The sequence below is a fragment of the Azospirillum agricola genome, from assembly GCF_017876095.1.
In the GTDB taxonomy this organism is placed as follows: Bacteria; Pseudomonadota; Alphaproteobacteria; order Azospirillales; family Azospirillaceae; genus Azospirillum; species Azospirillum agricola.
In genome coordinates, this window is record NZ_JAGINM010000010.1 from 56,655 (window position 1) to 114,325 (window position 57,671).

The 57,671-nt window shown below is 71.2% G+C and carries 44 protein-coding genes and 1 pseudogene (1 of these 45 only partly in view); 17 read left to right on the forward strand and 28 right to left on the reverse strand.

Features of this window, described 5'->3' with window-relative positions; translation table 11 throughout:
- A protein-coding gene (locus tag J2847_RS16415; protein ID WP_209779989.1) for an SDR family oxidoreductase crosses the window boundary here: on the reverse strand, positions 1-192 show its 5' end (the start). 606 nt of this gene lie to the left of the window's left edge; the window shows 192 of its 798 coding nt (coding positions 1-192); the start codon lies at positions 190-192; its stop codon lies off the left edge, out of view.
- Between the two features lie 88 nt (positions 193-280).
- A complete protein-coding gene (aptA, locus tag J2847_RS16420; RefSeq protein ID WP_209779990.1) occupies positions 281-1,642 on the reverse strand; it encodes an omega-aminotransferase AptA in 1,362 nt (453 codons plus the stop codon).
- A gap of 142 nt (positions 1,643-1,784) precedes the next feature.
- Between aptA and J2847_RS16425 the strand changes: the two genes are divergently transcribed.
- Positions 1,785-2,741, forward strand: a complete 957-nt coding sequence (locus J2847_RS16425; RefSeq protein ID WP_209779991.1) for a LysR family transcriptional regulator — start codon at positions 1,785-1,787, stop codon at positions 2,739-2,741.
- Here the strand turns inward: J2847_RS16425 and J2847_RS16430 are convergent.
- Positions 2,716-3,012, reverse strand: a complete 297-nt coding sequence (locus J2847_RS16430; protein WP_209779992.1) for a hypothetical protein — start codon at positions 3,010-3,012, stop codon at positions 2,716-2,718. The genes J2847_RS16425 and J2847_RS16430 overlap by 26 nt on opposite strands.
- 263 nt (positions 3,013-3,275) lie before the next feature.
- Here J2847_RS16430 and J2847_RS16435 point away from each other — a divergent pair, with 263 nt between their 5' ends.
- Complete coding sequence (locus J2847_RS16435; protein ID WP_209779993.1) at positions 3,276-4,283, forward strand: ABC transporter substrate-binding protein; 1,008 nt, start codon at positions 3,276-3,278, stop codon at positions 4,281-4,283.
- A 27-nt stretch (positions 4,284-4,310) separates the two neighbouring features.
- Here the strand turns inward: J2847_RS16435 and J2847_RS16440 are convergent, their stop codons facing one another.
- From J2847_RS16440 to J2847_RS16460, 5 genes are read right to left on the reverse strand one after another with little or no spacing between them, the layout of a single operon-like run.
- The gene (locus J2847_RS16440; RefSeq protein ID WP_209779994.1) at positions 4,311-6,251 is read right to left on the reverse strand and encodes an ATP-binding cassette domain-containing protein; all 1,941 of its coding nucleotides are present in this window, start codon (positions 6,249-6,251) and stop codon (positions 4,311-4,313) included.
- Positions 6,248-8,497, reverse strand: coding sequence for a cysteine peptidase family C39 domain-containing protein (locus J2847_RS34640; RefSeq protein ID WP_209779995.1), 2,250 nt, complete (start codon positions 8,495-8,497; stop codon positions 6,248-6,250). The genes J2847_RS16440 and J2847_RS34640 overlap by 4 nt, the downstream gene beginning before the upstream one ends.
- Before the next feature lie 25 nt (positions 8,498-8,522).
- Entirely contained in the window at positions 8,523-8,840 is a 318-nt protein-coding gene (locus J2847_RS16450) for a hypothetical protein (protein ID WP_209779996.1), read from the reverse strand.
- Complete coding sequence (locus tag J2847_RS16455; RefSeq protein WP_209779997.1) at positions 8,837-9,814, reverse strand: GNAT family N-acetyltransferase; 978 nt, start codon at positions 9,812-9,814, stop codon at positions 8,837-8,839. The genes J2847_RS16450 and J2847_RS16455 overlap by 4 nt, the downstream gene beginning before the upstream one ends.
- Positions 9,811-10,128: a hypothetical protein gene (locus J2847_RS16460; protein ID WP_209779998.1), complete on the reverse strand. Its 318-nt coding sequence runs from the start codon at positions 10,126-10,128 to the stop codon at positions 9,811-9,813. The genes J2847_RS16455 and J2847_RS16460 overlap by 4 nt, the downstream gene beginning before the upstream one ends.
- A 254-nt stretch (positions 10,129-10,382) precedes the next feature.
- Between J2847_RS16460 and J2847_RS16465 the strand changes: the two genes are divergently transcribed.
- On the forward strand, positions 10,383-10,577 hold the full coding sequence (locus J2847_RS16465; RefSeq protein WP_209779999.1) for a hypothetical protein: 195 nt from the start codon (positions 10,383-10,385) through the stop codon (positions 10,575-10,577).
- 85 nt (positions 10,578-10,662) lie between these two features.
- On the opposite strand, the gene J2847_RS16470 is transcribed toward J2847_RS16465, so the two are convergent.
- From J2847_RS16470 to J2847_RS16490, 5 genes are all read right to left on the reverse strand, one after another.
- Positions 10,663-11,379 carry an ABC transporter ATP-binding protein gene (locus tag J2847_RS16470; RefSeq protein ID WP_209780000.1) on the reverse strand — a complete coding sequence of 239 codons (717 nt, stop codon included), beginning with the start codon at positions 11,377-11,379 and terminating at the stop codon, positions 10,663-10,665.
- Positions 11,376-12,170, reverse strand: a complete 795-nt coding sequence (locus J2847_RS16475) for an ABC transporter ATP-binding protein (protein ID WP_209780001.1) — start codon at positions 12,168-12,170, stop codon at positions 11,376-11,378. Before J2847_RS16475 ends, J2847_RS16470 begins: the two co-directional genes overlap by 4 nt.
- Positions 12,167-13,009: a branched-chain amino acid ABC transporter permease gene (locus J2847_RS16480; RefSeq protein ID WP_209780002.1), complete on the reverse strand. Its 843-nt coding sequence runs from the start codon at positions 13,007-13,009 to the stop codon at positions 12,167-12,169. The genes J2847_RS16475 and J2847_RS16480 overlap by 4 nt, the downstream gene beginning before the upstream one ends.
- A 5-nt stretch (positions 13,010-13,014) precedes the next feature.
- Positions 13,015-13,896: a branched-chain amino acid ABC transporter permease gene (locus J2847_RS16485; RefSeq protein WP_209780003.1), complete on the reverse strand. Its 882-nt coding sequence runs from the start codon at positions 13,894-13,896 to the stop codon at positions 13,015-13,017.
- 93 nt (positions 13,897-13,989) lie between these two features.
- Positions 13,990-15,117: an ABC transporter substrate-binding protein gene (locus J2847_RS16490; RefSeq protein ID WP_209780004.1), complete on the reverse strand. Its 1,128-nt coding sequence runs from the start codon at positions 15,115-15,117 to the stop codon at positions 13,990-13,992.
- A gap of 403 nt (positions 15,118-15,520) precedes the next feature.
- Between J2847_RS16490 and J2847_RS16495 the strand changes: the two genes are divergently transcribed.
- From J2847_RS16495 to J2847_RS16515, 5 genes are read left to right on the forward strand one after another with little or no spacing between them, the layout of a single operon-like run.
- Positions 15,521-17,104 carry a serine/threonine-protein kinase gene (locus tag J2847_RS16495; RefSeq protein WP_209780005.1) on the forward strand — a complete coding sequence of 528 codons (1,584 nt, stop codon included), beginning with the start codon at positions 15,521-15,523 and terminating at the stop codon, positions 17,102-17,104.
- Positions 17,101-17,967 (forward strand): PP2C family protein-serine/threonine phosphatase, encoded by an 867-nt coding sequence (locus J2847_RS16500; protein WP_209780006.1) that lies wholly within the window; start codon positions 17,101-17,103, stop codon positions 17,965-17,967. The genes J2847_RS16495 and J2847_RS16500 overlap by 4 nt, the downstream gene beginning before the upstream one ends.
- A 33-nt stretch (positions 17,968-18,000) precedes the next feature.
- Complete coding sequence (locus J2847_RS16505; protein WP_209780007.1) at positions 18,001-19,998, forward strand: hypothetical protein; 1,998 nt, start codon at positions 18,001-18,003, stop codon at positions 19,996-19,998.
- Positions 19,999-20,014: 16 nt separating this feature from the next.
- Positions 20,015-22,669, forward strand: coding sequence for a penicillin-binding transpeptidase domain-containing protein (locus tag J2847_RS16510; protein ID WP_209780008.1), 2,655 nt, complete (start codon positions 20,015-20,017; stop codon positions 22,667-22,669).
- Entirely contained in the window at positions 22,659-25,190 is a 2,532-nt protein-coding gene (locus J2847_RS16515) for an FtsW/RodA/SpoVE family cell cycle protein (protein ID WP_209780009.1), read from the forward strand. The genes J2847_RS16510 and J2847_RS16515 overlap by 11 nt, the downstream gene beginning before the upstream one ends.
- Before the next feature lie 89 nt (positions 25,191-25,279).
- Here J2847_RS16515 and J2847_RS34840 read toward each other — a convergent pair whose 3' ends face one another.
- From J2847_RS34840 to J2847_RS16545, 6 genes are read right to left on the reverse strand one after another with little or no spacing between them, the layout of a single operon-like run.
- Positions 25,280-26,197 carry a M15 family metallopeptidase gene (locus J2847_RS34840; RefSeq protein ID WP_209780010.1) on the reverse strand — a complete coding sequence of 306 codons (918 nt, stop codon included), beginning with the start codon at positions 26,195-26,197 and terminating at the stop codon, positions 25,280-25,282.
- Positions 26,194-27,309 (reverse strand): caspase family protein, encoded by a 1,116-nt coding sequence (locus tag J2847_RS16525; protein ID WP_209780011.1) that lies wholly within the window; start codon positions 27,307-27,309, stop codon positions 26,194-26,196. Before J2847_RS16525 ends, J2847_RS34840 begins: the two co-directional genes overlap by 4 nt.
- Before the next feature lie 19 nt (positions 27,310-27,328).
- Positions 27,329-28,162 (reverse strand): hypothetical protein, encoded by an 834-nt coding sequence (locus tag J2847_RS16530; RefSeq protein WP_209780012.1) that lies wholly within the window; start codon positions 28,160-28,162, stop codon positions 27,329-27,331.
- 15 nt (positions 28,163-28,177) lie between these two features.
- Positions 28,178-29,587 (reverse strand): hypothetical protein, encoded by a 1,410-nt coding sequence (locus J2847_RS16535; protein ID WP_209780013.1) that lies wholly within the window; start codon positions 29,585-29,587, stop codon positions 28,178-28,180.
- Positions 29,571-30,122 carry a hypothetical protein gene (locus J2847_RS34645; protein ID WP_209780014.1) on the reverse strand — a complete coding sequence of 184 codons (552 nt, stop codon included), beginning with the start codon at positions 30,120-30,122 and terminating at the stop codon, positions 29,571-29,573. The genes J2847_RS16535 and J2847_RS34645 overlap by 17 nt, the downstream gene beginning before the upstream one ends.
- Complete coding sequence (locus J2847_RS16545) at positions 30,119-31,147, reverse strand: hypothetical protein (protein ID WP_209780015.1); 1,029 nt, start codon at positions 31,145-31,147, stop codon at positions 30,119-30,121. The genes J2847_RS34645 and J2847_RS16545 overlap by 4 nt, the downstream gene beginning before the upstream one ends.
- Positions 31,148-31,920: 773 nt before the next feature.
- Here J2847_RS16545 and J2847_RS16550 point away from each other — a divergent pair.
- From J2847_RS16550 to J2847_RS16590, 9 genes are all read left to right on the forward strand, one after another.
- Complete coding sequence (locus J2847_RS16550; protein WP_209780016.1) at positions 31,921-32,487, forward strand: DUF4384 domain-containing protein; 567 nt, start codon at positions 31,921-31,923, stop codon at positions 32,485-32,487.
- Between the two features lie 23 nt (positions 32,488-32,510).
- Positions 32,511-33,560, forward strand: coding sequence for a DUF4384 domain-containing protein (locus J2847_RS16555; protein WP_209780017.1), 1,050 nt, complete (start codon positions 32,511-32,513; stop codon positions 33,558-33,560).
- 37 nt (positions 33,561-33,597) lie between these two features.
- A complete protein-coding gene (locus J2847_RS16560; RefSeq protein WP_209780018.1) occupies positions 33,598-34,977 on the forward strand; it encodes a caspase family protein in 1,380 nt (459 codons plus the stop codon).
- 62 nt (positions 34,978-35,039) lie between these two features.
- Positions 35,040-36,287: a DUF4384 domain-containing protein gene (locus J2847_RS16565; protein ID WP_209780019.1), complete on the forward strand. Its 1,248-nt coding sequence runs from the start codon at positions 35,040-35,042 to the stop codon at positions 36,285-36,287.
- Between the two features lie 77 nt (positions 36,288-36,364).
- Positions 36,365-39,280, forward strand: a complete 2,916-nt coding sequence (locus tag J2847_RS16570; RefSeq protein ID WP_209780020.1) for a caspase family protein — start codon at positions 36,365-36,367, stop codon at positions 39,278-39,280.
- 67 nt (positions 39,281-39,347) lie between these two features.
- Positions 39,348-40,274, forward strand: a complete 927-nt coding sequence (locus J2847_RS16575) for an OmpA family protein (protein WP_209780021.1) — start codon at positions 39,348-39,350, stop codon at positions 40,272-40,274.
- Positions 40,255-41,832 (forward strand): caspase family protein, encoded by a 1,578-nt coding sequence (locus tag J2847_RS16580; protein ID WP_209780022.1) that lies wholly within the window; start codon positions 40,255-40,257, stop codon positions 41,830-41,832. The genes J2847_RS16575 and J2847_RS16580 overlap by 20 nt, the downstream gene beginning before the upstream one ends.
- Positions 41,833-41,846: 14 nt before the next feature.
- The gene (locus J2847_RS16585; RefSeq protein ID WP_209780023.1) at positions 41,847-43,331 is read left to right on the forward strand and encodes a caspase family protein; all 1,485 of its coding nucleotides are present in this window, start codon (positions 41,847-41,849) and stop codon (positions 43,329-43,331) included.
- Positions 43,332-43,411: 80 nt separating this feature from the next.
- Entirely contained in the window at positions 43,412-44,731 is a 1,320-nt protein-coding gene (locus tag J2847_RS16590; protein ID WP_209780024.1) for a serpin family protein, read from the forward strand.
- Positions 44,732-44,861: 130 nt separating this feature from the next.
- Here the strand turns inward: J2847_RS16590 and J2847_RS16595 are convergent, their stop codons facing one another.
- The 9 genes and pseudogenes from J2847_RS16595 to J2847_RS16630 all read right to left on the reverse strand — a co-directional run bounded on the left by J2847_RS16595 (position 44,862) and on the right by J2847_RS16630 (position 57,424).
- Complete coding sequence (locus J2847_RS16595) at positions 44,862-46,274, reverse strand: caspase family protein (protein WP_209780025.1); 1,413 nt, start codon at positions 46,272-46,274, stop codon at positions 44,862-44,864.
- 61 nt (positions 46,275-46,335) lie between these two features.
- On the reverse strand, positions 46,336-48,384 hold the full coding sequence (locus J2847_RS16600; protein ID WP_209780026.1) for an ABC transporter substrate-binding protein: 2,049 nt from the start codon (positions 48,382-48,384) through the stop codon (positions 46,336-46,338).
- Between the two features lie 341 nt (positions 48,385-48,725).
- The gene (locus tag J2847_RS16605; protein WP_209780027.1) at positions 48,726-49,865 is read right to left on the reverse strand and encodes a caspase family protein; all 1,140 of its coding nucleotides are present in this window, start codon (positions 49,863-49,865) and stop codon (positions 48,726-48,728) included.
- A gap of 16 nt (positions 49,866-49,881) precedes the next feature.
- Complete coding sequence (locus tag J2847_RS16610) at positions 49,882-51,099, reverse strand: serpin family protein (RefSeq protein ID WP_209780028.1); 1,218 nt, start codon at positions 51,097-51,099, stop codon at positions 49,882-49,884.
- 102 nt (positions 51,100-51,201) lie between these two features.
- Positions 51,202-51,729, reverse strand: coding sequence for an OmpA family protein (locus J2847_RS16615; protein WP_209780029.1), 528 nt, complete (start codon positions 51,727-51,729; stop codon positions 51,202-51,204).
- Between the two features lie 71 nt (positions 51,730-51,800).
- Complete coding sequence (locus J2847_RS16620) at positions 51,801-53,600, reverse strand: caspase family protein (RefSeq protein ID WP_209780030.1); 1,800 nt, start codon at positions 53,598-53,600, stop codon at positions 51,801-51,803.
- Between the two features lie 582 nt (positions 53,601-54,182).
- A pseudogene (locus J2847_RS34945) lies at positions 54,183-54,662 on the reverse strand (WD40 repeat domain-containing protein); the annotation flags it as partial.
- Between the two features lie 93 nt (positions 54,663-54,755).
- Positions 54,756-55,937 carry a DUF4384 domain-containing protein gene (locus J2847_RS16625; protein ID WP_209780031.1) on the reverse strand — a complete coding sequence of 394 codons (1,182 nt, stop codon included), beginning with the start codon at positions 55,935-55,937 and terminating at the stop codon, positions 54,756-54,758.
- Positions 55,938-56,020: 83 nt separating this feature from the next.
- Positions 56,021-57,424, reverse strand: coding sequence for a caspase family protein (locus tag J2847_RS16630; RefSeq protein WP_209780032.1), 1,404 nt, complete (start codon positions 57,422-57,424; stop codon positions 56,021-56,023).
- Positions 57,425-57,671 lie beyond the last annotated feature (247 nt).

Genomic DNA, 57,671 nt, shown 5'->3' on the forward strand with positions numbered 1-57,671 from the left:
GCCGCCGATGGCGACGGCCCGGCCGCCGTCCCCCTCGATCCGGCGGACCAGATCGGCGGCCCGCCCGGCCCCGGAGTGGTAGTTCACGACCACGGCGGCGCCCGCCTTGGCGAACAGCCGGGCGATGGCCTCGCCCAAACCGGAACTGGCGCCGGTGACCAGCGCCACCTGCCCGTCGAGCCTGCATTCCATCGCCCATCCTCCACCGCCGGCCACGCTTGGCAGAAGCCCAACAGCGCGTGGCCCGGCGGTGTTCCGGGCGCCGGATCGGAGGCCGGGGTCAGGCGGTCGCCTGGATGGCGTCGGCGACCACGCTCATCAGCCGGTCGAGGTCGGCCGGCTCGCTGTAAAAATGCGGGCCGAACTGGAGGGTGTCGCCGCCGTAGCGGACGTAGAAGCCGGCCTCCCAGCATTTCATCGCGATCTCGTAGGGCCGCCGCGCCGGCTCGCCCGGCAGCGCCGCGATGGTGACGGCGCCGGCCAGCCCGTAGTTGCGGATGTCGGCGACGTGCTTCAGCCCCTTCAGGCCGTGCAGGACCGTCTCGAAATGCGGGGCGAGCGCCGCCGCCTTGTCGGCCAGCTTTTCCCGTTCGAACAGGTCGAGGGCGGCGAGGCCGGCGGCGCAGGCGACCGGGTGGGCGGAGTAGGTGTAGCCGTGCGGGAACTCCACCAGATAGTCCGGCCCGCCATTGTCCATGAAGGTCTGGTAGATCTCATGGCTGGCGACCACGGCGCCCATCGGCACGGCGCCGTTGGTCAGGCCCTTGGCGACGTTCATGATGTCCGGCACCACGCCGAAGGCGTCGGCGCCGAAGGCCGCGCCCATGCGGCCGAAGCCGGTGATGACCTCGTCGAAGATCAGCAGGATGCCGTGCCTGGTGCACAGCTCGCGCAGCCGCTGGAGATAGCCCTTGGGCGGCGGCAGCACGCCGGCCGACCCGGCCAGCGGTTCGACGATCACGGCGGCGATGTTGGAGGCGTCGTGCAGGGCGACGAGTTCCTCCAGCGCGTCGGCCAGATATGCCCCCTCGTCGGGCATGCCCTTGGCGAAGAGGTTCTGCGGCAGCAGCGTGTGCGGCAGATGGTCGGCGTCGACGCCGGTGCCGAACAGCTTGCGGTTGCCGCCGATGCCGCCCAGGCTGATGCCGCCGAAATTGACCCCGTGATAGCCCTTGGAGCGGCCGATCAGCTTGGTCTTGGCCGGCTGGCCCTTCAGCCGCCAGTAGGCGCGCGCCATCTTCAGCGCGGTGTCGGTCGCCTCCGACCCGGAATTGACGAAGAACACATGGTCGAGCCCGGCCGGCGTCATCGAGGCCAGCTTGTGCGCCAGCTTGAAGGCGGCGGGGTGGCCGTGCTGGAAGGCCGGGCTGTAGTCCAGCTCGGCGATCTGGCGGGCGACGGCTTCCGAAATCTCGCGGCGGCCGTGGCCGGCGCCGCAGCACCACAGGCCCGACAGGCTGTCGTAGATTTTGCGGCCGCGCGCGTCCTCGTACCAGCAGCCCTCGGCCTTCACGATGACGCGCGGGTTGGACTTGAACTCGCGGTTGCCGGTGAAGGGCATCCAATGCGCGTCCATCTCCGCGCGGGTCAGGCCGCCGGCCCGGTCGGATCCGAAGCTGTGGTCGTCGTCCAAAGGGGCCATCCGCCGCTCTCCTGCGCCTGTGGGTTGATGAAGGGGGGTCGATGAGATGCGCGAGGCGGACAGTGTGCCGCGCCGATGGATGTGGTTAAATCCCAACCGTTCAAACTTCACTCAAGCCTTTCCCAAACATTCGAGCGCCGCCATGAGCAAGCCCCCCCACCCCATGCCGGCCGTCACCGATGTGGACATCCGGCTGCTGCGGGTGTTCCGGACGGTGGTGGAGTGCGGCGGCTTCTCGGCGGCGGAGGTCGAGCTGAACATCGGGCGCGCCGCCATCAGCCTGCACATGGCCGACCTGGAGCGCCGGCTGGGCTTGAGCCTGTGCCGCCGGGGCCGCGCCGGCTTCCGGCTGACCGAGGAGGGGCGGCTGGCCTACGAGGCGGCGCTGCGCCTGCTGGCCGGGCTGGAGAGCTTCCGCAGCGAGATCAACGCGGCGCACGGCCGGCTGCGCGGCGAACTGAACATCGGCATCATCGACAACCTCGTCACCCTGCCGCAGATGCGGGTGACCGACGCGCTGCGCGGGCTGAAGGTCCAGGCGCCCGAGGTGCGGGTCAACATCCGCATGGTTCCTCCCAACGAGATCGAGCGCGGCGTGCTGGACGGCCGGCTGCATGTCGGCGTGGTGCCGGCGCGCCGCGCCCTGCCCGGCCTTGCCCGCCTGCCGCTCTACGAGGAGGAATCGCGGCTCTATTGCGGCCGGGGCCACCCATTGTTCGACGCGCCGCCCGACATGGTGACGCGCGCGGCGGTGGAGGCCGCCGACGCCGTGGCGCCGACCCAGGGGCCGCTGCCCCACCCCCTGAACACCACGGCGACGGCGACCGACCGCGAGGGCGTCGCGTTCCTGCTGCTGACCGGCTGCTACGTCGGCTTCCTGCCGGTGCATTACGCCCGCCAGTGGGTGGAGCGCGGGGCGATGCGCGCCCTGCTGCCCGACAGCCACCGCCACAGGCTGGAGTTCCACGCGGTGACGAAGAAGGGCGTGCCGCCGAACCTGGTGCTGGAACGCTTCATGGGCCTGCTGGAGGCGGGCGCGGGAGCGCTGCCTTCGGAGGGCGGTGCCCGACCGGTCAGGGATGCAGCGGCAGATACCTGATCGCGGCCAGCAGGACGCCGGCGAAGGCCAGCAACATGCCGCCGAGCTTGACCGTCATCCGTTGCTCGAGCAGCCTCAGATCGGATCGTACGTCGGCGATGTTGGCCCTTAACTCCGACCGGACGGCCGCGATGTCGGCCTTCAGTTCGGCCTTCGCTTCGCCGAGATCCGCCTTGCTGGCGGCCTGGGTGTCCATGAAATCGGCGAGCGCTTCCACCTGTTCGGCGGTGAAGCCAACCTTCTGGAGCTTCAGGATCGCGGATGCGCTCATGGATCCTCCACACCTCCGCGCGGGAGGCGACGTTCACGGCATCACGGCACGGCCCTCCTCAAGGAGTCGGACCACAGCTGGGCTGTAAAGTACTTTAGGCGGCGATTTGTTTCAATCCACACCCCGCCGCCGTCCGTCGGCGTGTGGCAAGCATGGTTTTTTCACGCGGCCGAAAGTTCAACTCGACCGTGGCCATGATCGGGGCCATCGTTGGTGCCCGGCCGCCCCGCTCCAGACGCATTCCAGAGAAGGACACGCACGCGATGAAGAGTCTCGCCACCGCCGCCCTGCTCGCCGCCACCGCGCTGACCGCTTTCTCGACCGCCGCCCCGGCCGCCGAGACGCTGACCCTGCAACTGAAATGGGTCACCCAGGCCCAGTTCGCCGGCTATTACGTCGCGGCGGAAAAGGGATTCTACAAGGACGCCGGGCTTGAGGTGACGATCAAGGCCGGCGGCCCCGACATCAACCCGACGCAGATCATCGCGGCCGGCGGCGCCGACGTGATCGTCGACTGGATGCCGTCGGCGCTGGCGACCCGCGAGAAGGGCGTGCCGCTGGTCAACATCGCCCAGTTCTTCCAGGCGTCCGGCATGATGCTGACCTGTCGCAAGGACGCGAGGATCGCCGACCCGAAGGACTTCAAGGGCAACACGCTGGGCGTCTGGTTCTCGGGCAACGAGTACCCGTTCCTGTCCTGGATGAGCAAGCTCGGCTATTCGACCTCCGGTTCGTCGCCGGACGTCAAGGTGCTGAAGCAGGGGTTCAACGTCGATCCGCTGCTGCAAAAGCAGGCGGCCTGCATCTCGACCATGACCTACAACGAGTACTGGCAGCTCATCGAGGCCGGGATGAAGCCCGAGGATCTGGTCGTCTTCAAGTACCAGGACCAGGGCGTCGCCACGCTGGAGGACGGGCTCTACACCACCGACAGGCAGCTTTCCGACCCGAAGACGGTGGAGAAGCTGGCGAGATTCGTGAAGGCGTCGGCCAAGGGCTGGGACTACGCGGCGAAGAACCAGGCCGAGGCGGTCGACATCGTCCTGGCCGCCGACACCACCGGCGCCCAGACCAAGGAGCACCAGACCACCATGATGCAGGAGGTCGCCAAGCTGATCGAGGGCGGCGCCAAGGGCACCGGCTATCTCGACCCGGCCGATTTCGACCGCACGGTGGGCATCCTGCTGTCCGGCGCCTCCGCGCCGGTGATCTCGAGGAAGCCGGAGGGCGCCTACACCCACGCGGTGTTCGACGCGGCGTCGAAGATGTAGGGGACGCCTCCGTTAGGACGGCCCTGGTCAGCGCGGCGGGGACAGGTGCAGAACGTGGTCGGCCAGCGCCAGCGTGCTCGGGCGGTGGCTCGCCACCAGCACCGCGATGCCGAGCCGCCGCAGGTCGGCGAACAGGGCGGCCTGGATGTCCTCGTCCAGCGCCGCCGTCGCCTCGTCCAGCACCAGCAGGTCGGGGTCGCGGGCGAGCGCGCGGGCGATCAGCAGGCGCTGGACCAGACCGGCGGGAAAGCTGCCCTCGGCGACCAGGGTCTGGATGCCCATCGGCATCGCCGCGATGTCCGCGTCCAGGCGGGCCAGCCGCGCCGCTTCCCAGGCCCGCTCCGCCGGCAGCGGCGCCATGCCGAGGATGACCGAGCGGATGGTCGCGACCCCGATCTCCTCATCCTGCATCACGGCGCCGATGCGCGCCCGGTAGGCGGCGGCGTCCAGCCCCGCCAGATCGCGGCCGTTGACCAGCACCTCCCCGGAGTCCGGCCGGACGAGCCCGAGCGCCAGCGCCAGCAGCGTGCTCTTGCCGCTGCCGGACGGCCCGGCGACCGCCAGGATCTCGCCGCGCGCCAGCGCCAGCCCGACCCCACGCAGGCAGGGCGACGGGGCGCCCGGATGGGTGAAGCCGACGTTGCGCAGGGCCAGGGTTTCGATCCGTCCCGGCGCGGGCGCGCCGGACGGCACTTCGGGCGCGGCCTCGAGCAGCGGGCGCAGCGGTTCCAGGCGGACCGCCAGGGGCAGGCGGCCGAAGGCGTCGGCGAGCCGGCGGGCGGCGCGGCACGCGGGCATCGCCGCCAGCGCCAGCGCCCCGGCGGTGGCGACGCCGCCGCCCTGCCCCAGGGCCAACCCGGCCCCCAGCAACGGCGCGCCGAGACTCAGCGCGTGGCCGACGGCGTCGGCGTTGGCAAGGCGATCGGCCGCCCGACGCCTGACCGTGGCGGCCGCGGCCAGCCCGTCCCGCGCGTCCTCCGCCGCCCAGGGGGCGGCGCCGAGCAGACGCAATTGCGGCAGCGCCTGCACCGCCCGGTCGATCCGCCGCCGCAGCTCCGGCGTCGCCGTCTCGCCGCCGCGCCGCGCGGCGTCGGCACGGCGCAGCAGCGCCGCCTGCGTCGCGGCGCCGGCAAGCAGCAGCAGGCTTACGGCCAGGGCCGGCAGCGGCGCCGCCCATCCCATGACCGCAAGGGCCGGGACCAACTGCGGCACGGCGCGGCGGACCGACGCCCGCGCGGCCTCGGCCTGTTGCATCGCGGCGATGCCGTCGTGCAGCCGTTCGGCCAGCGTCAGCGGCGGGGTGTCGCGCAGAAGGCGGAGCGGCAGGTCGAACAGCCGGTCCCAGAGCCCGCCATGCAGCCCCAGGTCGGTCATCGCCGCCGCGCGCGCCGCCGCGATCCGCCGGGCGTGGTCGAACAGCGCTCCTCCCAGCGCGGCGGCCAGCAGCGCGGCCAGAACCCCCAGGATGCCGGAGCGGTCGCCCGCCGCGACCATCGGCCCGAGCGTCAGCAGCGCGGCGCCGGGCAGCGCGGCGGTCAGGCCGAGACCGAATCCGGCCGCCCACTCCACCGCGCGCTCCCGCCCGGCGCCCGCGCGCGCGAAGCGGCCCCACGCGGCGGGAGAGAGCGGGCCGGCGCCGAACCGGCGGAACGGCGCGTGGGCATCCTCCGCCAGACGGGCGGCCAGCGCCCCGTCGAGCGGCACGCCGCGCCCGCCCGCCGGATCCCAGGCATCGGCGCCGCCGTCGCCATCCGGCCAGAGCACCAGCGCGCGGCCGTTGCCATCCCGAAGGGTGACCAGAAGCGGACCGTTGTCGCGCCGCCACCACGCGCGCTGGCGCAGCCGGACCCGGCGCAGGCGCAGCCCCTCGCCCCGCGCGCGGTCGCGCAGGGCGTCGTCGCCGGACGGGGCTGCTTCGGCGACCCGCAGAAGCCGGGCGAGCAGGGAAATGTCCGGGGGGCCGCTCATCGCTCCGTCGCTCCCGCCGTCGGGGCGGAGGCGCCCAGTTCGATCACCCGGTCGCAGCCGAGCAGACTCTCCGGGCGGCGGCTGACGATCAGCGTCGTGCAGCCTCGAGCGCACAGCCGGTCGCGGATCGCGCGGTCGAGGTCCGGTTCCAGCGCGTCCAGCGCCTCGTCCAGCACCAGCAGGACCGGCCGGCGCAGCAACGCGCGGGCCAGCGCCAGACGGCGGCGCTGGCCGCCGCTCAGTTCCGCCCCGCCCCGCGCGAGCATCAGCGACAGGCCGCCGCGCGGCTCCAGATCCGCCGTCAGGGCGACGAGGTCGAGCGCGCCTTGCAGGGCCGCGTCGCCCAGGGTCCGGTCGCCGAAGCGCAGGTTGTCGGCGATCGTTCCCGGTTCCACCGGGCTGGAGCGGTCGACCAGGGCCACCGCGCCGGGGAAGCGCCGGGCCATCGCGTCGACCGGATGGCCGTCGAGCAGGACGCGGCCCGGTTCGGGGACCAGCAGTCCGCAGGCCAGCTTCGCCAGCACCGACTTTCCCGAACCGGACGGACCGGCGATGCCGATCCGCCGGCCCGGCTCGGCGATCAGGTCGATCCCGGCCAGGATCGGCGGCAGCAGCGGCGACGGCCGGAAGCCGGCGTTCTCCAGCACCAGACGCCCGGCCGGCCGGGCAATCCCGCTCCTCCATGCGCCGTCTCTCTCTCCCCCTCGGGGAGAGAGGGGGGGTGAGGGGGATGCATCGCGGACCGTTTCGGGATGGGACGAAACGCTCCCGGCCCCGTCCGGATGCGCGCCGCCGTGCCTTTCCCTCACCCCGTTCTTCTCCCCGGGGGGGAAGGGGGGAGCAAGAGCCGAGCCGGCGTCCTCCGGTGCCGTGGCCTCGACGTCGGCCAAGCGGTGCAGCGCCGCCTTCAGCGCTTCCCGGCCGGGAAGCCGACGGTCCAGCCGGGTGAGCGGCCCGTGCAGCGCCATCGCCAGCGCGGCCAGCGCCACCGCATGGCCCGGCGTCAACCGCCCCTCCGCCACCCCCAGCGCGCCCATCCCGACGGCGAGCGCCAGCCCCGCCGCCGCCAGCCCGACGCGGAGCGCCGCCAGCGTCGCGTGGGCGGCGGCCGCCTCCTGCGCCGTGGCGAGTTGCAGGGCGTGGCGGCCGGCGAACTGGCCGAACAGCTCGGCGTCGCGCCCGCCGGTCTTGTGGGCGTCGAGGGCGTGGATCGTGTCGGCGTCGGGCAGGACCGGCGTCAGGTTCCCCCTTCCCGCCCGCGCCACCAGCCCGCCGCGCCGCGCGTGGACCACCCCGAGCGCCGCGAGGCCGAGCGCGGCGCTCGCCACCGGGCCGGCGCCCGCGACGGGATCGACCGCCAGGGCGGCGGCGGCCGGCACCAGCAGCAGCGGAGCCTCGACCAGCGCCAGCGCGGCGCCCGCGTGGGTCTGGATGGCCGCCCCGCCGACGACGGTGGCGGCGATCTGCCCGGCGGAGCGGCGGGCGAACCAGGGGGCCGGCAGGCGCAGCAGACGGGCGAGCACGGCCGCCGCCGTCCCATCGGCCAACCGGTTGCCGAAACGCGCCATCCAGCGGTCGCGCGCCCATCCGGCGGCGACCGTCACGGCGGCGGTCCCGGACAGGATCGCCGCCGCCGCCGGATGGCCGTTGGCCAGCCCCCCCGCCGCGAGGCAGGCGGCGGTCGTCGCCACGCCCGACAGCAGGGACGCCGCCAGGATGGCGAGGACGCCGCCCCGTTGCGGAAAGAGACGACGGGACAGGGCCGTCGGCCAGTCTCCCGGCCGGAACGGACGGCGCGCGGGCGCCGCCGATGGCGCCGCCGGACGGACGGTGATGGCGATGCCGGTGAAGTCGTCGGCGAATTCCTCCCAGGGGATGCGGCGGGGGCCGCAGCCGGGGTCGTTGACCCGCACCTCGCGGGCGGTCATGCCCTCGACCACCAGGAAATGGATGAAGCGGCTGTGGACGATCAGCGGAAAGCCGAGGGTGGCCAGCGCCTCCGGCTCCTTGCGGAAGGCGCGCGCCTCCATGCCGTGATGGCGCGCGAGCTGGAGCAGCGTGCGGGCGGTCGAGCCGAGCCGGGTCGAACCGGCCTCCACCCTCAGGGTTTCAAGCGGGACCGGCCGCCCGTGATGCGCCAGCAGGATGGCGAGCGCCGCCAGACCGCATTCGGCGGTCTCCCCCTGGCGCAGATCCGGGGTGGCGGCGGGACGGGGGCGGCGCGGCGCGTTCCATGGACGGATCATCGGAGGCCACGCCGCGCCGGTCCGCTCAGCCGCCGAGAACGATGCGCGTGCCCTTCGACGACTTGTCGATGCCCGGCAGCGTGGGAATGCCGCCGGCCACCAGATCCAGCTCCTCGTCGGACAGCTCGCTCGGCTCGGCGTCGGCCAGGGCGACGCCGAAGCCGCCGTCCGCTTCCTCGACCAGGCGCAGGGGGACCGGCAGGTCGATGCCGTAATGGGTCTTGGCGGTGGCGTTCAGGTCGGCCTCCGCCTCGGCGCGGAAGGCCGGGTCGGTCTTGAGGCGCTCGGTGAAGGCGGCGATGGCGTCGAGGCCGAACATGGCCTTCAGGTCGATGTCGCTCATGGGATGCTCTCCAGGGTTGTGGGGGGCGGATTCTCCGGCGGGGCCGCGGGGTCGCGGGTCATCTCGAAGGTCTCGTCGACCCGCAGCGAGATCGGGGCGAAGCGCCGGCGCACCAGCGCCATCATGCGCGGGAAGACCGTGGCGAACATGGCGACGGAGCGCGGCCCGAAGGCCGCCGTCTGCCGGGCGTAGGCGTGCCAGTAGGCGCCGACCAGCACGCCGGTGTGCCACAGCGGGCGCGCCAGATAGGCGCTGCGGTAGAGGATCGCCGGGCGATCGCGGTGGCTGTCCAGCGGCACGCTGGCCGCCCGTTCGCCGATCACCCAGCCGACCAGCGCGCCATGGCGGCGCACGGCGACCGAGCAGGCCGGCTCGATGTGCTCGGCCCGCAAGTCCGGGTGCATGTGGGGCAGGACGTCCGGTTCGGCGGTCAGGGCGGCCAGAGCGCCGGCGTCGGCGGCACCGACGCCGCTCCAGGGTTCGAAGGCGAAGCCATCGGGGTCGCGCAGCCGCGCCGCCACCGCCGGCCAAGCGCCGACCGCTTCGACCATCGGGGCGGTCTCGCCGATGGCCCAGACCTGGGACAGGCGGGGAGCGCTCCATCCCGCGTGACCGAGCGTCGCGGCCAGGGCGGCGCGTTCCTTCAGGCGTTCGGAATAGCCGGCGCGCAGGCGGCCGGCGCCGGCCGCCTGCGCCGCCTCTTCCCAGGCCGCCGCCAGCCGGCGGCCGATGCCGCGCCGACGCAACGGCGCCGCGACGGTGAGCGACAACAGATGCCCGGTGCCCTCCTGCACCATTCCAAGCGCCAAGCCGGCCGGCAACCCGCCGACCCGCGCGCCGACGGCGACCCAGGGGGCGGGAAGCGCGTCCAGCACCCAGCCGAGCCGGGGAAAGGTCAGGGGCGCGAAGGCGCCGGCCTTGCCGGACAGGGGGGAGAGGGACAGGGTGAGGCGGTCGGCGTCGGCGACGGTCACGCTGTGAATCGCGGGCCTCCGCCCTTCGCCACCGGACCGGAAGCGGTCGCCGACCCGGCGCCGCCCGCCACGAGATCGAGTTCGCTGTCGGACAGCTCGTCCTCCGCCACGGCCTCGGCGATTTCGGCGCGGAAACCGATCTCGTCCTCGACCAGCCGCATCCTCAGGGGCAGGGTCACGCCGAAATGGCGCAGGACGGCGGCGTTCAGGTCGGCCTCCGCCTCCTCCCGGAACGTCCGGTCGGTTTCCAGCTTGAAGAGCGCCGCCTGCACCGTGTTCGCGCCGTACAGGGATTCGAAATTGATTTCGCGCATGCTCGCTCCGGCGTCGACCCCGGTCCGTCCACTCCCGACGGACCGTCCTGCTTCGAGCCGTATTATGCGGACATCGAAAACGCCCGCAAGCGTCAAGGTTGCGGTGCTCGCATATTTAATGTTGCAATCGAGAAATCAGCTTTCAAAAAAGCCGCATTTTGTTAAGAATATGAAATCAAACCGCGCTGCAACATCGTTTTTTTCTGGTGCGCCGCGTCGGTTATTGTCTCTCCTGCTATTTTAAGGAGCAACCGATGACGCCCGCCCAACGTCCCTCCTTCCCCGCTCCGCCCGCGGCCGGGCGGCTGTTCCGCAAGGCGGCGCTCGACCGGCTGTCGGCGACGGAGGATCTCGACCGGCCGCCGACCCTCGCCAGCCCGCGCGGGCGCCGGTGGCTGCTGGGGCTGGCCGTGCTGTGCCTGGGCGTCTCGGTGGGGCTGCTCGCCTGACGGCTCCGAGGGAGGGGGCCGCCAGGACGAGGCCGGCATCACCCGGACACGCCCCTGTCGGACACCCCCCTGTCGAGGCGGGCGGTCAATGGCCGCCGAGATAGGCGGCGACCACCTTCGGGTCGTCGGCGATCCGGGCACCCGGCCCGTGCAGCGTGATGCGGCCGCTTTCCAGCACATAGGCGTAGTCGGCGATCTCCAGGGCCGCCTGGGCGTTCTGCTCCACCAGCAGGATCGTCGTCCCTTCCCGCTTCAGGTCGGCGATGATCCGGAAGATCTCCTCGACGAACAGCGGCGCCAGCCCCATGCTCGGCTCGTCGAGCAGCAGGAGGCGCGGGGCCCCCATCAGCGCGCGGCCGAGCGCCAGCATCTGCTGCTCGCCGCCCGACAGCAGGCCCGCCTGCTGGGTGAGGCGCTCCTGAAGGCGGGGAAAGCGTTCCAGCACCCGGCCGCGCCGTTTCTGGAACTCCCCGGCGTCGGGCGCCTGGAGGCCGCCGAGCCGCAGATTCTCGTCCACGGTCATCTCGGCGAAGACCTGCCGCCCCTCGGGGACCTGCCGGATGCCGAGCCGCGCGATGCGGTGGGCCGGCGCGTTGGTGATGTCCGTCCCCTCGAAGCGGACGGTCCCCCCGGCCGCCTTGAGAAGCCCCGACAGGCCGCGCATGGTGGTGGTCTTGCCGGCGCCGTTGGCGCCGATCAGGCAGACCACCGATCCCTGGGGAACCGCGAGATCGATCCCCTTGACCGCCATCGTGCGGCCGTAGTCCAGGCGCAGGCCGGAGACATCCAGGAGATTGGTCATGCGCCGTGGGCCTTTGCCAGTCGTTCCGCGACCTTCGAGCCGAGATAGGCCTCGATCACGGAGGAGTCGTTTCGGATGTCCCGCGGGCCGCCCTCGGCGATCTTGCGGCCGAAGTTCAACACCGTGATGCGGTCGCACAGGTCCATGACGAACCCCATGTCGTGCTCGACCAGCAGCAGCGTGACGTCGCGCTGGCCGAGCTGCTTGAGGAGGACCGCCAGTTCGCGCGTCTCCGCCGGGTTCATGCCGGCGGCCGGCTCGTCGAGCAGCAGCAGGCGCGGCCGGCTGGCCAGCGCGCGGGCGATCTCCAGCCGGCGCTGCTCGCCGTAGGCGAGGCTGCCGGAGCGGCCGTCCGCCTTGTCGGCCAGCCCGACGAACTCCAGCAGCTCCATGGCCTGCGCCCTGGCCTCGCGCTCCTCGGCGCGGAAGCCGGGCAGCCGCAGCAGCGCCGACCAGCCGGGGGCCTTCAGCCGGGTGTGCATCCCGGTCATGACATTCTCCAGAACCGACATGTCGGAGAACATGCGGATGTTCTGGAAGGTCCGCGCCAGACCCATGCGGGTGCGGGCGTAGGGCGGCAGCGCCGTGACGTCCTGCCCGTCCAGCGTCAGGCTGCCCGAGGTCGGCCGCAGCAAGCCGGAGATCAGGTTGAAGAAGGTCGTCTTGCCGGCCCCGTTGGGGCCGATGATGCCGTGGACCGACCCGGCCGCGACGTCCACGTCGACGGCGTTGACGGCCAGCAGCCCGCGGAACTGCATGGTCAGGCCGCGGGCGGAGAGCAGCGCGCTCATGGCGCCCGCCGCAGGCGGAAGGGGACGATGCCGCGCGGCAGGAACAGCACCGCCAGCACGATGATCAGCCCGTTGAAGACCAGACGGAAATCCGCCAGGGGGCGCAGCAGCTCGGGCAGCGCCGTCAGGACGAAGGCGCCGATCACCGGGGCGATGGGCGTGCCGATGCCGCCGAGCAGCGCGAAGCTGAGAATGGTCACCGCCGCCTCAAATCCATATTCGTTGGGACCGATGAAGCTGTTGGAATGCGCCGCCAGCGAGCCCGCCAGCCCGGCCAGCATGGCCGAGGCGATCAGCGCCCCCAGCTTGTAGAGCGGCAGGTTGACGCCCATGACGCCGGCGGCCATCTCGTCCTCGCGCATCGCCTCCATGGCGCGGCCGATCCTGGAGCGGCCGATCGCCCAGAAGCCGGCGATGCAGACCGCCAGAAGCCCGTAGACCAGCCAGAGGCTGGCCTTCTGCGGGATGCCCGACAGGCCGAGCGCGCCCCCCGTGAGGCTCTCCGCGTTGATGTAGAGGACGCGCAGCACCTCGCCCAGCGCGATGGTCGAGATCGCCAGATAGACGCCGTTCAGGCGCAGCGTCGGCCCGCCGATGACCAGCGCCACCAGCGCCGGCACCAGCGCGGAGATCGGCAGGACCAGCCAGAAGGGCAGCCCCAGCTTCAGCGTCAGCAGCGCGCCGGTGTAGGCGCCCAGCCCCATGAAGGCCGCCTGGCCCAGCGACAGCTGCCCCAGCGCCATCACGCAGTACATCGACAGGGCCAGCAGCCCGTGGATGCCCAGCGCGTGGATCAGGTTTTCGTAGGTGAAGAGAAAATCATCCAGCCATTCGGCCATGGTCGTTATGCCCTTTTCACCTGGGCGCGTCCGAACAGACCGACCGGACGGAACCACAGGGTCAGCACCAGGATGGCGAAACCAACCGCTTCCTTGGCGTTCGAGGAAAGATAGCCGGCGGTCAGAACCTCCAGCACGCCGAGCAGGATGCCGGCGACGAGCGCGCCGCGGATGTCGCCCAGGCCGCCGATGATGATGACCGCGAAGCCGCGCAGCATCATCGCCTCGCCCATGAAGGGCTGGATGGCGTTGAAGTTCAGGCCGATCAGCACGCCGGCCGCCCCGCCCAGCAGGCCGGACAGGAAGGACACGGCGACCACGGTGGCGTCGACGTTGATGCCCATCAGCCGGGCGGCGTCCTCGTTCTCCGCCAGCGCGCGGATCATCAGGCCGAGCCGCGTGTACTGGAGCAGCAGGAACAGCACGGCGACCATCACGAAGGCGGTGCCGACGATCAGCATCTGCACCAGCGAGACGCGGACACCGGCGAACTCCAGGGCCGTCGAGCCGACGAAGCCGAAGGGGAAGCGCTGGATCTCGGTGCCGATCAGCGCCGCCATCAGCGCGTAGAGCGCCAGCACGGCGCCCAGCGTCACCATCAGCGACGGCAGCTCGCCGGCCTTGGTCCGCCGCAGGCGGGTCAGCAGGATTCCGTCGATGACGACCGCCACCAGACCGGCCGCGAGCGACCCCAGCGGAAGCGCGATCCAGATCGAGGCGCCGAGCGACCGGGCCAGCCACAGCGCCACGAAGGCGCCGACCGAGAAGTAGAAGCCATAGGTCAGGTTGATGACCCGGAGCACGCCGAAGATCAGGGTGAAGCCCAGCGCGAACAGCGCGTAGGTTGATCCTAGGACGAGACCATTGACCAGCTGTTGGGAAAGCATTGACCGGCTGCACCGCCTGATTTGATGAAGGACCGCGCCGGCCGCCCGGGGGATGTCCCCGGGAACGGCCGGCGCGGGGATAGGCTCGTGTGATTACTGGATGATCTGGAACTTGCCGCCCTTCATGCCGAGCACTACGACGCCCTCGGTGGAGGCCGGGTCGCGGCCCTCGGTGAAGGTGAAGGGGCCCATCGCGCCGGTGTGGTTGGTCTTCAGCAGCGTCTCGCGGATCTTGTCGCTTTCCGCGGCACCCGCCTTGTCGATGGCCTTGGCGACGATGTGCATCGTGTCATAGGCCTGGGCGGCGAACTGGTCGGGATCCTTCGAGTACTTCTTGCGGAAGTCGGCGACGAACTTGTCGTTCAGCGCATCCTTCTTGTCGACGAACCACGGGCTGCCGACCATCAGGCCCTCGGCTGCCTCGCCGGCGATCTCGCCCAGCTTGGGGGAGTTCGCGCCGTTGCCGCCGATGAAGCGCACGCTGGCCGGGATGCCGAGCTGGCGGGCCTGGAGGACGACGCCGGAGATCGGCTCGACCAGCGCCGAGACGGTGATGGCGTCGACGTTCAGGGCCTTGATCTTGGTGAGCTGGGCCGAGAAGTCGGAATCCTTGCTGCCGAACGCCTCGATGGTGGCGATGGTCAGGCCGAGCTTCTCGGCCGCCGCCTTCATCGAATCGAAGCCGGATTTGCTGAAGGCGTCGTCGTTCGCGTACATCATCGCGATGGTCTTGACGCCGAACTTCTCCTTGGCGGTCTTCAGCGTGACCGGCACCACGTCGGATTCCGGCAGCGAGGTCCGGAAGATGTAGGGGCCCATCGCGGTGATGCCGACCGCCGTGGTCGAGGTGCCGACGGTGACGACCTTGCGCTCGTTGGTGACCGGACCGACGGCGAACATCTCGTTCGACAGCGTCGGGCCGATGATCACCGGCACCTTGTCGCGGCCGATCAGCTTGCGGGCGGCGTTGACCGCCTGGTCCTTGTTGCCGGCCGAATCCTCGACGATCAGGGCGACCTTCTTGCCGCCGAGGACGCCGCCGGCCGCGTTGATCTCGTCCAGCGCCAGTTCCAGCCCGGCCTTGATGGCGGTGCCGTACGCGGCGCTCGGTCCCGACAGGATCTCGATGGCGCCGACGGTGACCGTCTGCTGCGCGTAAGCCGGGGTGACCGCGACCGCCGCGACGGCGAGCGCGCCGGAAACCAGGAACGACCGAAACATACAATATCCTCCCACAGAATGCGCCTTTACGGGCTTGGGCTGACGTAGTTGTGATCGATAAGACAAAAATTGCAAGCGTTTGCCGTGCCCGTCGGCCATGCCATGCGAGCGGCGCGGGGGCCGGGTCGCCGGTCGTGGCCGCGCTGCGGCCGGCGGCCGAAGGGCATGAACCGTCTGTGTACGAAGAACGGTGCGGGGTTTCGCCGGCGGTCGGCGCTTTCCGCGCGACAGGGTGAACCGGTCATCCCGAAAGCCGGAAGAGCGGGGCGCCGGAAACGGCTCCCCGGTTCCGTCACGACGCGATCCGACATGACCGGCCGAAACCGATCCGCAGCGGGTCCTCCACACCCGCACCCTCCGGCCGCCGGTCGCCCCCACCCCTCTCTGGAAGGGAGCCGAACCCGTGCCCAGCACCATCGTCGTCGATCCTCCGGCGGCCGGCCCGCCTCCGCCGGACAACGCCCTGCCCCCCGGCCATCGGCTTTTGCAGCGCTACCCCCTGATCCGCGTGCTCGGCCGGGGCAGCTTCGGCATCACCTACGAGGCGGAGGACGAACGTCTCGGCCGCCGGATCGCCATCAAGGAGTATTTCCCGGTGGCCAGCGCGGTCCGCGCCGGTGCCGTGACCGTCTGTCCGCAGGACCGGGAGGATTCCCGCGCCTCCTTCGGCGACGGTCTGAAACGGTTCTGGCGCGAGGGCCAGACGCTGGCCCGCCTCGACCACCCGGGCATCCTGCGGGTGCATGACGTGCTGAGCGAGAACGGCACGGCCTATCTGGTGATGGAGATGGTGCCGGGCGAACCGCTGGCGGCCGTCCTGGCCCGTGGCCGGCCCGCTCCGGCCACCGTCGAGCGGCTGACGCGGGAGCTTCTGGACGCGCTCGCCGCCCTGCACGAGGCCGGCATCTGCCACTGCGACATCAAGCCGGAAAACATCATGGTCCGTCCCGACGGCCGGCCGGTGCTGATCGACTTCGGTTCCGCCCGCACCGACCGGCGGCTCCACCCGGGCGGGCAGACCACCATCGCCCTGACGGTGACGCTGGGTTACGCCGCTCCGGAGCTGCTCGACAGCCCGCCCAAGATCCAGGCGGCGGCCGACCTGTTCGCGCTCGGCACGACCGTCTACGGCATGATCGCCGGGACATCGCCGCCGGACGCCATCCGCCGCCTCACCTCGCTCAACCACCGCCGCGCCGATCCGCTGACCCCGCTGGCGCGCCTGCGTCCGCAAGGCCACGGCACCCGCTTCCTGACCGCCGTCGACCGCGCCATGGCCCTGAAGATCGACGATCGCCCGGCGACGGCGGAGGAATGGCTGGCCCAGCTGGGGACACCCCGTCCGGAGCGGCGGCGCCGGCCATGGGGCGCCGCGGCCCTGGTGGCGGTGGCCGGCGGCGGCCTTCCCGTCCTGGCGACGGCGCCCCTGCCCGGCACGGTCGCGGCGGCGGCGGCGCTGGGTCTTTTCGGCGGTCTGCTGATGGGGATGGCCGGGCGCCTGTCCGCCGCCGACGCCCTGACGGCCTTGGCGGGGCTTCCCGTCCTGGGCTGGATCCTGGCGCGGCTGGGTGGCGGGCCGCACCCGCTGGTGGAGGCCGTCGCCAGGGGCTGGGCTGCGGCGACGGGCCTGCCCGCGTCCCGGCTCGACCTGCTGGCCATCCTGCTGGCCGGCCTCCTGCTGTGGCGCCTGTGGGTGTTCCTGGGCAGGCGGATGGACCGGCTCCGGGCGGCCCTGGCGATGGTTCCAGGCGGCATCGCCCTGGCGGCGGCGGCCGAGTGGACGCTGGGATGGGCGCCGGCCGTGCTGCCGGCGGCTTGGGGGGCGGCGGCTTGGGGAGGCGCGGCGTGGGGAGCGATCGGCGCGCCGCCCTTCCCCGGCGGCCTCCCCTTGCCGGCGCTGGTTTCGTTGGCCTGGGGCCTTCAGGCGGCGGTGCTGGCCCTGGCTCTCCTGCTGCCGGCCCCGGCCGGCCGCGGAGGCCGCTCATGATCCTGTTTCCCGGCCGGCGGCCGGCGGCGTGGGGCCGGCGGCCGGCCTGGCCCCGGAGCCCGCGCTGGTTCCCCTTCGGCAAGGCCCGGCCACGGCCGGCCGGACCGGTTCCCACCATCGGCATCGCGCAGCATCAGGGCGGCCGCGCCGAACAGCAGGACCGGGTGTTCGAGGCCGGGCGGCAGGCGGACCGTCCGGCCTTCGCGCTGGTCGCCGACGGCATGGGCGGGCTGCGGGCCGGGGGGGCCGCCGCCGACCTCGTGGTCGAAACGGCCGGGCGGCTGCTCGACCGGCCGCCGGCCGATCCGGAGCAGGCCCGCCGTCACCTCGCGGCGCTCTGCCGCATGGCCCATCATCGGATCCTGGAACGGCACGGGCAGGGGCGCGGCGACCGCGAGGCGGCCTCCGGCAGCACGGTCGCCGCGGCCTGGGTCGGCCCCGGCTGGGCCGTCTGGGCCCATGTGGGCGACACCCGCGTCTACCTGGTCCGCGACGGCCGGCTGCTCCGCCGCACCCGCGACCACTCCATGACCGAATGGCTCTACGCCTGCGGGGCCATCGACGAGGCCGCGATCGCGTCTCATCCGGACCAGAACAAGCTGACCCAATGCCTGGGCGGACCGGCCCCGCCGACGCCGGACATCGATCACGCCGTCCTCCGGGAGGGCGACGCCCTGCTGCTGGCCACCGACGGGGTGTGGGCACAGGTGCCGGAGGCGGCCATCCTCGCCGCCGCGATGGAGCGCGATCCGGCGGCGGCGGCCGACGGGCTGGTGCGCGCCGCCGTCCTTGCCGGCGGTCCCGGCAGCGACAACGCGACCGTCCTCATCCTGCGGCACGAGGCGTCATCCCGAAGGACGTAATCACGATCCCCCTTGCATGGAAGCATCCGCGCCATGGACAACCCGACCATCGACACCTCCCGCCTCGACCCGATTTTCGACCAGCCGCTCGCCGTTCCGTCCTGCCTGTCCGCCGCGCCGGCGGCGGCGGCCAAGCCGCCCCTGGTGGCGTCGCGCGTCCAGGACGCCCCGTTCCGCTCCGTCAACCGCGTCCATCTGCGCGGCATCGCCCGCTGGCTCGAAGGCGACCTTCCGGACAGCCTCTTCCAGAGCCCCGGCAGTTGGGTCGGCCGCAGCGACAGCATCGTCAACGTCGATTCCGGCAAGCCGCAGGACCGGCTGGCGGCCGGCCTCGGCCAGAATCCCCTGCTCGGCGTGGTGGAGAACCGCCGGACGCGACGCCACGACTATCAGGAATTCACCGCCCAGGACGTGAAGATCCTGTTGCCGGCGGCGATCCACGAAACCTTTCTCGACATGGGCGGGGTGCCGATCGCGCATCTCACCGACCGGCTGGAGCGGCTGATCGCGCACGAGTTCGGCCGGCGCTTCCTGGCTCCCGAGCGCGGCGCCAACGTGATCGCCGAACCGGCGGCGTCCCTGCCGAACGACGAGGTCATCCTGCTGTTCGGCGCCTCGGTGTTCGTCCCCAACGAAAAGGACGAACGGCTCTGCGACATGGAGCTGTTCGTCGACACCGGCAGCGGTCCGGCGCCCGTGCCCGAGGTCTTCGCGTTCTCCTTCACCCGTCCCTTCGCGGATCTGCCGTCCTGCCAGTCGATCCGGCGGCCGGCGGCGCTCTACCGCAAGCAGACCAGCCTTCTCATCAGCCCCGACGCGACCCGCGCCCCGCTGGTGCTGCCCGCCGCCCTCGGCCTCCCGCCCGAGGCGACCTTGCAGATCGGACTGTCGCCCGACCGCGCGCGCGGCGACGGGGTCTTCTTCCAGCGGGAAGGGACGATGGTGCGGGAAAGCGGCGGCGTCCGGACGTTCCGTTTCCATCAGGCCCAGCCCTCCGCGATTCCGGGGCAGAACATCGCGGTCGAGATCCGCATCGTCCCGGCAGCCCCGGCGAAGGCCGCGACGGCGGTTCCGGCGCCGGCCGGACCGCGGGATCGGGCCGGACCGGCTCCTCAGAGGATCGGGAAGCCCCGCCGCTCGCTCTGGGCCGCCCTGGTCGGGGCGATGACGCCCAAGCCCCGAGCGGGGCGGCGCGCGCCGGACATGCCGCCGCACGCGCCGCGGACGATGGCCAACGCGGGCCAGACGATCGTCCTGGCTGGGGAGGCCCTGGCCGGTTTCGACGCCGATCCGCTTCATGTGGCCTTCTCGCCCGCCTCGCCCTACCGGCTGAGCGTCGTGGCGCTGGCCCTGCCCCGGCTGCCCAGCGGGCGGGGGCCGAGTTCCTGGACACTGGCCCTGACCGAGGCCGGCGAGATCACCATGCGGCCGATGGGGAGGCCGGCGGGGCGGGCCGGCGCTATGAAGCTGGCGATCCTCGGCGGCCGGGCCGGCGACGCCAACCTGTTCGCCATACCGGCGGGCGGCGGCGCGTGGGTGGCGGTGCCGGAGGACGGGCGCATGGCCCTGCTGCCGGACGGGCGTGAAGCTTCCCTGCTGCCCGCCCCCGGCTCGGCCGTCGAGCGCTACCACATGCTCCTGAAGCTGCCGCAGCCGCGCCACTTCCCCCTGCTGGCCTCCGGCGAGCAGTTGATCGGCCGCCAGAACCAGGACGCCGCGGCCGGCGACGGCGCGCTTCCCAAGCTGCAATTCGGGCTGCTCGACCTGCCGGGATCGGTGGACGGCCTGCCCGACGGCACCATGGAGATGGTCAACCTGTCGCGCGACCATGTGCGGGCCTGGATCGCCGACGACCGTCTGATGGTGGCGATGCACGCCGGCCGGGCGCCGGTGTTGCGGCTCGACGGCGGCTTCGGAGCGGTCGAGGAGCGCCAGCCCGGCAGCGGCGAGCCGCTGACGCTGTCGCTGGGGGACCATCTGCTGCTCGGCTGCTACGTCCTCCAGTTCGGCAGAACGGCCGATCCGGTCTGACGGGGGAGAGCGTTCCATGCCGCGTTCCCGCACCCCCTCCCCCGCTGGACCGGGGCGCCGTCCCCGGTCCGGGCGGATCGCTCCCCTGCTCTGGTTCGCCGCCTGGGCGGTGCCGGCCTTCGGGCTGTCCCTCGGCCTCGAGCACCGTCTGGACCAGCTGCGCAAGCCGGACGCCGAGGCGGGCGTGCTCGATCCCGCCGCGATCGAGGACCACGCGCTGTTCGCCGGCCTGCGGGACCAGGGCCTCATCGTCCGAGGGAAGGACGGGCGCTTGGCGATTCCCGAGGCCGATTGGGGGCTGCGCCACCTTCAGGCCGCGCTGGAGATGGGAGCGCCGCCGCCGTTCGGCGGGCGCGAGTGGCGGGAGCGCCGGAAGCTGGTGGCGGCGCTCCACGGCACCGACAACGGCCGGCATGTGCGCACGCAGATCGGGCTGTGGAACAGCAGCCGGGCCGTGGTGGCGATCCGCGACAACCGCCGCCGCGGCCATGCGGGGCAGGTTCCGGTCTTTCCGCCCGTCAACACGCCGTGGACGGCCGCCGCCGTGTCGGGGCCGGAGTCGGGCCGCCGGCTGGACCGGCTGGCGCTGACCCCGCCCGCCTCCTTCGACGCCTTCGCCCGGACGATGCCGGTCGGCATGGCGAACTGGCAGGTCTTTCCCGGAGAGGACGGTCGGACGGTCAGGGTCGCCACCCGCCTGCTGGCGCCGCTTCCGGCCGAGGGGGTGGAGATCCAGATTCTCGGCCGCGTCCGGCCGGGAACGCTGCCTCCCGGCGCGCGGCTCACGCCCCTGTGCGGAGGGGCCGACTGCGCCATGGCGACGGTCCATGTCGCCGGCGGTTCGCCCGGCGACGTCGAGGTGTCGCTGGAGGTCGAGCCGGTCCCCCTGGATCGATCGTGGTTCACCCGCGGCATGATCCAGCTTTCACAGGACAAGGACGGCGGGCTTCACTGGATGCCGCGCACGCGACCGCCCTCGGGAACGATCCCGGCCCAGGTGACGACGGCCGACGGCGTGGCGCTGACCGCCGGCGAGGACGGCCGGCCAACCGCCGACGCCGCCGCGCTGGGGCTGTTGCCGGTGATCGGGCACGGGCGGTCCGACCGGCGCGGGGTGTCCGGCCTGCTCGACGGGCGGGTCGACCGCTTCTCTCCGGCGACGGTGGCGCTGACCATCGACAGCCGGGTCCAGCGCGCCGCCAACCAGGCACTGGCGGAGGCGATGGCCGAACCCTTCGGAACCGCCAAGTCGCCGGATCCCTACGCCGGGCAGCGGCGCGCGTCCATCGTCGCGCTCGACCCGCAGACCGGGGCCATCCTGGCCGGTGCCCGCTGGCCGCGCCCTCCCAGCGGGCTGCACCCGTGGGATGCGTCGGCCCTGTCCCACCTCGGCGGGACGCTCGACCCGCTGGCGCCGATCGCCTGGCAGGGAATGGACAGCGACAACGCGCCGGGCTCCACCTTCAAGCTGGTCACCGCCCTCGCCTTGCAGTCGGCGATGGACAGCGGCGACGAGGCGGCCATCGGCGGCTTCCTGGCGGGCTGCCCGCCGAACGCCGACGGCGGGTTCTCCTGTCTGGGGCTGCGCACCGGAACGATCGCCTACTCGATCCCGCCGCAAAGCCATGCGACCCATAATTTCCGTTCCCCGCAGCGCGGCTTCACCCCGGTCGGGGACAGCCTGCGGGCCGGGGAAATGGAGCGCGCCCCGGTGTGCGTGGAGGGCCGGCGGGAGCAGACGCGGAGCTTCGGCCTGCCGCAGGCCATCCGCGATTCCGTCAACGTCTACTTCGTGCGCGGAGCCGAGCTGCTCGACGCCGACGCCGCGCGCCGCTACGACGCGGCGATGCGGCGGCTGGGGCCGAGGACGCCGCTGCCGGCGCCGCCGGCCTCCCGGCTGGCCGACACGATCCGCGCCGCCGGATTCGAACATTCCGTCGATCTGGCGGGGGCCGCCCGCCCGTTCCTGGGAAGCCTCCACCCGGCCGGCGGCGTGCGTCCAGTGCTGGAGGCGGAGGCGGCGCAGATCGACCTCCTCTATCTCCTGGACCGTAGGGCGGACACCCCGTGGCGGAACTTCGGGGCCGTGGACGTGCTGTCGCAGACCGCCATGGGCCAGCGCGTCCTGGCCAACCCGCTGCACATGGCGCGCCTTGCCGCCGGGATCGCGGCCGGCGCGCTGCCGGTGCCCCACCTGTTCGCCGAATGGAACGGGCAGGCCCTGGCGCCTCCCGCCCCGAGCGCGCTGCCGGCCGCCGACGTCTCGCTGCTGCGCCGTGGCCTCAAGATGGTGCCGGAGGTCGGCACCGCCGCCGGCCGCCACGCCTTCGGCCGCTGGGCGGGAACCCCGGCCGACGCCGCCCGCTGCCATGTCTATGGCAAGACCGGAACCGGCGAGGTCGACGCGGCACGCTCGCGCACAACCATGTGGTTCGTCGGCTGGGCCGCCGCCGAATTCTTCTCCGGGGATTTCTTTCCCGCGCCCGGCGGGGAGAAACCGGCCTGGAACCGGCCGGTCGCCTTCGCCTGCCAGGTGACGCACGGCGTGAACGACCGCCGGACCGGCGGGGCGACCTGCGCGCCGATCATCGCCCGCTTCCTGGAGCTTCTGGCCAAGCCGGACGCCGCCCTCCCCCTTTCCCAACCCGTCAAGGTGAGCGATGTGGACTGATCGACCCGGCGCCCGGCGCCCCGGCACGCGGCTGCCCTTCCCGTGGCTGTCCCTCCTGTGGCTGATGGCGACGGTGGCGCTCCTCGGCGCGATGGTGCCGGCGGTGTCCGCGATCGTCGGCGACGCCGCGTCCGGATTCCTTGTCCAGCGCATCCGCGTGACGATGGCCGCCGACGACACCGACCCCGTGCATCTCGGCTGGAACGAGCTGGGGCACGCCGGCGACGACCGGCCCGCGCTGGCGGTGCGGCGGGGCCCCGGCGGAAGCTGGGCGGTCTCGGCCCTGCCGGACGCTCCGGCCCTGTCGATGCAGGCTCCGCAGCGCCGTCGTCTCGACGCGCGGCCGCTCGCCGCCGGCCAGCGGTTCGACGGGCCGGGAACCGCCTTCGAGGTGGTCGAGGCATCGGCGGAGCGGGTCGTTCTCGGCCAGCCGGGGCGGCGTCTGACCGTCACCGCCGATGGCCGGGTGGAGGTCGATCCGCCGATGCTGCTGTCGAGCTGCCGCCTGAAGCGGTTGGAGGAGCGTTGGCCGGACTGGCTTCTGGATCTGGAGGCCACGAAGCAGCGCTGGCAGCGCGGGCGGGACGAACCGATCGTCGGCCTCGGCGGCGGGGTCGACTGCCCCGGCCGCTGGGCCGTGGCCGGCCTGGTCCCCGATTCCCTGGGCCTTGTCCGGACCAACGACGTCCAAGCCGATGGCGGCTGGGCGCTGGTTCCGCGCCAGGGGGCCGGCGGGCTGCGTGTCGCCATCGCCGGTCGGCCCCCGGAGGCCGCCTTCGCGGCCCTGCCGGCCGCGTTGCCCGAGGCGGACGCTGCCAATCCCGTCCGGCTGCGCTTCGGCCGGCTGACCCTGTCGGTGTGGGCGGAGGGGAACACGCTGATCCTGCTTCCGACCGACGGGCGCGTCCTCGGCGACTGGCCGCCGGTGTCCGCCGACATGCGGGTCGATGTGGAGCCGGACGCCGCCGCGTGGCTCGGCAAGGCGGGGATCGTCTCCGGCGAGGCGGCGCTGTCGGCCGAGCGGGTGATCGTCGGGGCGGGTGCCGCCGCCGGCGCGGGGCTGGCCGTGGCGGCGGCGCTGGCCGCCGCCGCCGGCCCCGGCCGGCGCTGGCGGCTGGTGGGGCCGGGGCTGCTGGCGGCCGGCCTCGCGGCGGGCGGAACGGCCCTGCTGATGGTTGCGCTGGCCGGCCGCTCGGCCGCCGGGATGCAGCTGGCCCTGGCCGTGGCCGGAGCCCTGTGGGGCTGGGCCGGGCTGTGTCTGGCCGCGCGCGGCTGGCTGGCCGGCATCGGCGGGGCGGTGTGGCTGCTGTTCGGCGCGCTGGCCGGCGCCGGTCTGCTCGCCCTCCTTCAACTGGTGGCGGGCGGAACCGGCGAGACGCGCGTGGCGCTGGTCTGGAAGCAGACGCTGGGGCTGGGGAGCTTCGCCCTGGCGCTGGGGCTGGCGGCGATGCCGGGGCCGGCGGCGTGGCGGCGCGGTCTCCTGTGGGCGCTGGCGCTCGACCGGCCGGGACGGATCGCCCTGTGGCTCGGCGTGCTCGCCGGGGTGGCGGGGCTGGCGGTCGCGCACGGCCTGTTCGGGCGCGAGGGCGGGCTTGGTGGCATCCAGCCGGCCGAGGCCTTCAAGACGGCCTGGCCGCTGCTGTTCGCCGTGGCCGCGGGATGGTTCCTGCATCTGGTGCGGCTGGGCGCGCCCGGCACCGTGTGGCCGGCGGCAATGGCCGGCGGCGTCGCGGCGCTGGGGCTGGTCGGCGTGACGGTGGCGATGGGGCTGCTGGCCGTGGACGACCGCTCGCCCTTGCTGCTGCTGGCGATCGTCAGCGCCGTCTGGCTCTATCATCTGGCCGTGCGCAGCGCCGCCGCCCTGCGCTGCGGGATCGGGCGGGCCTCCGCCTGGGGCCGGGCGCCGCTGGCGCTGGTCGTCGCGGGCGTGGTGGCGAGCGCGGCCGCCGCGGGGCTGGCGGCGTCCTGGCCGGACGACGCCTGGGACGGCCTGCTGGCCGAACACGACCGGCTCGCCGCCTGGGCCGATCCGGATCTGTACCCGGTGTCGGGCGGGCAGGTGCGCAAGGCGCAGGAGGCGCTCGCCCGCGCTCCCGGACTGGCCGCCCCGCTTGTCTTCACCGGGCGCAACGGCGAGGAGCAGGCGATTCCCGCCATCGAGAACGACTTCGCCATCACCTTCTGGATCATGCACGCCGGCCGGGCCGGAGCGATGGGGCTGCTGGCGGCGCAGCTGGCTTTGCTGGCGCTGCTGGGGCTGGTGGCGTCCCGCCTGTCCTGGCCCCCCGGCGATCCCGAGCGGCCGCCCGCGCTGGGCGACACGCTCCAGTTCCTGCTGGTCGGGCTGACCGTGCTGCTGGCCTGCCACTGGCTGATCGCTTGGGCCAACCCGCTCGGCCTGCTGCCGGTGATGGGCCAGTCCGCCACCCTGCTGTCGGCCGGCACCAGCCATCTGCTCTTCTTCACCTGGCCGCTGGCCTTCACCGCGCTGCTGGCCGCCGCCGTGGCGAAGGAGGCGTGAGGGGCGGAGGGCATGAGATCATCCGGGGGGCCTGCCTTTTTCCGGCGCCTTGCGGGGCGGGGCGTCCGGCTCCGGACTTCGCGGCGCGGTCAGGGCGGTCCGCCCGTCTCCTGCCGGACCGGCAGCGATGACGGCGTCTCGGGAAGAAAGGAATGAGGGTGGGGAGGTGGAGGCGGCGCGCCCGCTGGTTCGGGCGTCGGATCGGCGCGGCCTTCGGGCCGCGCTCCCTCGCCGATCAGTTCCGGGCGGTATTCGAAATGCAGCGTGTCGAAATGGGACCAGCGGCCGCCCCAGATGAAGCCGTGCCGCTCGAACGCCTCCACGATGGCCGCCGGGATCCGGTTGCGCCAGACGGGCTTTCCGTCGCGCCCCGGCTTGGACCATTGCCAGTAATCGCCGGAGCGGGTGGCGATGTCGACCGCGGCGCCATAGGCGTGGACGGAGAGCCGCCTGGTGCCCGCGATGGTCCGGCAGTTGTAGGCTCCGGCATGCGGTGTCAGATGGGCGTGCAGGGCCGGCGGCAGCGGTTGAAGATCCCGCATCACCGCTTCCAGGGCGCGGTCGACGCCGTTGACGGTGGTCACCTGCATGGGCTTGCCGAAGAACAGGATCGTCCGCAGCCGGCGCTTGACCTCGCCCCGGCGGCAGTCGCCGTACATCTTGAGGAAGAACGGCTCGTTGCGGATGCGGCCGGGATCGACGTCCGGGCCTGGGTCCGCCGCTGCCGCCCCCGCCGGGTAGGCGAAGGCGAACTGGTCGTCGATGTCCGGCGCGTCCAGCAGATCGGCAAAGCTCTTGTCCGTCCGTCCGTCCGAGACCGCCATGCGGGTGCCGTCCTTCCACAACAGATGGGTTCCGTCGTGGCTCTCAAGATGGTCGGGATAGGCACGGACCAGGGCATCGAGCCCGGTTTTCATGGCGGGCGGGGGAGCGCCGTAACCGCCGGCCGCCGCCGGGAGGGCGGCAAGGGCCGCGACGACGGCGGCGATGGCGAAGGGCGCCGTCACGGCCTCGTCTCTTCGACCCGCTGTATCCGGCGCACGTTGGCTTCCTCGATCGGGGAAAGCGGAGGATCCCATCTGGTCGGCTTGTACCAGGAAAACTGTGAGAAATGGCGTTGCAGCTCCGGATCCCTGAAGTAACGGCCGTTGCGCGCGAAGATCTCGTTGCGGGCGACGCGAAGATCCCATTTGCTCAACGGTTTCAGCTCGTCGTCATCAAGATGGCGGACGCTGGAATCCGGAAAGAGGAAAGCGCTCCTGGCCACCGTCGCTGCTGTCCGGCCGGCGCTCGGGCCGGAGGAAGCCTTGGCAGCGCGGTCGGTCACGGGCGGTGGCGGTGGAGGGGGCGATTGGCCGGCGCCGGCCAGATAGACCTCCCGGCCGCCGAGGTTGACCACGATCTCCGGAGCCTGCTCGTCCCTCGTCAAGGCCGCGACGCGATCGCGGACCCGGCGCATCATCAGACCGATCTCCAGGCCCGGTGTCGGCAACTGCTCCTTCAGCGCCAGGGCGAAGGGACCGTTCGACCCGATGCCGTCCTTGGCGACGCTGCCGGGCTGCGCGGCGAACATCACCAGCGACTGCCGCGGCGCCGTCTCCAGCCGCGCCAGCCCGCGGTCGGCGGAGCGCCCGGCCTCCTTGGACGGCAGGGGGGTGTTGCGGCAGGCGTCCAGCAGGACGACGGCGGTCGCGGCGCCCTTGAGCTCGGCCAGAACCTGGTCGACCGACACCGCCCAATCGCGCAGCTGCTCGCGGTACCGGATGCGCTGGTCGTCGGACGGGATCAGGTAGTTGGCGTTTCCGTGCTGCGCTCCGTGGCCGGCGAAATACGCCACCGCCAGCGCGTCCCGGCTGGCCCGGCCGAGATCGTCCAGCAGGTCGAGCAGCCGGGCGCGGTCGGGATCGATCTGCGCCTCGCCGCCGATCAGCCGAAACCCCAGCCCGCGCAGGGTTTCCGCCACGGCGCGGGCGTCGTTGGCCGGGTTGGACAGGGGGGCGAGACTGGCGTAGCGGCCGATGCCCACCACCAGCGCCACGCGGTCCTCCGCCATCGCCGGAGCCGCCGCAACCGAAGCCGCCATCAGCATCGCCATCATGGCGATCGCCAGTCTCCCCATGCCGTCCTCCCCCGTCCGCTCATGGTTCGACGACCAGCTCGACCCCGCAAGGCACCGGCGGCCGGCGCAGGCTGCCGCCGCCCCAACGCCGGACGTCGTCGTCGAAGTCCTTTCCCATGCCGGCCTCGGCGGTCCAGGTCCGCCGGTGCTCGCCCAGGCGCTGCCACGGCCCCGGCCGGCCGGCCTTTCCGTCGCCGGGGACCAGGCGCCACACGCTGTCCTGGTCGACCCGGACCTGCCCGCCGGCCAGCAGCAGGCTGACCGGGACCGTCGCCTTGTCGCCGCCGGGAGGCAGCGACGGGTCGAGCACCTCCGTCAGCGTGTCGCACGCGGCCTGGGGGCGGACCGGCAGCAGGCGCAGCTCCAGCGGCTCGCCATCGCCGGGGATCGCCTTCCCGGCGGCCTTCTGGACCGGCCAGGGGGCGGCGGGGAAAGGTTGGCCCCGGCTGCGCGCGCGCTCCGCCAGCAGGGCCTGCACCGCAAGGGCGCGGCGCTGGCTCAGCCCCTCCAGTCCTTCGGTTCCGACCCACACCCATTGCACCGGCAGCCGGGACACGCGGTCGACCAGACGCAGGACATGGTCCAGCGCCAGGAAGTTGCCCTGCTCGACCGCCGACGGGGAATAGGCGCCATACCCGAGCGGCAGGCGCTCGGACCCCGGCTGGAAGCGGAACAGGATCCGCGTCGGCGCCGGGATGTCCACCGCCGGCTCCACGGTCTTCGCCAGCGCCGGGGACCACCCGTTCCCCGTGTCCGGCAGAACCAGAAGCGCTGCGGCTCCCCACAGGACCAGGGCCCCCGTCATCGCGATGGTGCGGCCGGCCGTCGTGCCGGAAACGCGTTCGTCCTTCATCGTCATCCCCCAGGCTCAGCCGTCGGCGCAGGCCGGGTCGCCGGCCTTCAGCACCTGTATCGGGATGCCGAGATAACCCGGTGCCTGGGACCGCAGATGATTGGCGGCGGCGTTCAGGCGCTCGGTCGGGGCCAGCCCTTCCATCGCGGCGCGCAGATCCCGGCTGACCGCCGTGCCGTCGAACGGCCGGGTGCGGCGGGCCAGCACGACGACCAGCCCCGGCTCGGCCGGCTCGGCCACCGGAATGGCGTAGTTGAGGCCGCCGTCGGCGACGGCCTCGACCATCTCCGACGTGAACAGCTTGACGCCGCTGCCGGCCGAAACCAGGACCAGCGCGTGGTGCAGCCCGTCCAGCGTCCCGTCCGCCGATCCGACCCTGAGGATCAGGCGCTCGCCGGCCCGCACCGCGTCCCGCCCGACGGCGCCGATCCGGCAGCCGGGCAGCGGGACGTAGCCGCTGCGGTCGTCCGTCGCCTTGGCGCGCAACGGCGTTGCCAGCCCGGTGGCCGGGTCCGCCATCGCGGCCAGCGGCAGGGGGCGGTCGGCGTAGGCGTCCGCCACCAGCTTGCCGGCCATTCCAAGGGCGGCCGTCAGGGCAACCGCCGCCGCCGCCCTGGTCCAGCGCGGAAGCGGGTCGGCCGGAATCGTCTCCGCCCCCAGTTCCGCGACCGCCGCCCGCAGTCCGGCCACCGGCAGGATGCGCAGGCCGTGCCCGGCGATGGCGTCCAGCACCTCCCTGTGCGCCTCGCGCACCGGGCGGCCGTCCGATGTGGTCACGGGGGTGAACAGACGCCCCGGTCCGGCGATCGATTTGTCCTCCAGCCGCTTCAGAATGAGAGCGAACTTGGTCTCCAGGCAGCCGACGGGAAGAATCGGCGCGTCACGGGCCGTCATGTCCGGTTCGCCCAGGGCTCCGGTGGCGATCAGCGTGCCGGTTCCGCCGCTGCGTGTCAGCCCGAGGACAAGGGCGAGCGCGATGCCGAGGTCGGCGCTGTGGCAGGTCCGGTCCGTCAGGGGCGATCCCTTGCCGGGCTTGAAGTTCGCCACCGACACGCTCGGCCAGACCAGGGGAGGCTGCCGCCAGCCGGAGGCCCGGCGCATCCCCAGGGCGCGCACGGCGGCGGTCGCGACGATTCCGGCGGTGTAGGCGCGGAAGTCCTGCAACGGCTCGATGTGCGTCTGCAATTCACGATTGCCCCGGGTCGGCGCCACCGGATGATGGCCGGCGACCAGCCGGAGCAGCGCCAGGTCGGGCGGGGGCGTCGAACCGTCCGGCGGGACGATCGGAACATGCACGGTGGCGACGACCTCCGCCGACGTGACGGCCGCCGCGTCTCCCGGCCCGCTGTTTCCCAACCCACTGTTTCCCGGCCCGCTGTTTCCCGGCCCGCTGTTTCCCGGGCTGGCGTCACCGGGGCCGGTCATCGCGGCCGCTCCCGGACCCGAAATCGAAATGCAGCCCCGGAACCGTCACGTCGAGCGGCGCCGCCAGAGCCGACCGGAATTCGGGCAGGTCCGGCAGATCGCAGTGCGCGTGCCCGTCGGGATCGAACTTCAGGCTGAGGTTGATCAGGAGGTCCTTGCTGGACACCGTCGCCCACCGCTCCGCCAGGCTGTCGATGGTGGTGAACCCCTTCGCCTGGAAATGCAGCCGCAGCGCCTCCGGCTCCAGCGATTCGACCCAGAAGCCGAGCGACTGGGACTCGTCGAGCAGTTCGTCGTCCTGGGACGGCAGCGGCGGCCCGCCCGTCGCCGCCGCCAGGGGCAGGAAGGCAAAGCTCTCCTGCGGTCCGGCCGGCTGGCGCGCCCTGGCCGCCTCCGTCTCCGACACCTCGTGACGGGCGATCGCCAGATCGACCAGACGCTCGACGGTGCGGGCGAAGCCCAGCAAGGCCTGCTCCCCGGCGGAGCGGCGTCCGGTGGAACCGGGCGGGTTCCCTTCGTCTTTTCCGTCCGTCATGCGTCATCTCCATTGTCCGTGCAGCGGGCCGCGGCCTTGTACACGTGCACCACCAGATCCTTCGTGTACTCCATGATCGTCAGATCCCGTTCCTTCAGACGCGTCTTCACGTCCTTGTCCTTCGCCAGATCGCCCAGGGAAGCCCCGGACATCAGGCCGCGCAGGAGTCTGGCGTCGAGGGGATCGAGGATCCCGTCCTTCTCCAGCCGCGCGAGCCGCTCGTCGAACAGTTCGGGGGTCATGCCCTCCTCCGTGTCCGCTTCCCTAATCGGGATGGCGTCTGTATCGACGGCGGAGGTGGTGCCGACCCTCCACCCCTGACGGACGGCGTGCTTCCACAGCGGGCTGCGGACGACCTCCTGCGGCGAGGCGAAGCGGGGCACCTTGACCTTCTCCCACGCGGCCTCGAGGATCTTCGGGTCGTTCGTATGGCCCCCGGTCTTTTCGGCGATCTCCTCGGCGGTGCGGCGGAACTTGTTCAACGCCTTGATCTGGTTCGCGGATGTGGTGTCGAACCAATGATGGGGCGGGACCAGGCCGGCGTCCTTCAATTCCTTCCAGTGCCGTCCCTTGGACTCCAGCGCGTCCGTCAGGACGTCGATGAGCCGGATCGCGTCGGCCGGGGTCGCGGGGGCGGCGAGCGGTCCCGGAGGCAGGCTCAAGGCATCCCAGGGGCTGATGAGCTTCGGAAGGGGCAACGCGAAATCGCCGACCGTCAGCCCCGGTCCCGGACCATGCTCGGCCAGGAGCGGCCTCAGTTGCAGGATCAGCATCCGCAGGGCGGGATTCAGCGATACGACCGTGGCGTTCGCCGGCGGCTGGTCGGTGAGGGCCGGGGCCACGGGAGACGCAAGCCCCGGAGCCAGCCGGACGATCTCCGCCAGGAGCCTGTGCGCGGCGGAGACTTGATCGCCGCCCGTGAGCGTCACCGGCGCGTGGATCACGCTTTCCAGGAACGCCCGCGCCGCCTGCTCGGGCGGCATGGTCCCGGCGAACAGGGGATGGCCGACGAGTTCGTCGAGCAACGGAGGCTGTCCCAGGAGAAGGAGAAGCCGCTCCTCCATCGACCACGGCGTCACCGGGTATCCCCAGCGCCCGCCGGCCGCCTCCGTGAGCCAGGCGACGAAGCGCACGGCGAGAGCATAGGCCGGCGATTTGGCGGGAGCCTTCGACGCGAAGGCCGGCCGCTTCAAGGATGGTTTGAGCATGGACAACCGTCAGTGCGTTCCCCGGCCCCGGCATGACCGCCTCGGGGCTTCCATCGGAATAATGACCAATCCGCCCGAAAAGAGAAACCGGGAAGGATTCCCACACCGGGCAAACCCACGCACCGACAGAGCCATTTGCGAGGGGTAGCCGGTGGGGATCCTCCTTCCGCGGATCGATCCGGCGGCCGCGATCAATCGCCGCAGGCAGCGGCAAGCCGCCGACGGCGAGGCCAAGCCTGTTTCCCCCCCGATTCGGTCGCATCCCCCGCAAGGGAGCCGGTCCGCCGGCAGCAGGGGGACTCTGCCGACCTGTGCGGCCATGCGCCGCAAGGCCGTGAACGGAGGCTGGCACCGGCGGCCGGCCTTTCCGATGCCCTCCCGCCTTCGGCGCGCGGCACGGCCGTGGGAAGCGGCAAAGGCCGGCGATCATCCCGATAGGAAAAACGCATGTCCGATCAGACACCAAGCCGCACACGGTCGGCGGGAACCGGTGGCGGGGCTTCTGTTTTGGATTTGATGCATGATTGAAGACAATTTACTTTCCTTGAAGCGGCGACGGAGTCTTGAAAATGGCGAATCGATCAGCATATTTGCGCGCTGCCAGAGTGGCGGGCGCGGCCCTGTCATGCGCGCTGGCCTTGTCCGCCTGCGCAACCACGCCGCCCGATCCGCCGACGACCACGGCAAGCGCCGGCGATCTGCGGGTGACGGTGAATCCGGCACAGCCCTTCGCCGTCCGTATCGCCCCCATGGCCAAACAGCCGATGGTCGAGGGCGAGAGCATGTCCTTCCGTCTCGAAAGCCAACGGTCCGGCTACGCCCAGCTCTACCTTCTCCAGGCTTCGGGGTCGGTGCTGGTCCTGGCCGAGAATCTGGCGGTCCGGTCCCGCGACGAACGCGTCTTTCCGGGCCCGGTCGACGGCTTCGACCTGCGCGTCCGCCCGCCGGCCGGGGTCGACAACGCCCTGCTCGTCGTCACCGCGCAACCGTTCCCGGCCATTCTCGGCCCGGCCGCCGCTGCCGCCAAGCCCGGTCCGGTCCTGGCGCCCCTGCCGCGCGACGCGTTCGTCGATCGTCTCGGAACGGCCCTGGCCCGGCTCCATCCCGATGCATGGAACAGCGCGATGACCTCGACCGAGGTCCTGGTGCGCAAGTGATCTGGAATCGAAGGAATCGGAACATGCCCCGTTCGCTCCGCAAGCTTCCGTTCGGGCTGCCAGCCGCGGCCATAGCTGCCATGGCGCTGGCAACGCCCGCTTTGGCCGACATCCTGGCTCCGGTCGAGCCGCCGGCCCCGGCGCAGATCCAGCAGCCCGCCGCCGGCCAGCCGGTGGCCGGCCCCGCCGAGCCGACGGCCGTTACCGTCCAGCCCGGACCGGAGGGCGAGGCGGCCCAGGCCGAGGCGCCCGCCGATCTGGGCGAATTCATCGCCGGCCTGCTGCGGGAGACGGTCGGCTCCAACGCCGCCGTCGCCCTGGTCGATCTGCCGCCGCCGACCGCTCCCCTGCCCGCCGGGGCGGCGAAGAACGTCGCGCTCGACCCGGTCAAGCCGATGACCACGGTGACGGCGGCCATCGGCAAGCGTCTGGTCAAGCCGATGCTCGGCGATGCCTATGCCCCGGTCGAGATCGCGGTCGCCCGCGACGGCAAGACGGTGGCCAAGGAAAGCTTCGAAGTGGTGCCGGCCAGCCGGGACAGCGCCCGTCCGAAGATCGCCGCCTTCCTGGCCAAGCACGCGGCGCCGCCCGCCCAGCCGTCCATAGGAACTGCGGCCCAGGACGGGCCGCAGCTCAAGCTGTGGCTCCAGACCGAGGACGGCGGCCCGATCCGCATCGGCTCCAAGGTCGCCATCCACTGGCAGGCCACCAGGGACGGCTACGTCAGCGTCTATCATTTCGGTTCGAGCGGGGCGGTGGAGCGGGTGTTCCCCGTCGCGGCGGCGCCGGACAACTTCGTCCAGACCGGCCGCACCTACCGCTTTCCAGCGACGGGCCACCTGACCTTCAAGGGCCCGGCCGGGCAGGAGAGCTTCCGCGCGATCATCACCTCCTACCCGTCCAACACCCCGCGCGCGCAGCCCGGCGGCCTCCAGTTCAAGGGCGATCCGCTGCGGATCATCCCGACCCATTCGCCGATGCTGTTCGCCAACGACGACCTGACCCGCTTCTACGCGCTGCCGCCCAGCCAGTATGGCGAGGTCCACGTCACCTACACGTTGCAGGGCCTCTGAGCCGCCCCACCCCCTTGTCCATGAGCGGAAGACCACCATGACCAGACTGCGACTCCCTCTCTCCGCCCTGCTGCTGGCCGGTACCGCCATCATGGGCGCGCTTCCCGCCGCGGCGCAGGCGCCGATTCACAAGGACCTGCTGCCGGTTCCCAGCAACCAGAACGCCGACGTGCGCCTGGAACTCCAGGTTCCCAGCCCGACCCTGCGCGAGGGATCGACCATCGAGCTGTGCTTCTCCACCGACACCGACGGCTATGTGAGCATGTGGAACATCGGCACGTCGGGGCGTGTGTCGCGTATCTATCCGTACAACCAGGGCGACCGTCCGGCACAGGTGAAGGCGGGATCCCGCGCCTGCGCCGGCGACGGGAACGCCAGCCACCAGATCAAGGTGTCCGGCCCCTACGGCATGGAGGACACCTACCTCGTGTGGACGCGGACCGCCGAGGCCCAGCCCCGGAAATTCAGCTTTTCCGACGCGGGAGAACTGTCGCGGGACCTGGACGCCGTGCAGCGCCTGCCCAGCCGCGACTGGGCGACCGTCAAGGCCACCTACCAGATCGTTCCGGCGACCGGACCGGCCAACCCCGGCCTCACGCCGGCCCGCCCCGCCCCGGCCCAGGGGCGCACCTGGGTGCTGGCGATGGGCGCGAACGTCGGCAGCCTGACCAAGACCAACCTCGACGCCCAGCGCTTCGCCACCCAGGCGCAAAGCCTGTTCCGTGTGCCCGCCGCGCAGATCCGCCTGATCGAGAACGCCACGCGCCGCGATTTCGAGGGTGGCATGGCGTGGCTGAGGGACAACGCCGCTCCCGGCGATCTGGTGATGGTCCATTTCTCTGGCCATGGCACCACGATCGCCGACGACGACGGCGACGAGGCCGACGGTCTCGACGAGGCGTTCGTGACCTACGATGCCGAGGGGGTCGCCTCCCCCGACGCGCGGCATGTCGTGCGCGACGACGATTACGCGCGCATGGTGAACGCGCTGCGCACGGATCGTGTCGTCACCGTGATCGATGCCTGCCACAGCGGTGGCATGCAGAAATCCTACAGCATGACCGGGGCGCGCGAGAAGTTCTTTGTTAAGGGCGCGCTCGGCACCACCCCGCCGACGCGGACGACCTCGGTCATGACGCAGAGGGATCTGCCGGGCGGCATCGACGGCGGCACGCTCGGCCTCAGGAGCGAGGTCAAGGGGGTGGTCCTCGCGGCCTCCCGTGAAGACCAGTTCTCCTTCGAGGGCGCCGACGGCGGCATCTTCACGACGGCCCTGCTGGAGGCGGTGACCCGCGCCGGCACCCTCCAGGCCGCCTTCGACGCCGCCAATTCCGAAACCATGCGCGTAACCGGCAGCCGGCAGACGCCGACCGTGGTGGGCAACGCGTCCCTACTGGCCGGCGTGGCGCTGCGCTAGGCCGCGCCCGTCATCCCGATAGGCCGGATATGGGCAACTCCGAACACAAGGCAGACCACAGCATGCACCCGATCAACCATGCCTCCTCCGCCCGGACCCGCCGTCGCCTGGCCGCCGGCATCCTCTCCCTGGCGCTCGCCGGAACCGCCATCCCGGCGCTTGCCGACCTGGGCGGCACGAACCTGGGCGGCGCGAACGCACAGCCGCCCGCCGCTGCCGCCGACAGCCTCACCCGCGACCTGTCGGCCGAACAGCGGCCGATCGCCGACCTGAAGCCCGAAAGGACCGATCTCGCCATCACGGCCTCGGTCGACCGCAAGGACGGTGTCTACCGTCCCGGCGACAAGGTGGAACTGACGGTGCAGACCAGCAAGGACGCCTACGTCACGGTCGTCGATGTCGGAACCTCCGGGAAGGTCCATGTGGTCTTTCCGAACCAGTACCAGACCGACAACCGCGTGCGCGGCGGTCAGGCGGTGAAGATTCCCGGCGGATCGGACTCGTTCGACCTCAAGGTCGGCGGCCCGGCCGGCACCGAGGTGCTGAAGGTCATCGCCACCACCGGCCCCCAGCCGCTGTTCAAGCCGGAGCAGCTCTCCAAGGCCGGCGCCTTCATGGCCTACAAGGGGGACGCCGCCGCCGCCGTCAAGGATCTGACCGCCACCCTGCGGGAGAATGGCGCCGGGACCTGGGCCGAGTTCACCAAGGTGATCCGCATCACCGACGGGGCCGGCCCCGCCGCTGCGGCCCCGGCGCCCGCCCCGTCGGCGGCGGCCCCGTCGACGGCAGCCGTGTCGACGGCGGTTCCGTCGGTCGCGGTCCAGGGCACCTTCGCGCCGTCGTCGGTGGCGGTCGTGCCGGCCGACGCGGCGCCGCCGGCCGGGTTCCGGCTGACGGTCGGCACCGACCGGCCGGTCTACCGCGTCGGCGAGGCCGCCGTCGTGACGGTGACGGCCGAGAAGGATTGCCGGCTGACGCTGCTCGACATCGGCACCTCCGGGAAGGTCCACATCCTGTTCCCGAACCGTTTCCAGCCCGACAACCAGTTGAAGGCCGGCCAGACCGTGCGGGTGTCGGGCGAGGGCACGCCGGTGGACTTCCGCGTCGGCGGTCCCGAGGGCGCCGAGGCGCTGATCGGCGTCTGCCGCGCCGACGGGCAGCCGGTGGTCGGCACCCCGATGAACTACGAGCAGCACGCCTTCGTGCCCTACGGTGACGCCAAGGCGCTGGCCAAGGACCTGTCGGCGTCGCTGCGCCAGCCCTCGGCCCTGCTGGGGCATGCGGCCACCAGCTTCCTGATCGCTCCGTAACCCGAACGCCGCCGTGGAGCCGTGGGGGACGCCGGTGATGCCGGCGCCCCCTGCGGCCGTCGATCGAGGAGTGTCCGATGCCCGCCCTTCTGCCGCGCCTGCTGGCACTGCTCGCCGCCCTGCTCCTGTCCGGTCAGGCCATGGCCGCCGATCCGCCGAGCGACCCCATCCTGCGCGTCGAGACCGGCGAGCACACGGCAATTATCTGGCGCATCGGTGTGGATGCCGCAGCAACCCGGCTATTGACCGTTTCGGAGGACAAGACGGCTCGGCTTTGGTCGCTTCCCGAAGGGCGTTTAATCCGCATTTTCCGCCCGCCCATCACTTCCGATGCTGAAAACAACCTTTATTCCGGAGCGCTGTCGCCCGACGGCCGTACGGTGGCGGTGGGGGGATACGACGGGAATAATGAAAGCAGCGTCTATTTGTTCAATGCCAACAATGGCACGTTGATCCGGCGGCTAGGCGGGCTTTCGAACGTAATAAAGCACATCACCTTTTCCTTGGATGGACGGCGACTGGCGGTGAGTATAGGAGGATCAAACGGTATCTTGGTGTGGGATATCGCCAGTGGACGCGAGGTAATTATCGACCGCGACTATGGAGGGGACGCCTACGGCCTCACCTTCGCCACTGACGGTCGCTTGGCCACGACTTCCCTTGATGGGTATGTCCGGCTCTACAGTCAAGATGGGAGGCTGCTGCGTAAGGTGAGGGCTCCAGCTGCTGAGCAGCCCTTCAGCATTGTCTTTTCCCCCGATAGTGGGCGCTTGGCTGTGGGATATAACGATCTTAAGCGGGTGAGCGTGCTGTCCGCCATTGACCTCTCTTTGCTCTACAGCCCAGACACGACGGGAGGGAGCGACGGCAACCTTTCCTCTGTCCAATGGTCGGCGGACGGGCGTTTCCTGTTTGCTGGCGGAATGTGGGACAAGAACGGTAAGGTGTTCATCCGCCGTTGGAGCGACGGTGGGCGTGGAGCCGCTACCGACCTTGCTGCTCCCACCGACAGCACAATCATGGATCTCCAGCCTTGGGGCCTCGACGGAGTCCTGTTCGGAGCGGGTGATCCGGCCTTCGGAGCACTGGATGCACGAGGCAGGACGGTACTGTCACGCCTTTCTGCCGTGGCTAACATGCGAGACAAGCTCTCCAGTTTGTTGGTCAGCCGTGATGGGCGCCGCGTCCGCTTCGGGTTGAGATACGGTGACGGCGATCCGGTCCTGTTCGACCTCGCAGCCCGGACCCTAGAACCGTCGATTGCCGTGCCCTCCGGCCTCGTCCCGCCGCGCGTCACCGGCCTGCCCGTGACCGACTGGAAGGATGACGCCGCACCCAAGCTTGGCGGGACGGTGCTGCCGCTTAAACAGTACGAATGGTCGCGCAGCCTTGCCATTTCCTCCGCCGCCGACCGCTTCCTGCTTGGGGCCGAATGGTCCCTCCGTCTGTTCGATAGAACAGGTGCTCAGCTGTGGGGGCGACCAAGCCCTGGCTCTGCTTTGGGTGTCAACATCTCGGGCGACGGGCGAATGGGGGTGGTGGCGTATGGCGGTGGCACCATCCGCTGGCATCGCATGACGGACGGCAAAGAACTGCTGGCCCTGTTCGTCCACGCGTCCGACCGGCGCTGGGTGGCGTGGACACCATCCGGCTACTACATGGCGTCGGCCGGCGGCGAGGACCTCATCGGCTGGCACGTCAACAACGGCAAGGACGCCGCCGCCGACTTCTTCGGGGCCGGACGCTTCCGTGACCGTTTCAACCGTCCCGACGTCGTCCAGCGCATCCTGACGACGCTCGACGAGGCTGCCGCCCTGCGCGAGGCCGACGCCGAGGCCGGGCGCCGCACCCGGACCGAATCCGACGTCCGCCGCGCCCTGCCGCCGGTCACCGCGATCCTCTCGCCGGCCGACGGCGCCGAGGTGACGGGAGCGACGGTGACGGTGCGCTACACGGTGCGCTCGCCCTCGGGCGCGCCGATCACCGCCGTGCGCGCGCGGGTGGACAACCGGCCGGCGGAAGTTCCGCGTGGGCAGGCGCGCATCGATCCGGCCGCCGGCGAAGGGACGCTGGAGGTCGTTCTCCCCGCCGCCTGCCCCGATTCCGGCGGAACGCCGCGAGCGGACCGGGCGGGCTGCACGCACGCCATCTCGGTCAGCGCCGAGACGCGCGACGGCGTCGGGGAGGCCGCCACCGTTCTGGTCCGTCGCCGGAACGCGGGGCCATTGGCCGGGGCCGACCTGCTGAAACCCAAGCTCTATGTCCTCGCGGTCGGGGTCGGGCAGTACGCGGATCCGGCGCTCAAGCTGGAGTTCGCCGGGAAGGACGCCCGCGACTTCGCCGCCGCGCTGAAAACGCAGTCCGGGCGGCTCTATGGCGAGGTGATCGTCAAGCCGCTGATCGACCGCGACGCCACGCGCGACGCGGTGATCGACGGCCTCGACTGGCTGCAAAGGCAGACCACCGCCCGCGACATGGCCGTGCTGTTCCTGTCGGGGCACGGGATGGACGACAACAACGGCGACTATTATTTCCTGCCGAGCGACGCCGACGCCGCCAACCCGCGCCGCCGCGGCGTGCCCAACAGCGAGATCCAGAAGACGCTGCGCGACATCGGCGGCAAGGCGCTGGCCTTCCTCGACACCTGCCATTCCGGCAACGCCCTGGGCGGCCGCAAGGGCGCCCCGGTGGACGTCGACCGGCTCGCCAACGAACTGGCCTCGCACGAGAACGGCAGCGTCGTCTTCATGTCGTCGCTCGGCCGCCAGTATTCGCTGGAGGATCCGCGCTGGAACAACGGCGCCTTCACCAAGGCCCTGGTCGAGGGGCTGTCGGGCAAGGCGAGCCTGGTGCGCCGCGACGGCACCGTGTCGGTGGACGAGCTGTCGGCCTACGTCGCCGATCGGGTCAAGGAGCTGACTGGCGGCCGGCAGACTCCCAACACCCTGAAATCCCCCAACACCCCCAACTACACCATCGCCGTGACTCCCTGAACCGGGAGGCGATCATCCCGATAACGATCATGCCCGCCCAAGCCCGGAACGACAGGAGCCGCCTTTGATGCAACCAGTTTCCCTTCTCAAGGCGCTGCCGCTGGTGGCGATGCTGGCCGGCACCGCCCATGCCGACTGCGCGTCGGCCACGGCGTCGCTGGACGCGGCCATCCAGACGCGTGACGCCGCACGAATCATCGAGACGGCGAACGCGCTGCTGAACGAAGCGGCCTGCCCAGGCGCCGAGCGCCTGGAGCAGGGGCGGCGCAGCGCCATCGCCCTCTCCAAGGTCGCCGAGCCGCTTCCGGTGCCCGAGCGCCGGCGTCTGCTCAATTCGGCCCTGCAATTGTCGCCCACGCTGTGGCTGGCGCATGCCCGTCTCGGCCTGCTCGACTACGAGGCGCGCGAGTACGCGGAGGCGCAGGGACGCTTCGAACGGGCGCTGGCCTATCTCAACGACCCGCAGATCTCCCCCGAGAAACCGCCCCCCGGCACGCTGGAGAATCTGCGCGGCTACGCCCAGCAGGCCCGGCTTCTGGCCGTCAGGAGCAGCCGCGGGGATTCGGGCATCCTCGACGTGAAGGAACTGCGCGGCGGCATCAAGGTGAGGCGCGCGCCGGTGCCGGTGCGCTTCGACTACGAGAAGGCCGAGTTCACCGATGTCGGGCGGCGCGACGCCGCCTTTCTGCGCGACATCCTGCGGGACAAGCAGGACCCCGCCATCCTTCTCGTCGGGCACACCGATCCGAAGGGGGCGGATGACTACAATTGCGATCTTTCCTGGCGCCGGATGCAGGCCCTGGCGGATTTCCTCAGGAGGCAGGGCTACAGGGGATCGATCGAGATGATCGCCATGGGGAAGCGGCAGCCCCTGCCGATCATCGGCAGGGAGAACCACAGCGAGGATGAAATCCACCAGATGCTGCGCCGCGTCGAATTCTACCTTCCTGGGGACGAAAAGCCGGAGACCGCCAATGCCTGCCGCCGTTCGTAAGCTGTCCGCCGCCATCCTGGCCGGTTCCTGCCTCGTCGGTTCCTGTCTGGTCGCCGGCCATGCCCTGGCGGCCCCGGCGACGCGGGCCCCTGAGACGCGGGCCCTGGTGGTCGGAATCAACGCCTACACCGAGTTGAAGCCTCTGAAGGGGGCGAAGGCCGACGCCAACGACATCGCCGACGCCCTGGGCAGGCTGGGTGTGCCGACCACCAAGCTTCTCGACGGCCAAGCCACGCGCAAAGCCATTCTCGGCACGCTCGACCGCATGGTGGCGGAGGCGAAGTCCGGCGACACGATCGTCTTCACCTATGCCGGCCATGGCGGGGTGGAGAAAGGGCGGGATCCGTCCATCGAGGCGCTGGACCAGACCATCCTCCTCGGCGGCTTCACCGCGCTGAAGCCGGGGAACGGGGAACGGATCATCGACGATGAAATCTACGAACGCGAACTGGTGGCGAGCAAAAAGGGTGTCCGCCTGGTGTTCGTCTTCGATTCCTGCCACTCGGGCACGATGTACCGCTCGATCGACCCCCGTGCCGGAGAGGAAAGCCTGCGCTCGCAGATCTTCGACATCGTGGGCGGCGACGCGCTCGGACCGATCCGCACCCATGCGCCCGGACCGCCGCCGGACGGGGTGTTCCATTACGCCGCCGGGCAGGACAGCGAGCGTGTGCCGGAAATCGTGACGCCTGCCCTGGGCTATCGGGGCGCGTTCAGCATCGCCTTCGCCGAGGCGTTGCGGGGAGGCGCCGACCGCGACCGCGACGGCTGGATCACCCACGGCGAGTTGCAGGAGTATCTGCTGCCGCGAACCCGGGCGCTGGCGGACGGCCGCCAGAATCCGAACTTCGCGCCCGACGGGTTTCGCGGCACGCGTCTGTTCCAGACGAGCCGGGGGGCCGAACAGCCGGACCAGCCCGCCACGGTCCGGCTGCGCGTCATCGGCATGGCGGCCGACGCGGCGGCCGAACTGGCCGGGCGGCTGCGGGGCGTGACGCTGGTCGGGCAGCCGGACCAGCCGGCCGATCTGGTCTGGGACGCCGGCAAGCGCGAGGCGGTGAGCGCGGGCGGCGACGTGGTGGCGACTGGGATCGGCCCGGACCGTCTCGACGGGCTGGCCGAGAAATGGCAGGCGCTCGTCCGCCTGAAGGCGCACAAGACCTCCCTGGTCATGCGGGCTCTGCCGGACGACCGCGCCCGCAAGGCCGGCGAGACCGTCGGTCTGGCGGTGGAGGGCGTGAACGGGGGGTCCCTCACGATCCTGAACCTTGCGGGCGACGGCACCGTGAATTTCCTCTACCCGCGCTATCCCGGCGAGGAGAAGGCGGTGGCCGGCGAGTATCGCAACCTGGATTTCTCCAAGGCGATCCCGCCGTTCGGCGCCGACCACATCATCGCCCTGTCCTCGACCGCCCTGCCCAAGGCCCTGCACGAGCGGCTGAAGGCCCTCGACGACCGGCGGCTTGCGGGCGCCGCGGTCGACGCGGTGCTCGGCGTTCTCGCCAACGACCCGAAAGCCCGGATCGGCGTCCAGATCGTCGTGGCGAAGCCCCAGTGAAAGGAAAACCGGCTATGCGCTTTCTTCCGTCCGCCGCGCTGGCCGCGGGCATCGCCTGCCTGCTGGCGGCGGCGCCCGCACAGTCCCGCGAGGGCAAGGCCCTGGTCATCGGCATCGACCGCTACCCGCATGTCAGCCGCCTCGACGGCTCCGCCAACGACGCCCGCTCCATGCGCGACTTCGCCATCGAGCGCTGGGGGTTCAAGCCGAACGACGTCAAGCTTCTGATCGACGGCGAGGCCACCCGGTCGGCGATCCTGAGCGCGCTCGACACCTGGCTGGTCAGCGGCACCAAGCCGGGGGACACCGTCCTGTTCTTCTTCAGCGGTCACGGCTATCGGGTGCCGGATCTGAACGGCGACGAGGCGCTGCGCAATCCGGCCGACAACCAGGACGAGGTGATCGTCGCCTTCGACGGCCGGCTCCGCCAGGGTGGCGGGTACGAGGGCTTCGTGCTGGACGACGAGATCGACGAGCGCCTGAAGCGCCTGAAGGATCGTCAGGTGGTGATGCTCTTCGATTCCTGCTTTTCGGGAACGATGACGCGGGGCGGGGGCGGATTGGACGACGGGCAGGCGAAGGTTCCGATCTTCGAGATCGACGACGCCGTGAAGTCCGTCTCCCTTTCGGACGACCGTGGCCAGCAGCGCATCGTGCCCGACCTGACCGAAAGCGAAGGCAACGTCATCGCCTTCTATGCCGCCGGTCCGGATCAGGTGGCCCAGGTCAACACGCGTCTGGCCCCGCGGCGCGGCGTCTTCACCGAGGCCTTCCTGCGCGGCGCGGCCGGGGCGGCCGACGCCAACCGCAACGGCATCGTCAGCGTCGCCGAGATCGATGAGTTCGTCCGCAGGGAGGCCGAGGCCTACTGCAAGGAGAACGCCTGCAAGACCGGCATGACCCCCTTCGTCGAGGCGCCGCCGGACGCGCTCTCCAAGGATCTGATCACCCTGGCCCAGGCGCCGACGCTGGCGCAGGCCGCCGCCGACGCGATCGGGCCGGGGCCGGAGAAGGCGGTGGAGGTGACGGTCTCGCCGGGCCGCATCCCGGTCGGCCGCGACGTCTCGGTGACCGTCAAGGCGCCGATCGACGGCACGCTGGTCGTGCTCGACATCGCTCCGGACGAGGAGGTCAATCTTCTGTTTCCCAACGCCCACAGCGAAGCCCGCGGCGTCAAGGCCCGGGTCCGCGCCGGCCAGACCATCCGGATTCCCGACCCGTATGACGGGTTCTCCCTGCCCGCCGACGAGCCGCCGGGCAAGGGAACCGTCCTGGCTCTGGTGATCCAGGACGACATCCGTTTCGAACAGCTCAACCAACTGCTCCGGGCCGCGGCGGCGGGCGCCCGGAACGACGGCGGTTTCGCGTCCGTGGCCGACCCGCTCCGCTTCCTCAACGCGCTCGGCCAGCGGCTGGTCCGGCCCTGGACCGCGGATCTGACCACCCGTGGGGTCCGCTGGGCCATGGGGCGTTACGAGTACGAGATCCTGCGGAAATAGCCGGGACAGGCTCCCGCCCTCTTCCGACCCGCATGGCCGCGGCATTCCCCGGACAGCTCCCATCAAGGAGACAGCATTCCATGACCCGCCTCTCCAACCGTCTGTTGTCGATCCTCACCGCCGCCGGACTGGCCGCCGCGATCGTCCCCGTCGCGGCCTGCGCGCAAGGACAGCGGCACGAGCATCCACCGGGCGGCACCGACAAGCAGACCCCGGCAAAGACCGAGGCAAAGACCGAGGCGAAGGCCGCGGCCAAGGCCGTGGCGAAGCCGGTGCCGAAGTCCGTCGCGCTGACGGACGCCATCAAGAATCTGGGCGTTGCCATGCTGGCGCAGCAGGTGGCTGCCGATCCGAGGAGGACCCACATCGTGTCGCCGCTCAGCCTCGGCGGAGCGTTGGGGCTTCTGGCGCAGGGGGCTTCCGGCAAGACGGCGCAGACCATTCTCCCGGCGCTGGGCAACCCGCCGGACGGCGCCGAGGGAGTCGCGAAATCCTGGAAGGAGATGGCGGACGTTCTGCGGAAGCCGGCCTCCGACACGGTGACTCTGCAACTCGCCAACGGCCTGTGGCACGCGGCCGCGCTGACGGTGGACGAGGCCGTTGCCGGGCGGATTCGCGACGCGCTGTCCGGCGAGATCGCGGCGATCGATCCGGCCAAGGGGGATCCCGCCGCCGCCGTCAACGCCTGGGTGGCGGACAAGACCGCCGGGGCGATACCGTCGGTGGTCGAGCGCCTGGGCCCCGACACCGAGCTGGTGCTGGCGAGCGCGCTGGCGTTCAAGGGGCGCTGGGAGACGTCCTTCGACCCGTCGGCGACCATGCCGCGGCCGTTCAAGGCGGCCGACGGCACCAAGCCCGAGGTCCCGATGATGGCCAGGGTCGATGACGCGTTCCGCTACGCCGAGACCAAGGACAGCCGAGGGGTGCTGCTGCCCTACGCCGATCCGGCCTACGCGATGATCGCGGTGCTCCCGAAGACGCCGGAGAAGCTGCCGGGCCTGCTGAGGAACGGCGACTGGCTGAAGCCGGAGCGCTACGCCCGGCGCAAGGGCCGCGTCCTGCTGCCGCGGCTCGATCTGGCGGCCGGCAGCGACCTGCGCGACACCAAGGCGAACCCCGCCGTGGCCAAGCTGCTGTCCGGCGGTCTCGACCTCGGCGCGCTGGGGGCCGCGTGGGCCAAGCCGCACAAGGTCGGGCAGGCTCTCCAACGCGTGGTGCTGAAGGTCGACGAGAGCGGCACGACCGCCGCCGCCGCCACCGTCATCGGCATCGAGAAGAGCATGAGCGTGACCCCTCAGGAGACGCCCTTCGAGCTGATCTTCGACCGACCCTTCGCCCTGGCGCTGATCCACAGGGAGACCGGCGCGCTCCTGCTGGCCGGGGTGGTGGCCAAGCCGTAGGTTGGAGCCTGGAGGGGAGCGGGGCCCGCGGATCACGGCATGCCCGCTTCCGGATCCGGGCAAATTGCTGTTTGCGTACCGGCCTAGCCATCCCACAGATATGACATGAATGCGGGACGGGCCGGGAATGTCAATTGACAACCATGACGGCTCGGCGGTTTTGCGATGAAGCTATATCGTCGCCACCTATCACCGCCGGCCGTTCCTTGCCATAACCGATGACGCTGATACGGTTGGATGCCACTCCCTGAGACACTAGGTACTCTTTTACCGCGCCTGCCCGCCGTCTCGATACTTCCATGCCCTGTGACCGGGATGAGCGCTCGTCATCGTGCCCCTCGATCACGACGGTGACGGTCGAATACCTCATCAGCCACGCCGCTTGGCGGTTCAGCGTCTTTACGGCCTCAGGTGAAATATCCGAACGGCCGGTGGCAAAGAAAACCCGGTCGCCAACGTTGACGGCCAAATCCTCTCCGCTTCCCGGAAGAATCGAGGATACGCGGTGGGATGGCGGCTGTGTGTAAGACAGCGTCACGCGGGCACGGGCTTCGCCGCCACCGTCCTCGCGCACGCGGTAGGAGAAAAGGGCGTAACCGTCCGCATTGGCCGGCGCGGTGAAGAGAATCTGCCGGCCGTCATCGGAAACGGCAGCCTGGCCCGATGAGGGGGTGTCCACGGACGCCACGTGCAACTCTCCCTCTGCCATGGCCGAATCGTTCTGCAATACGGGCAGAAGATAGGCCTTCCCTGACTCCAGGCCGCTCCATTGGTCGTCGCGGGCCTGCGGCGGGACGGACGCGCGCGGGGGCGGCCGGTGGGCCAGATAGATTTCGTCGCCGCCCAGATTGACGACGATCTCCGGCTTCTGCCGGCCATCGGTCCTGCTGCTCACCCGGTCGCGCACCCGGCGCATCAGGAGGCCGACCTCCACCCCCGGCGTGGCCAGAAGCTCGACGAGCCCCTGGGCGAAGGGGCTGTTCGTTCCGTCGCCGTCCGCCGCCACGGCGCCGGCCTGGGTGGCGAAGACCACCATCGACTGCGGCGGCGTCCGTTCCAGCCGGGCCAGACCGCGGACCGCTGTCCGGTCGCCGTTGCGCGCCGGAAGCGCCACGTTGCGGCAGGTGTCGAACAGCAGGAGCGCCGTCGCCGCGCCGTCCAGACGGTCCAGGACGCCATCCACCGACACCGCCCAGTCGGGCAGATCCTCGCGGTAGCGGATGCGCCCGTCGTCGCGGGGCAGGACATAGCTGCGTCCCTGGTGCTGCGCCCCGTGTCCGGCGATGTAGACGAGGGCCAGCGCGCCGCGCGCACGGTCGCCGACGGTGCGCAGCAGGTCGAGCAGCCGCGCCCGGTCGGGGTCGATCTGCGGCCCGCCGCCGATCAGTTCGAATCCCAGCCCGGCCAGCGTGCGGGCCATCGCGGCGGCGTCGTTCGGCGGGTTGCGCAGGCTGTCCTGCTGTTCATAGCGGCCGATCCCCACCACCAGCGCGACGCGCGGCTCGGCCCGCGCCGGAAGGCAGACCAGCAGCAGCGCCGCCATCAGCCACGCTCCGAAAATTCGCATGCTCAAACTCCCCCGGATCGGAGACGCGTCGCGGATCTCAGAACGTGCAGGTCGTGCAGACCGAGTATGCCCCGCCGGACCATTTGTAGAAGACATAGTCGAGCTCGCTGCGGTCGCCCTTGGCGTCGAAGCCGAGATCGCCGAGCACGGTGGAGAAGCGCTGGCGTCGGAGCGTTTCGCCGACGCGCGGCGCGTCGGTCGTGCCGGCGGCGGTCGCCGCCGTCGCGAAGACCTGGACGGCGGCGTAGGTGTAGAGCACGTACCCCTCGGGCTCGTAGCCCTGGGCGCGGAAACGCTTCACGACCGCTTGCGCCGCCGGCTTCTCGCGGGGATCCGGCCCGAAGGTCATCAGCGTGTCCTCGCCGCTCGTGCCGGTGATCGCCCAATAGTCGTTGGTGACCAGGGCGTCGGCGCCGACCAGGACCACGCGCAGGCCGGCGGCGCGCATCTCGCGGGCGATCAGCCCGGCCTCGGTGTGGTAGCCGCCGAAATAGACCACGCCCGCCCCGGACCGGCGGATTTGCTCGACGGTGGCGGCATAGCTGCGCTCGCCGGCCGTGATGGAGTCGTACAGCGCGATGGAGACGCCGCGGCTGGTCAGCGTCGCGCGCGCCGTGTCCGCCAGGTTCTTCCCATAGGCGGACCGGTCGTGCAGAACGGCGACGGAGCGGTTCCGGTAGGCCGTGGCGATGTAGCGTCCGGCGACGATCCCCTGCTGGTCGTCGCGGCCGCACATCCGGAAGACGTTCGACAGGCCCTGTTCTGTCAGCTTCGGGTTGGTGGAGGCGGGGCTGATCTGGAGGATTCCCTCCTCCGCGTAGACCCGCGAGGCCGGGATGGACGAACCCGAACAGAAATGGCCGGCCACGAATGTCACGCCAACCCTGGCGAACTGGTTGGCGACGGCCACGGCCTGCTTCGGGTCGCAGGCGTCGTCGCCGACCTCCAGTTTCAGGCTGCGCCCGCCGATGCCGCCACGGGCGTTGATGTCGGCGACGGCCAACTCGGCCCCCTTCCTCATCTGCTCCCCGAAGATCGCGTACTGTCCGGTCATGGGACCGGCCACCGCGACCGTGACGGGGCTGCGCGGCTGGGGTGGCGGGGCGGCGAGTTGGGGCGGCACCGTGGCGGCGACGGCCGCCGGCTTCTCGGCGGCCCGCGCCAGCGTCTCCCTGCGGCTGCGGGCGAGGGACGCGAAGGTTCCGTTGGGAAACTGGCTCAGGTAGGCGTCGAAGTCGGCGGGGTTGGTGCTGTCCTTGACCGACGTCCAGAACAGCGCCTCGCGGTCGACGGCGGGTGCCGACGCCGACGGCGGGGCGCCCGGCTTCAGATAATAGGCGTCGCCGCCGAGCGAGTTGTAGACGAAGGGGGTCTGCTCGTTCTTGGTCGCCACCCTCACGCTGTCGCGCACACGGCCGAAGACCAGCCGGATATCCAGGCCGGGCGCTTCGAGATGTTCGAGCAGCGCGCGGGTGAAGGGGCTGTTGGCCTGCCCGATCCCGTCGTCGGCGATGCTGTCGGCGCCGGTGGCGAAGGCCACGAGGGTGTCCGAGTCCACCCGGTCGATCCGCGCAAGGCCGCGCCCGACCATGACGCTGCGCTGTCCCATGCTCTGCGCGAGGCGCTTGGCGAAGGGGTTGTTGCGGCAGGCGTCGAGGATCACCAGCCTCAGCCGGCGGGCGTCGCGCAGTTCGGCCAGCACCTCGTCCAGGGCCACCGCCTGGCGCCGCAACTCCTGTTCACGGTTCAGGCGGGCGTCGACGGGCAGAAGATAGTTTTCGCCGTTCACCTGCAACCCATGCCCGGCGTAGTAGACCAGCGCCACGTCCGCGCCGCCCACCGTGCGGCTGAAGTCGCGCAAGGTGGCGAGCATGCGGTCGATCGTCAGGTCGTAGCCGTCCGTCACCTCGAAGCCCAGCCTGCGCAGCGCCGCCGACATCGCCCTGGCGTCGTTCACCGGATTCCCGAGCCGGGCCTCGGCCTCGTAGGCGGCGTTCCCGATGACGAGCGCCACACGCTTTTCGGCGCTCGCCGGCCGGCCGGCCAGCAGGAGGATCGCCATCAGAACAAGGACCGCTGCGCGCATCGCCGTCATCCTCCGTTTGGCCAGCCGCGACCGGAGAGCTTCCTTCTCGCGCTGGCCAGATTCGCGCGGCCAGCGCGCGCCGATGGCCGGAAGGCCGGTCATCGGCGCGATGCGCCCCCGCGTCTCAACCCGATGCCGCCGATCGGAGGGCGGCCGTGGAAAATCATGATCAAGAGTTCGTATTTTAATGCATCGAACTTCCGCCGCGCGACGAAAAAACGCGGAAGACATGAAGGGCATCATCCGGAAGTGGTCGTGTCCGGGTGCAAGACAATGCGAGGGATAGGGGGGAGTTCCGCTCCCGCTGCCGGGATTGGGGAAAACCGGGCGTCGTCCCGCCGTCAGCAGCCGGACAGCACCCTGATCCTCTCGATCAGGACGGCACCCGACCGCTCGACCAGATCCACGAGGGATTGACCGTTGCAGGACCGGCCGTTGCGGTGGGTCCAGTCATAGCGCACCAGGACCATCCCCGGATCCGCCGCCTCGATGTCCAGCACGCGCAACGGCCGGGACATCTGGCCGTAGAAGGCGGTGATGGTCGCTGAGACATAAGGCCCCGTTTCGCGCTTTTCCGCGATGACGTGGCGAACCGCCGCGGCTCCGTCGGCTGCCGAAAGCGCCGCGTAGAAGGCCCGGACGACGGCCACCGGCGTGGTGGTCGGGGCCGGGGCCGAAGCGGCGGGCGGCGGCGCGCCCCGTCCGTTGAGCACGATGCTTTGCAGGCCCGGCTCGCCTTCGATCCACGGGGATTGCCGGTTTCCGGTCTTGCGCTTGACCTCGGCGGCCGTCTGGGCGAGCACCTGCTGGAAGCTGAGGCCGGGCTGCGCCAGCGTCCGATGGAACACCTGGGTGAAGGGGCTGAGGGTTTCACCCGGCAGGCCGGCCATCGCCGTGGTGCCCGGCTTGGTGGCGTAGGCGATCAGCATCCCCTCGGGCGCGTCGATGCGGGCGAAGCCGGCGTTGGCGTCGGCCCCTTTGAAGCGGGGGCCGCGCCCCTTGCCGAAAGGGTCGTTGCGGCAGGAATCGAGCACCACGATGGTGGCCGGCGCGCGCGCTTCCGCAAGGTCGGCCAGCACCTCCTGGAGATCGGTGGCCTCGTCGCGGGCCCGTTCCTTGCGGTCGATGCGGGCGCCCAGCGGAATCAGGTAGTTGCGCCCGCCGATCTCCATGCCGTGTCCGCTGTAGTACACGAAGACCATCTCCGGCCGTTCGCCGAGGGTCAGGGCGTCCTTCAACTCCAGCAGGCGGTCGGAGAAGCGGCGCTTGTCGACGTCGGTGTCGGCGATGACCAGGAAGCCCAGATCGCGCAATGTCCGCACCATGGCGGGGACGTCGTTGGCGACGTTGGGCAACGGAGACAGGTCGTCGTTCGCCCCGTAGCCGGCGTTGCCGATCACCATCGCCACCCTCTTGCCGGCCAGGGCCGGTGCGGTCCACAGAACCGCCAGAACCAGGAGTGCCGTCGTCCAGCGCATCATCGCCCCCGCTCCCCCGCTATGCCTGCAACCTGTTGACCGCCCCGGCCAGCAGAATGGCGCCGGTGGGGAGGTGCAGCAAGGCGAAGGCGAACGGCCGGTCGAAATGCAGCGTGAAAGGACTTCCTTCGCCGTCGGACAGGCCGCGGCTGGTGGCGAAGGCGGTGGCCGCCGCCGCCTGGGTGCCGGATTCGTCCCAGCGCAGAGCCACCGCCTGCACCGCTTGTCCCATCGTCTGCGGGTTGTCCTGCCACGCTTTTCCCAGCCCCGACAGATCGACCGGACCGGAGAGCAGGGTCGCCATGGTGGGGCTGGCCTTGGGATCGGTGAGGTCGTAGCGGGGGGACAGTTCGACCCGCGGCAGCAGCAACTCCCCCGGACGCGGGATGAACAGGTCCGTGTCCAGCCATTCGCCGTCCGCCAGCAGGGCGGCCGGCGCCACTCCCTTCCCCGGAAGCGCCAGAGCCAGCGCGAAGGCCGGATCGGCGTAGGGCAGCAGCACCGCTTCGTGGTTCGCCGCCCTGCGGTGGGTGAAGGCGGCGTCGCTCCGCGCCATGGTGGGGATCGCGACGGTGACGCCGTCCGCTCCGGCGAAGGGCAGCGGCTGTGTCCGGTCGGCGGCGAAGGCGGTCGCCCAGTTCGCCTTGAAGGCGAGCGCCGAGGCCAGCACCAGTTCGGTGTTGCCCTCCAGCCGATCGAGCAGGGCGGGAATCATGCCGTCGCTGTTGTCCCTGGCCCAGGCGTTGACCGTCTCCACCGCCTTGGGGTCGGTGAAATCGAGGCCGGCGACGGCGGCGGCCATGGCGTCCTTCAGGCGTTCGGCCGCGCCGCCGCCCACCTCCAGCCCCGGCGCGTGCCACAGCCCGTTGGCGAGCGCGACGGTGAGCGTGTCCGCCGTCCTCGGCTTTGTCAGGTCGCGCAGGTGGCGCCAATCCCCGGCCGCCTCCCCGGCGCTCCGCCCGCCCAGCGCCGCCCTCAGCCGGGCCTCCGTCCCGCCCGCCGCTCCCTGCGCCAGCAGGGCCAGTGCACCGCCCAGGCTGAGTGGCGAAACAGCATGGCTGGCCTTGGGATCGGCGGCCAACCGTTCGGCCAGGACCTTCAGGCCCAGGGCGTTGACGGCCTTGAGGAAGGCCGGGGACGGCACCGTCGCGGAAACGGCTGGACGGGCGGGGGCGGCGGCCAGCGTCAGGCCGGCGGCGGACGCGGCCAGCAGGGCGCGGCGGGTGAGGACGGGCATCGGGCGGTTCCTTGGACGGGGTGCCGGGGACGGGGTGGCGGACCTATTGGGATGGCGGGGCGGCGAGGACGGTGGTGCCGGACCCATCCAAAACGCTCCGCGTCACGGCACCGCCACGATCTCGACGCGGCGGTTGCGCCCGTCGGTCGGCTTGGTGCCGGGGATCGGCCGGTCGAAGCCGAAGCCGGTCGCCGACAGCCGGCCGGCCGTGACGCCGCCGCCGTAGAGGATCCGCGAGACCGCCGCCGCGCGCTCCCCCGTCAGCCATCGGTTGTGGTCGGCGGTGCCGGTGCGGTTGGCGTGGCCTTCGATGACGATGCGGGCTCCGGCCAGCCGCGGGCTGGTCAGCGCCGCCGCCAGTTCCGCCAGCGTCTGGCGGGCGCTGCCGGTCAGCTCCGCCGAATTGTTGGCGAAGGGGATGTCGAGCCGGATGCGGCGCTCCTCCACCTGGAGATCCTTGGGGGCACCGATCCCCTTGGCCCGCACCGCCGGTTCGGGCGGGGCCAGGGCGTCGATGATCCGGGCGGCCTTCGGCACGCCGCCGGTGAGGTCGGTCACCTCGGCCAGGGCCGGGACGGCGGTCAGCGCCGCGCCGACGGCCAGGGCGAGCAGGACTGGTTTCGACAGCATGGCGGCACTCCTTCGGTGGTTTCCTGGTTGTTCGGGATGACGGTCCATCGGTTCATTGGCTCATCCCCGCTTCAGCGGCCGGCCGTGCCGATGGGGTAGTCGCGGATGGCGCCGGCCTTCACCATCACCGGGTGCTGGCGGCCGCCGGTCAGATCCTTGACCTTCTCGCTGAGATAGACGTCCAGTTCGGCCAGCGTCACCACGCCGTCCCGGTTGCCGTCGGCCTTGCCGTCGCCCAGCGCCTCGACCAGCGCCTTGGTGAAGGCGCCGTTGCGCCACGCCGAATTCTCGATCGACAGCTCGCGTCCGGTCGAGCTGGCGTAGACGACGACGCCGTTCTCCGCCGAGGCCAGCTCGTTGACGAAGCCGGAGACGTCGGTGGTGCCCTTCAGCAGCGATCCCGCCACCGTTCCGGCGTGGCAGGTGTCGAGGAACAGCAGCGTCTTGCCGGCCAGCCGCTTCAGGGCGCCCTTGATCTCGGCCTGATTGACGGAGGTGCGGCGCAGCCGGTCGCGGTCGCCGTCCTGGGGGATGAACCAGTATTCGCCCTGCTGGTCGTTGAGCCCATGCCCGGACAGGAACAGCAGCCCGACATCGCGGGCCGTCACCTGCCGCTCCAGCCATTCCAGACCGTCCAGCACGTCGTTCTTCACCGCGTCCGCCAGGACCTTCACCACCACTTCGCGGTAGAGGCCGCCCTGCTGCTTCTCCAGCGCCCTGCGCAGATCCTCGGCGTCCTTGGCGGCGTAGTTCAGCCGGTCCTCGGCCCGCGCGTAGTTGGACACGCCGACCAGCAGCGCGTAGAGCTTGGGCTTGGTCGGGTCGACGGTCGCCCGGCCCGTCCATTTCAGGGGCAGCGAGGCCACCTCGCCGGCGCCATGCTCGGTCTCGGCCACCAGCCCGAGGGTGACGTCGCGCGCCGGCAGCGGCGCGTTGAAGCTGTAGACGTTGCCCTCTCCGGGGATTCGTCCCAGCGCGCGGGCGGCCTCGGCCGGCGCCTGCCCGTCGATCAGCACCCGCACCCGCGTCACCGGCAGGCCGGAGGGCGAGCGCACGCGGTAGCGCACCTCGACCGTCTGGCCGGAGAAGCCGCTGCCGGGGGCGGGGGAGAGGATCTCCACCACGGCGGGCAGCTTGCGGCGGATGTCGTCGTCCTGGCGTCGGCGGTTGGCCGCCTGGTCGGCCTGCTTGAGCGCCTGGCCCTCGTCGAGGGTGGTCAGGATGCGCTCGACCACGTCGGGGCGGTTGAAGGTGTCGCGGAAGCGCCCGGCCCCGAAGAAGTCGGCGGCGGCGTCCTTGCCGTTGTTGACGTGCCAGCCGATGAGGTCCTCGCCGCCGGCCGACGCCATGTAGTAGCCGGACGGTGTCCACGCCACCCAGCGCCGGTCGGTGGCGTGGACGAACAGGGCCAGCAGTTCCTTGCCGTCGGTCATGCGGTGCCAGCGGATGGTGCCGTCGCCATAGGCCGCCACCGCCAGCCGCCCGTCCCCCGAAACATTGACGCCCCAGGCAGGGCCAGGGGCTGATTGCTCCCACAGTTGCCTGCCGGCCTTGTCGAACAGGCGGAAGGACCATTCGGTGCCGAGCAGGAAGCGGTCGGCGGTGGGGGAAATCGCGAGACTGCGGGATTTTTCATCCGGCGTGAGCGGCAGGGCCGTCCCACCGAGCTTGGGGACAGTTTTGTCTTCCCAATCGGTGACGGGTAGACCGGTGATGCGTGGTGGGGTGAGGCCGGAGAGCACGGTGCTCGATGGTTCCAGCGTGCGGGCCGCGAGGTCGAACAGCACCGGATCCTCGCCGCCATACTTCAGCCCGAAGCGGACACGGCGTCCGTCGCGGTCGACCGTGAAGCTGGCGAGCTTGTCCCGCATATCGGACACGGCGGCAAGGCGTGACAGCGCTGGTTTGCCTTGCGCGTCCAACGCTCCGAAGGTCGGGTCGGCGGCTCCGAACGAAATTCCGTCGCGGCCCCAGGGTTTGAGATCCATGATTGTGCTGACCGCAGGAACAGGAAGGTCGGTGATGGCTCCACGGCCGCCGTCGCTCCAACGGCGGATGGACCGTTTGCCGTCCTTCGCCCACTTCCCACCGGCGAACAGGAAGCGACCATCCGCCGACCACTGGACGGAGGCCAGGGTTTCGCTGTCTCCTCCCATTATGATGGGGCTGTGCAGCGAGGAGAGGTCGTTGGCGGACAACACGCTTACCCGCTTGTCATCCGTATATCCTATGGCCAAGCGCATCCCATCGGGGGAAAAGGCGATGCCATAGGGGCGCTCCCCTCCCGGCTTAACCTTGCGCAGCAGTGTTCCGTCTCGACTGTAGAGCCGGATATGGCCATCGAAGGAGGTTGTGGCCAAGCGACCGTCCGCCGTGAAAGCGAGGCCGTAGACAGCACCTCCATAGTTTCGGTCCGCCCACACCTCCCGGCCACTGGCGGCATCCCATATCCGGATACCGCTCGATCCCCCCACCCCCGCCGCCAACCTCCGTCCATCCGGTGAAAAGGTGAGATGCTGCACCACATTGGGCACCCCATTCAGCCGCCGCATCAGCGCACCCCCGTTGGCATCGAACAGGTAGACGCTGTGCTCGCGGTCCCACTCGTACCCGGTCCATCCGCCCACCGCCACAGTGCTTCCATCCGGCGACAGTGCCCCAGCGTAGAGCTTGCCCTCGGCGTCGGAAGTGATGGGTGGGCGGAAGACGTGGATCAACCGTCCGTCCGGCAGGGACCACAGCCTTGCGGTCTTGTCTTCCGAAACGGTCAACAACCGCCGCCCCGCGGTGTCCATGTCGATGCGTTTGATCGTCGCCGTGTGCATGCCGGTTTCCACCCGCAGCTGCGGTTCGGATGGCGGGTCTCCCGCCCGGGCCGGCAGGGGCAGTGCCGCCCAGGTCAGCGTCAGCACCAAGATCAGCGTCCGCATCATGGCCCTTCTCCCCTCGTCTGTCCGTCCAACGGGTGCGGGGACCGGCGCCCATCACGGCCCCCGGCCCCCTTGTTCCCCCAATCCGCCGCCGCTCTACGGGGCGCTCACCAGGAAGCTGGTGGTGGCGTGCGCGATGGCGGCGGAGGGCTGGCGCAGCGTCGCCGCCAGATCCTTGGCCAGCGCCTTGGCGTCGCCGTAGGCCGGGAAGACGCCCTGCTGGTAGTCGAGCGTCCCCGACAGCACCGGCTGGTCGTCGCTGCGGCAGATGGCGACCAGCGCCTCCAGCCCGTCCGGCCCCTGCACGCGGAAATCCACCGGGGCGGCGGCGCTGGGAATGGTCACCGGCTGCCCGGCCTTCAGCCGATTGTCCGGCTGGTGGCGGTTGGGATAGAGCACATGCACCGTGCCGGAGGAGCCGACATCGACCAGCGTCAGCCGGCAGTCGCGCTCGCTCACCGCCGAGACCATGGCGGCCTCGCCGACCTTGTAGACCGGCTTGTCGGTGGCCACCGACAGCTTGAAGCCGCTGCCCGGCGCCGGGGCGGCGGGCACAACCGCCACCGCGGCCGGCGGCACCGGGCCGCTGGCCGGCCCCGGCGGGGGAGCCGACGCCGCCGGGGCCGAAGCCCCTGCCCCCTCGGCGATGCGGATGATCTTGGTGTATTCGGCCCAGGCGTTGCCGGCGGCGTTCTGCCGCAGCACCGTCTCCAGATCCTTCGCCGCCGCCGCCCCGCCGCCCTTGTAGGCCTTGAACGGCCCGGCGCTGGCAAGCTGGCCGGCGGGGAACAGCGGCTGGGGCGAGGTGGTGGCGATGATCTTCAGCACCTCGGTGCCGGCGGGGCCCCCCACCTTGAGGGCGAAATCGTCGCCGCCCGAGGGGATGCGCACCGGCTTGTTGGGGCGCACCCGGTTGTCGGTCTGGAACTGGTTGGGATAGACGATGTGCACCTTGCCGGAGGTGCCGACGTCGACCACCGTGATGTAGGCCTCCTTGTTGGTCTGCACCGTCAGCTCCAGAAACTCGCCGGGCCTGTAGCTGTTGTCCGCCTGGTTCACCCAGGCGGTGACCGTGAGGTCGGAGGCCGGTACCTGGAACTGCGCGACCGGACGCTGCTCCGCCGTCAGGTCGCGGACCAGCGGGGCGGCGGCCGGGGCGCCGCCGCCCAGGTCGGCGTGGGCCGGCAGGGAGGCCAGCGTGGCGGCGAGGACGATCAGGCTGGCCGGGAGGCGATGGCGGGAATGGCGGGGACGGGAGGTGGGGACGCTGCTGTGCATGGCGGGTGAAGCCTCCGTGGGCCGGAATGGGGGGAACCGTTCACGTTCCTTATCGGGATGGCGGCGGGGGAACCGGGCGCGGCTCAGTCGAGCCGCACCGAATCGAGAAGGCCGAGGTCGCCGGACAGGGTGGGGTTCTGCTGGCCGCGGCTCGTGCGTTCGGTTTCCTGAGCGGCGCTCTGGAAAGCCGAACGCAGGGTGCCGCCGCGGGCCATCGCCTCCAGCCAGGCCAGGGTGAACAGGCTGCCGTCGGCCCCTTCCAGGGCGTACTGGTCCTCGCGGGCGGCGGCCACGACCAGGCCCTTGACGTCCGGAACGCCCAGGGAGGTGCCGTCGACGCCGCCCGGCAGATCCTTGCGGCGGGCGCTGGCCCCGCCGGCGGGAGCGCGCGGCGGCGTGGTTCCCAGGATGCCCTTGGTCAGGAACTTGGTGCGGGCGCCGGTCACCGTGAACGACTTGCGCAGTCCGCCGGAATGACAGGTGTCGAGCACGCTGACGACCCGGTTGGTGCGGATCCGGCCGACCATCTCCGCGAAGCGGTCGTCGCGCACGATGTCCTGCTCCGTCGGGTAGGCCTTGCCCTCGACGTCGAACGGGATGAACACCTCGTCGAGGCCGTCCTCCTCGTCCCCGTCGTCGTCCGGCACGGTGGAGCCGTGGCCGCTGAAATAGATCAGCACCAGATCGTCGGGGCCGGCGTTGGCGGCCAGCCACGCCATGCCGGCCTCGAAGTCGCGGCGGTAGGCGTTGGCGATCAGCCGGACGTTGGACGCCGGCACCCGGAAGAGTTGGGCCGCCTGCTCGGTGAAGCGGCGCGCGTCGTCGTTCGCCCGGACCAGCGGGGCGACGTTGGCGCCCATCCCCAGGATCCAGGTGCGGCCGGAGCCCGTGGTCTGGGTGGCCGGCCTGACCGGCGGGGCCGGCTGGCTCACCGGACCGCCGGGCGGGACGACGTCGTAGGTGACCTTGGCGGTCGCCCAGTCGGTGGCCGGCAGCCGGGTGATGGGGGTGACGTCCTTGGCGAGGGCGGCGGCCGACTCGAACCTGGGCGTGCGCGGCTGGGCGTCCGGCGCGCGGGTCCACACCAGATAGCTGTCCTCGGCGCCGTAGGGCGGGTTGACGCGGAAGGCGTGGCTGGCGCTGGCGTCGCCGGCGCAATAGCGCTGGCCGCCCTTGACCGGCACCGGCTGGCCATCGTCGGTGTAGGGAAAGATGCGCGCCACCCGGCCGGAGGTGCCGACATTCCACAGAGTCACATAGCCGGACTGGCTGGCCGAGAAGCAGATGCGGGTTTCCGTCCCCTCGCGAAGAACGGGGCCGTCCACCTCGATCGTTAGATCGACCGCGGAGGCCGGGTTGACGGGAACGGCGACGATGTCCTTGGGGACGGTGGACAGACGTTGCGACCATGCCGTCGGCACGCTCCCTCCGCCCGCATGAAACCAGGCCGCAGCGGCGAGCACGGCCAGCAGGACGAGTGTCTTCATGATGCCCTCTTCTGGACGGCCAGCCCCACCGGGTCCGCGGCGTGTGGGTCAAGGCGTCGAAACGCAATTAAAGGGAGAATTTTTTGCGCCCATAAGTTTTCAAACATCATCGGCGATGCTCTTTTTTCGGAAAACCCCAATGACAGAAACCGACGAATCGAGAAGAAATTGAGGTGATTGTCCACCATAACGGTAACCTCCGCTCGTGAGAAGGCTCGAGCGCCACCGGTCATGCCAAGCGTCTACC

Excerpts from the sequence above, each read along its gene's own strand:
- J2847_RS16460 (WP_209779998.1), bottom strand. The coding sequence starts at position 10,128 with ATGCGCGAAATCAATTTCGAATCCCTGTACGGCGCGAACACGGTGCAG.
- J2847_RS16570 (WP_209780020.1), top strand. The coding sequence starts at position 36,365 with ATGCCCGCCCTTCTGCCGCGCCTGCTGGCACTGCTCGCCGCCCTGCTC.
- J2847_RS16590 (WP_209780024.1), top strand. The coding sequence starts at position 43,412 with ATGACCCGCCTCTCCAACCGTCTGTTGTCGATCCTCACCGCCGCCGGA.
- J2847_RS16565 (WP_209780019.1), top strand. The coding sequence starts at position 35,040 with ATGCACCCGATCAACCATGCCTCCTCCGCCCGGACCCGCCGTCGCCTG.
- J2847_RS16625 (WP_209780031.1), bottom strand. The coding sequence starts at position 55,937 with ATGCACAGCAGCGTCCCCACCTCCCGTCCCCGCCATTCCCGCCATCGC.
- J2847_RS16470 (WP_209780000.1), bottom strand. The coding sequence starts at position 11,379 with ATGACCAATCTCCTGGATGTCTCCGGCCTGCGCCTGGACTACGGCCGC.
- J2847_RS16425 (WP_209779991.1), top strand. The coding sequence starts at position 1,785 with ATGAGCAAGCCCCCCCACCCCATGCCGGCCGTCACCGATGTGGACATC.
- J2847_RS16490 (WP_209780004.1), bottom strand. The coding sequence starts at position 15,117 with ATGTTTCGGTCGTTCCTGGTTTCCGGCGCGCTCGCCGTCGCGGCGGTC.
- J2847_RS16560 (WP_209780018.1), top strand. The coding sequence starts at position 33,598 with ATGACCAGACTGCGACTCCCTCTCTCCGCCCTGCTGCTGGCCGGTACC.
- J2847_RS16510 (WP_209780008.1), top strand. The coding sequence starts at position 20,015 with ATGCCGCGTTCCCGCACCCCCTCCCCCGCTGGACCGGGGCGCCGTCCC.
- J2847_RS16620 (WP_209780030.1), bottom strand. The coding sequence starts at position 53,600 with ATGCGGGACAAGCTCGCCAGCTTCACGGTCGACCGCGACGGACGCCGT.
- J2847_RS16515 (WP_209780009.1), top strand. The coding sequence starts at position 22,659 with ATGTGGACTGATCGACCCGGCGCCCGGCGCCCCGGCACGCGGCTGCCC.
- J2847_RS16500 (WP_209780006.1), top strand. The coding sequence starts at position 17,101 with ATGATCCTGTTTCCCGGCCGGCGGCCGGCGGCGTGGGGCCGGCGGCCG.
- J2847_RS16480 (WP_209780002.1), bottom strand. The coding sequence starts at position 13,009 with ATGGCCGAATGGCTGGATGATTTTCTCTTCACCTACGAAAACCTGATC.
- J2847_RS16615 (WP_209780029.1), bottom strand. The coding sequence starts at position 51,729 with ATGCTGTCGAAACCAGTCCTGCTCGCCCTGGCCGTCGGCGCGGCGCTG.
- J2847_RS16605 (WP_209780027.1), bottom strand. The coding sequence starts at position 49,865 with ATGATGCGCTGGACGACGGCACTCCTGGTTCTGGCGGTTCTGTGGACC.
- J2847_RS16600 (WP_209780026.1), bottom strand. The coding sequence starts at position 48,384 with ATGCGCGCAGCGGTCCTTGTTCTGATGGCGATCCTCCTGCTGGCCGGC.
- aptA (WP_209779990.1), bottom strand. The coding sequence starts at position 1,642 with ATGGCCCCTTTGGACGACGACCACAGCTTCGGATCCGACCGGGCCGGC.
- J2847_RS16430 (WP_209779992.1), bottom strand. The coding sequence starts at position 3,012 with ATGAGCGCATCCGCGATCCTGAAGCTCCAGAAGGTTGGCTTCACCGCC.
- J2847_RS16485 (WP_209780003.1), bottom strand. The coding sequence starts at position 13,896 with ATGCTTTCCCAACAGCTGGTCAATGGTCTCGTCCTAGGATCAACCTAC.
- J2847_RS16505 (WP_209780007.1), top strand. The coding sequence starts at position 18,001 with ATGGACAACCCGACCATCGACACCTCCCGCCTCGACCCGATTTTCGAC.
- J2847_RS16595 (WP_209780025.1), bottom strand. The coding sequence starts at position 46,274 with ATGGCGGCGCTGCTGCTGGTCTGCCTTCCGGCGCGGGCCGAGCCGCGC.
- J2847_RS16555 (WP_209780017.1), top strand. The coding sequence starts at position 32,511 with ATGCCCCGTTCGCTCCGCAAGCTTCCGTTCGGGCTGCCAGCCGCGGCC.
- J2847_RS16535 (WP_209780013.1), bottom strand. The coding sequence starts at position 29,587 with ATGACCGGCCCCGGTGACGCCAGCCCGGGAAACAGCGGGCCGGGAAAC.
- J2847_RS16580 (WP_209780022.1), top strand. The coding sequence starts at position 40,255 with ATGCCTGCCGCCGTTCGTAAGCTGTCCGCCGCCATCCTGGCCGGTTCC.
- J2847_RS16435 (WP_209779993.1), top strand. The coding sequence starts at position 3,276 with ATGAAGAGTCTCGCCACCGCCGCCCTGCTCGCCGCCACCGCGCTGACC.
- J2847_RS16585 (WP_209780023.1), top strand. The coding sequence starts at position 41,847 with ATGCGCTTTCTTCCGTCCGCCGCGCTGGCCGCGGGCATCGCCTGCCTG.
- J2847_RS16610 (WP_209780028.1), bottom strand. The coding sequence starts at position 51,099 with ATGCCCGTCCTCACCCGCCGCGCCCTGCTGGCCGCGTCCGCCGCCGGC.
- J2847_RS16630 (WP_209780032.1), bottom strand. The coding sequence starts at position 57,424 with ATGAAGACACTCGTCCTGCTGGCCGTGCTCGCCGCTGCGGCCTGGTTT.
- J2847_RS16525 (WP_209780011.1), bottom strand. The coding sequence starts at position 27,309 with ATGGGGAGACTGGCGATCGCCATGATGGCGATGCTGATGGCGGCTTCG.
- J2847_RS16475 (WP_209780001.1), bottom strand. The coding sequence starts at position 12,170 with ATGAGCGCGCTGCTCTCCGCCCGCGGCCTGACCATGCAGTTCCGCGGG.
- J2847_RS16530 (WP_209780012.1), bottom strand. The coding sequence starts at position 28,162 with ATGAAGGACGAACGCGTTTCCGGCACGACGGCCGGCCGCACCATCGCG.
- J2847_RS34645 (WP_209780014.1), bottom strand. The coding sequence starts at position 30,122 with ATGACGGACGGAAAAGACGAAGGGAACCCGCCCGGTTCCACCGGACGC.
- J2847_RS16465 (WP_209779999.1), top strand. The coding sequence starts at position 10,383 with ATGACGCCCGCCCAACGTCCCTCCTTCCCCGCTCCGCCCGCGGCCGGG.
- J2847_RS16450 (WP_209779996.1), bottom strand. The coding sequence starts at position 8,840 with ATGAGCGACATCGACCTGAAGGCCATGTTCGGCCTCGACGCCATCGCC.
- J2847_RS16575 (WP_209780021.1), top strand. The coding sequence starts at position 39,348 with ATGCAACCAGTTTCCCTTCTCAAGGCGCTGCCGCTGGTGGCGATGCTG.
- J2847_RS16440 (WP_209779994.1), bottom strand. The coding sequence starts at position 6,251 with ATGAGCGGCCCCCCGGACATTTCCCTGCTCGCCCGGCTTCTGCGGGTC.
- J2847_RS34640 (WP_209779995.1), bottom strand. The coding sequence starts at position 8,497 with ATGATCCGTCCATGGAACGCGCCGCGCCGCCCCCGTCCCGCCGCCACC.